Consider the following 57671-nt stretch of genomic DNA (forward strand, 5'->3'; position numbering starts at 1 on the left):
CGGCACGCCCGCCGGGGGCGGGTGGCGGGCCGCCGCCGCGCTGCGCCTCGCCGTGGCGGGCGTCCTCGCCGCGACCGCCGGGACGGTCGAGTCGCTGCACGTCGCGCACGTCGTGGGCGGGGGAGCGGTCTTCGCCGTCGGGCTGGCGTGGGCGCTCGCCGCGGGCGGCGTCGCGCTCGGCGCGGGCCTCGTCGCGGCCCGGGTCGCACCCGCTCGCGCGGCCGGTACCGTCCGCCGCTGGGCCGTGGCGCCCGCTGCCGTGCTCGTGGTGGCCGGGGCCGTCGCGAACGTGCGCCCGGTCTGGGGCGCCATCGCGACCGTGTGGGCCGTCGAGGTCGCGCTGCTCGTGCTCCTCGTGGTCGGGGTGCGGCGCGCCGTCCGCGGCGTGCACGACCTCCCGCCCGCGTGGTGCACGTGGCTCCTCGCGCTCGCCGCGGCGATCGGCGCGTGGTCACCGCGCGAGCTGCGCGTCGAGGTCTTCTCGCTCCCGCTCGGCGCCGGTCTCCTCGTCGCGGGCTACCTCGCGCTCGCGGCGGGCACGACGGCACGTGGCGCGGGAGGGGGCGGCGCGCCGGCGGGCGACGGTGCGTCGGGTGCGGGTGCGGGTGCGGGTGCGGGTGCCGGGCCGGACGGCGCGGTCCGGAGCGCGCCGCCGTCGCTCGCGGCGTGGCCCGTCGGGTTCGCCGGGTCGTGGCGCACGCTCGCGCCCGGGCTGCTCGCGGTCGTCGGGCCGTCGGTCCTCGCGACGTACACCGACGCGCGCACGTGGCGGGCGGTTCTCGTCGTCGTGCTCGCGCTCGCCGCGGTGCTCGTCGGCACGCGTGCCCACCTCGCCGCGCCGTTCCTGCTCGGCGTCGCGGTGCTGCCGGTCGAGATCCTCGTGGTGTTCGTGTCCCAGCTCGGCACACGCATCTCCGCGGGGCCGTGGATGCTCACGCTCGCCGCGGCGGGTGGCCTGCTGCTCATCATCGCGACGTACTCCGAGCGCCGGATCGCGGCCTCCGGGGGCGCGGCGTCGTACCTGCGCGACCTCCGCTGAGCACGCCGCCCCCCGACGAGGCGGATATACATCTGATCTATCATGCGTCATGATGCTCATCAACGACGCGGCATCCGGCAGTGCGCGCGAAACACTAGATCATTGATGCTCTGGAGGTTCCATGCCTGTCGACCGCCTGCTCGACCGCGAGGTCCCGCGCCGCCGCGCGCTCCAGCTCGGCGGCCTCGCCGCCGCCGTCCCGTTCCTCGCCGACCTGCTCGCCCCCGCCCCGGCCGCCGCGGCCACTGCCACCGCACCCGCCGCGCGCCGCGCGCCCGTCCCGCTCCCCGAGCTCTCGCCCCGCGCGCTGTGGTACTCGACCCCGGCGACGGACTGGTCGTCGCAGGCCCTGCCCGTCGGCAACGGCCGCCTCGGCGCGATGCTCTTCGGCCACCCGGACGAGGACCTCGTCCAGCTCAACGAGAACAGCCTGTGGGGCGGGCTCAACGACTACGACAACGCGCTCGCCGGCCAGCCCGACGGCGCGTACGACCTGGGCGTGCGCGGCTTCGGCTCCTACCGCGACTTCGGCCGGCTGCGCGTCACGTTCGGCGGGCGGCCCGTCGTCACCGCGCCCGGCGGCCCGTACCAGGACTCGGCGTCGAACGAGACGGTCGCGCAGACCTACGACGGCAGCAGCGCCACGAAGTGGTGCATCATCGAGCCGCCGCCGCACGTGCTGTGGCAGGCCGAGCTCCCCGCGCCGCGCGTCGTCTCGACGTACAGCCTGACGAGCGCGAACGACGTGCCCGAGCGCGACCCGCAGGACTGGACCGTGCTCGGCTCGCTCGACGGGACGACGTGGACCACGCTCGACACCCGCTCGCGGGGACCGTTCGAGCAGCGGCAGCAGCGCACGACGTTCACGATCGCGAACCCCGGCGCGTACCGGTTCTACCGGGTCGACTTCGCGCCGAAGCCGGGCGTCAGCCACTTCCAGGTCGCGGAGGTCTCCCTCGGCGACGTCGACCTCGCGCAGGGCGACGCCGTCTACGTGTCGTCCCCGAGCGGGCACGCGGGCGAGGCGGACGGCGGGCTGGTCCGCAGCGTCGACGGCGACCCGGCCACGGCGTGGCGCGTCGCCGACGCCGGGGCGGCCGCGAGCTGGCAGGTCGAGCTCCCCGCGGCGCGCGCCCTCACGGGGTACGCCCTCACGACGACGTCCGCCGGGGCCGACCTCGACCCGCGCTCGTGGCGGTTCGAGGCCTCGAACGACGGCGCCACGTGGACGACGCTCGACGCGCGCACCGACGTCGCATCCGGGCCGCGCGGCGGCGAGCGCGCGTTCACCGTCGCGAACACCGTCGCGTACGCGCTGTACCGGCTGACGATCACGTCGCCCGGCGCGTTCGAGGTCGCGGGCGTCGCGCTCACCGGCACCGGATTCGACTCGCGCACGCGCCGCGCCGTCGTGGGGTACCGCCGCGCGCTCGACACGGCCGTCGGCGTGCACAGCACGTCGTTCACGACCACCGCCGGCACGGTGCTGCGCGAGACGTTCGCGAGCCGCGCGGCCGACGTCGTGGTGCTGCGGTACACGACCGACGCCGCGGACGGGCTCACCGCGGACCTCACGCTCACGTCGGCGCAGGAGGGCGCCCCGACGACCGCGGACGCCGCGGCGCGGAGCCTCGCGTTCGCGGGCGAGATGGCGAACGAGCTGCGCCACGCGGCCGAGGTGCGCGTCGCGCACACCGACGGCGAGGTCACCGCGGCGGGCGCCGGCCTGCGCGTCGCGGGCGCGTCGACGCTCGTGCTCGTGCTCGACGCCCGCACGGACTACCGGATGAGCGCCGCGCACGGCTGGCGCGGCGAGGACCCGGTGCCGCGGCTCGCGGCGTCCCTCGACGCGGCGGCGGCGCGGTCGTTCGAGGACCTGCGCACCGAGCACGTCGCGCAGGTCGACGCGCTCATGTCGCGCGCCACCGTGCGGTGGGGGACGTCGCCCGCCGACGTCCTCGCCCTGCCCACCGCGCGCCGCCTCGCGCGCTACGCCGCGGGCGGCTCCGACCCGGCGCTCGAGCAGTCGCTCTTCGACTACGGGCGCTACCTGCTCCTCAGCTCCTCGCGCCCGGGCGGCCTCCCCGCGAACCTCCAGGGGCTGTGGAACGACTCGAACCAGCCGCCGTGGGCGTCGGACTACCACACCAACATCAACGTCCAGATGAACTACTGGGGCGCCGAGACGACGAACCTCCCCGAGTCCCACGAGGCGCTCGCGGCGTTCGTCGAGCAGGTCGCGGTGCCGAGCCGCGTGGCGACGCGCAACGCGTTCGGGCAGGACGTGCGCGGCTGGACGGCGCGCACGTCGCAGAGCATCTTCGGCGGCAACGCGTGGGAGTGGAACACCGTCGCGAGCGCCTGGTACGCGCAGCACCTCTACGAGCACTGGGCGTTCACGCAGGACCGCGAGTTCCTCGAGGCGACGGCCTACCCGATGATCAAGGAGATCTGCGAGTTCTGGGAGGACCGCCTCAAGGAGCTCCCCGACGGCACCCTCGTCTCGCCGGACGGCTGGTCGCCCGAGCACGGGCCCCGCGAGGACGGCGTCATGCACGACCAGCAGATCGTGTGGGACCTGTTCCAGAACTACCTCGACTGCGCGGCCGCGCTCGGTGCGGACCCGGAGTACCGTGCGCGCGTCGCGGACATGCAGGCGCGGCTCGCCCCCAACAAGGTCGGGCGGTGGGGCCAGCTCCAGGAGTGGCAGACCGACCGGGACGACCCGAACGACCTGCACCGGCACACGTCCCACCTGTTCGCCGTCTACCCCGGGCGGCAGATCACCGCGTCGACGCCCGAGCTGCGCGCCGCCGCGCTCGTCTCGCTCAAGGCGCGCTGCGGCGAGCGCGAGGGCGTGCCCTTCAGCGAGGCCACCGTCTCGGGCGACTCGCGGCGGTCGTGGACGTGGCCGTGGCGCGCGGCCCTGTTCGCGCGCCTCGGCGACGCGGAGCGCGCGCGCTTCATGCTGCGCGGCCTGCTGCGGTTCAACACGCTGCCCAACCTCTTCGCCAACCACCCGCCGTTCCAGATGGACGGCAACTTCGGGATCACCGGTGCCGTCGCGGAGATGCTGCTCCAGAGCCACGACGGCGTGCTGCACCTGCTGCCCGCGCTGCCCGCCGAGTGGGCGGCCGAGGGGTCGTTCACCGGGCTGCGGGCGCGCGGCGGGTACGAGGTGAGCGTCGAGTGGCGCGACGGGCAGGTCGTGTCCTACGACGTCGTCGCCGACCGTGCGCCGAGCGTCGCGCCCGTGCGCGTGCGGGTCGACGGCGAGGACCGCCGCGTCGTGCCCGCGCACGGCGGGGAGCCGATGCGCGACCTCGGGCCGTGGGCGACGCCGACGGTCGAGGTGACGGCGACGACGCGCGCGTTCGCGGGCACGGCGGTCGTCGCGGTGCGCGTCCTCAACGCGGGCGACGAGCCGGTCGACCTCACGGTCACGACGCCCTACGGCGAGAGGTCGTTCGCGGGCGTGGCGCCCGGGCAGAACGCCTACCAGTCGTTCTCCGCGCGGAGGGCCGACGTCCCGGCGGGCGAGGTGACCGTCGTCGCGACGGCCGTCGTCGAGGGCACGGAGACGTCGAGCACGACGACCGTCCCGTACGCCGCGTTCTCGGCCTGACGGCTCGTCGCGCGGGCGCCGGGGCTGCCCCTGGTCACAGGGCGCCCCGGCGCCACCTGTCGAGCGCCTCCTCGGTCGGGTACGCGGTGGGCGGCACGAACCACGGGCGGCCGTCCTTGGGGACGACCACCGGCCCCATGAGCACCTGCTCGGAGAAGTCCTTGCTGCGCAGATAGTCGACCGAGTTCCACATGACCACCCAGACGTCGCCGTGGTCGGCGACGGGCTCGACGTCGGGGTCGCCCTCCCAGAGCGCGAGCGGACGCCCCAGGTCGCGCTCGAGCTCGGCGAGCACCCCCGTGGCGACGGCCAGCGCCGCCGCGCGGTCCGCGACTGCCGGGGTGCCCGCGGCCGCTCCCTCGGTCGCGGCCCGCTCGTGGAGCAGGTCGGTCAGCCGGCGCGCGAGGTCGGCGCGCTGCTCCCCGAGGAGCGTCACGGCCTCGAGCGTCGACCGCTCGGGCGGCGGGGGCGCGAGCGGGTCGAGCCCCGGGGCGTCGAGGAGCACGTCGTAGAACGGCGCGAGCTCGGCGTCCGTGAACGTCAGCTGGCGCGCCAGCGTCATGAGCGGCGTGCCGAACCGCTCGTGCGAGCGGTTCGGGTCGCAGCCGCCGTCGAGCAGCCGGCGCAGGAGGGGTGCGTCCGTCGCCGCGTCGAGCCGCGCGCTGCCGAGCAGCACGTGCGCCGTCGTGGCGCCGGCGCGCGTCACCGCCGCGGCGTCCGCCCCGTCGTCGAGCAACCTCCCCGCGATCCGGGCCCGCTCGGGCGGCTTGTTGGCCAGCGCCGCGTGCAGCAGCGTGGAGCCGGTGCTGTCCGCCACGTTCGCGCGGGCCGGCTCGTGCACGGCCACGAACTCCTCGTACGTCCCTCTCCTGGCGGTGCGGAACAGATCCCCCACGGTCCTCTCCCCTGGCGTCGACGGTTGTCCCGGTCGACGTTATCGGGTGCGGCGCTGCTGCTCGATGAGGGGGCGCAGGCGGTAGGGGATGAGCTCGCCCATCGAGAGCGACGTCTCGGTGCGCTCGACGCCGTCGATCGCGAGGATCGCGGCGTCGATGCGGAACAGGTGATCCGTGTCGCGGCACGCGACGGTGACGCGCAGGTCCGCCGTCCCGCTGCGCCCGAACGCCTGCACGACCTCGGGGATGCGCGCGAGGTCCTCGACGATGCGCGCGAGCTCCTTCTGCCGGAGCTGCACCTCGACGAACGCGGTGAGCGGGTGCCCGAGCACGTGCGGGTCGATGCGCCGGTCCAGGTCGAGGAACGCGCCCTCGGCCTCCAGGCGCGCGAGCCGCGCGGCGACCGTGTTGCGCGAGAGGCGCAGGCGGTCGGCGAGCGCGACGATCGTGGCCCGCGGGTCGTCGGCGAGGGCGAGCAGGAGGTCGAGGTCGACAGCGTCGGCGCTGTGCATGCTGCTCACCCTAGCCGAGTGACCGCGATCACAGTGCACGGTGCGTCGGACGTCGGTGGAGCCATGTGCGCGCCGCGGGTTACGTTCGCCCTACCTCGGTCCTCGACGGAGAGGACCGGCTCCCCGAGGTGAGGTGGCGACGATGCCCAGCGAACCTGCGGTGCGGACCGGACCGACGGCGGCAACCCCGCCGAAGGCGTACGACGGTCACCGGGCGGCAACCCCGCGCGACGCACGAGCAGACCGGAAGAACGTGGTGCGCGACGTGCGCAAGGAGGCCCCTCCGCGGCAGGAACCGGAGGCCCCCGCGACGCCGACGCTGCGCCTGCTCGACGAGCAGGGCGCCCGACGCCCCGAGCCCGGGCTCGACCGCTGGCTCGCGGACCTCGACCCCACGGCCGCCGACGAGGCGGCACGCACCGCGGCCCGCGCGACCCTCGTGCGCCTCTACGAGGACATGGTCGTCGCGCGCCGCGTGGACGCGGAGGCGACGGCGCTCCAGCGGCAGGGCGAGCTCGCGCTGTGGCCCCCGCTGCTCGGCCAGGAGGCGGCCCAGGTCGGCTCGGCGCGCGCGCTGCGCGACGACGACTTCGTCTTCTCCTCCTACCGCGAGCACGCCGTCGCGCGCGTCCGCGGCGCGGCGCTCGTCGACCTCGTGCGCGTGTGGCGCGGCGTCGCGGTCTCCGGGTGGGACCCGTACGCGATCAACATGGCGTCGCCGCAGGTCATCATCGGCGCGCAGGCGCTGCACGCGACCGGGTGGGCGATGGGCGTGCAGCTCGACGTCGACGCGGGACGGGTCGACGCGGGCGCGGGCCTGCCCGTCGGCGTCGCGTACTTCGGCGACGGCGCGATGAGCCAGGGCGACGTCAACGAGGCGTTCGTCTTCTCCTCCACGTACCGCTCCCCGGTCGTGTTCTTCTGCCAGAACAACCAGTGGGCGATCTCCGAGCCCGTCGCGCTCCAGTCGCGCGTCCCCCTCGCCGAGCGCGCGCGGGGCTTCGGCATGCCGGGCGTGCGCGTGGACGGCAACGACGTGCTCGCGGTCCTCGCCGTGACGCGCGCCGCCGTCGACCGGGCGCGGCGCGACGGTGGCCCGACGCTGGTCGAGGCCGTCACCTACCGCATGGGCCCGCACACCACCGCCGACGACCCCAAGCGGTACCGCGACGCGGCCGAGGTCGAGGAGTGGACCGGGCGCGACCCGATCGCGCGGTACGAGGCGTACCTGCGGTCCGTCGGGGTGCTCGACGACGCCGAGGCCGCGCGCGTGCGGGGCGTCGCCGACGACGCGGCCGCCGAGCTGCGCGCCGGGTGCGTCGCGCTCGCCGACCCGCCGCCCCTGTCGCTCTTCGACCACGTGTACGCCGAGCCGCACCACGCGCTCGAGCGCGAGCGCGCCGAGTACGCGCACTACCTCGCGTCGTTCGGCGACGACGACGGGCCGGGGGACGACGGCGCGGGCGGGCCGGGTGCGCCGGGCGACCGGGCGGCGTCGGGCACCGGCGCGACGACGGGGGTGGCGCGATGACCGGCCAGACCCTCACGCTCGCCAAGGCCCTCGGCGCCGGGCTGTACCGCGCGATGACGGACGACGACCGCGTCGTCGTCATGGGCGAGGACGTCGGCCGGCTCGGCGGCGTCTACCGCGTGACCGACGGCCTCCAGGCGGAGTTCGGGGAGCGGCGGGTGCTCGACACGCCGCTCGCGGAGTCGGGGATCATCGGGACGGCCGTCGGGCTCGCCTACCGCGGGTACCGCCCGGTGTGCGAGATCCAGTTCGACGGCTTCGTGTTCGTCGCGTTCGACCAGATCCTGTCCCAGCTCGCGAAGATGCACGCACGCACCGGCGGGAAGGTGCGCCTGCCGATCACGATCCGCATCCCCGTGGGCGGCGGCATCGGGGCGGCCGAGCACCACTCGGAGTCTCCCGAGGCGCTGTTCGCGCACACGGCCGGGCTGCGCGTCGTGTCCGTCGCGAACCCGCAGGACGCGTACACCGTGCTGCGCCAGGCCGTCGCGTGCGACGACCCGGTGATCTTCTTCGAGCCCAAGCGGCGCTACCACCTCAAGGGCGAGGTCGACCTCGACCCCGTCGACCCGCTGCCCCTGGACCGGGCGCGCGTCGTGCGCGAGGGGACCGACGTCACGCTCGTCACGTGGGGCGGCCTGGTCGGGACGGCGCTCGACGCCGCGGTCGCCGCGTCCGACGACGGCGTGTCCGTCGAGGTGATCGACCTGCGCTCGCTCTCGCCGATCGACCACGACACCGTGGCGGCGTCGGTCCGGAAGACGGGCCGCGTCGTCGTGACGCACGAGGCGCCGCGGCAGGCCGGGCTCGGCGCGGAGATCGCCGCGACCGTGACCGACCGCTGCTTCGAGTACCTGGAGGCCGCGCCGGTCCGCGTCACCGGGCACGGCATGCCGTACCCGCCCGCGAAGCTCGAGGGCCACTACCTGCCGGACCTCGACCGCATCCTCGACGGCGTCGACCGCGTGCTGGGCCGGGTCGAGCCGTTCGTGCCGACGGCCCCGGCCGCGCCCCGGTCCGGTGCGGCGGACGCGCGTCCCGTCGAGGCGGTGGCCCGATGACGGCGCTGCGCGAGTTCCGCCTCCCCGACCTCGGCGAGGGCCTCACCGAGTCCGACATCGTGAGCTGGCACGTGCACGCGGGAGACCGCGTCGAGCTCAACCAGGTGATCGCCGAGGTCGAGACGGCCAAGGCGCTCGTCGACCTGCCCTCCCCGTACGCGGGCGTCGTCGCGTCGCTGCACGCCGAGGAGGGCCAGACCGTGAGCGTCGGCGAGCCGCTCGTGACGTTCGAGGTCGACGACGGCGCCGCGACCCCGAACGGTGCCGTCCCCACGTCGGGCGCCGCGGCCGTCCCGGACGAGGCGCCGGCACCGCCGGCACCGCCGGCACCGCGGGCCGCGGAGCCCGCGTCCGACGACGGACCGGAGCCGAACCTCGTCGGGTACGGCGCCCGTCCGGACCGGGTGGGCCGACCCGCGCGTCGGCCGCGCCGGGCGGCCGGTGAGACCCAGGTCTCACGACGCGTGACCTCGACCGCCGTGCTCGACCACGACACGCACGGTCCGGGGGGCGCGGGGGCGACGTCCGGCGCGCCCACCCGCACGACGGGCGAGCGTCCGCGGTCGACCCCGCCCGTGCGTGCCCTCGCGAAGAAGCTCGGCGTGCGGATCGACCGCGTCGAGGGCACCGGTCGCGAGGGGCTCATCACGCGCGAGGACGTCCTCGCCGCGGTGAGCTGCCACCGCGACGTCGTGCGACCGGCGCGCGGCGCGGCCCCGGCCGCCACGACGACCGCCCCGCCCGCGGCGGCGGCGCTCGCCGCGCCCGCCCCGGCGGTGCCGTCCGGGGCTCCGGCGGTCCCGCCCGGCGGTGCGCAGACCCCGGCCCCGGGCGACGCGGGGCTGCTCGGTGCGCCCGACGCGGAGGTCGTGCCGGTGCGCGGGGTGCGCAAGCACACCGCGGCGGCGATGGTGGCGAGCGCGTTCACCGCGCCGCACGCGACCGTGTTCCTCACGGTCGACGTGACGCGCAGCGTCGAGCTGCTCGACCGCCTGCGCACGCACCGCCTCGCGCGCGGCGCGCGGATCACCGTCCTCGCGCTCGCGGCCCGCGCCCTGTGCCTCGCGCTGCCGCGGCACCCCGAGCTCAACAGCGCGTGGCGCGACCTCCCCGACGGCTCCGCCGAGATCGTGCGGCACCGCCGGGTGAACCTCGGCATCGCGGTCGCGACGGACCGCGGCCTCGTCGTCCCGAACGTGCCGGACGCCCAGGACCTCGACCTGCCCGGCCTCGCCGCGGCGCTCACCGACCTCACGACGACCGCGCGCGAGGGCCGCACGACGCCCGGGCGACTCACGGGCGGGACGATCTCGATCACCAACGTCGGGGTCTTCGGGGTCGACGCCGGCACGCCCATCCTCGTGCCGGGCGAGGCCGCGATCCTCGGCCTCGGCGCGGTGCGCCGTCGCCCGTGGGAGCACGACGGCGAGGTCGCGCTGCGTGACGTCGTCACGCTGAGCCTGTCGTTCGACCACCGCGTCGTCGACGGCGAGCAGGGGGCGCGCTTCCTCGCCGACCTGGGCGCGCTGCTGGAGGACCCGGCGCTCGCGCTCGTCGGCGCCGCACCCGGCACGGGCCGGGGGAACGAGGTGACCGGATGACCGTGCTGACGACCGCCGTCGACCCGCGCTCGGACGCCGCGCGCGCCAACGACGCCGCGCAGCGGGCGCTCGCGGACGAGCTGCGCGAGCGCACCGCGACCGTCGCGCTCGGGGGCCCGGCGTCGTCGCGCGACCGGCACGTCGCGCGCGGCAAGCTGCTCCCGCGCGACCGTGTCGACCGGCTGCTCGACGAGGGCAGCCCGTTCCTCGAGATCGCGCCGCTCGCCGGGTACGGCGTGGACGACGGCGCGTGGCCGGCGGCGGGCGTCGTCGCCGGGATCGGCCTCGTGAGCGGCCGGCAGGTCATGGTCGTGTGCAACGACGCGACCGTGAAGGGCGGCACCTACCACCCGCTCACGGTGAAGAAGCACCTGCGCGCGCAGGAGATCGCGCTCGAGAACCGGCTGCCGTGCGTGTACCTCGTCGACTCGGGCGGCGCGTTCCTGCCCCGGCAGGCCGAGGTGTTCCCCGACCGCGACCACTTCGGCCGGATCTTCTACCACCAGGCCCGGCTCTCGGCCGCGGGCGTCGCGCAGATCTCCGCGGTGCTCGGGTCGTGCACGGCCGGCGGCGCGTACGTGCCGGCGATGAGCGACGAGACCGTCATCGTGCGCGGCCAGGGCACGATCTTCCTCGGCGGGCCGCCGCTCGTGAAGGCCGCGATCGGGGAGGTCGTCACCGCGGAGGAACTGGGCGGCGGCGAGCTGCACGCGCGCCGCAGCGGCGTCGTCGACCACCTCGCGGACGACGACGAGGACGCGCTCGACACCGTGCGCCGCATCGTCGCGACGCTCCCGCCCGACCCGGAGCCCGCGTGGGACGTCGTGCCGAGCGAGCCTCCCGCCGTCGTACAGGACCCGGGAAACGATCTGTACGGCGCCGTCCCGACGGACGTCCAGGCGCCGTACGACCCGCGCGAGATCATCGCGCGGCTCGTCGACGGGAGCCGGTTCGACGAGTACAAGCGCGAGTACGGCGACACGCTCGTCACCGGGTTCGCGCGCATCCACGGGCACCCGGTCGGCATCCTCGCCAACCAGGGCGTGCTGTTCTCCGCGTCCGCGCTCAAGGGCGCGCACTTCGTCGAGCTCTGCGACCAGCGCGGCATCCCGCTGCTGTTCCTGCAGAACATCTCCGGTTTCATGGTCGGCACCGACGCCGAGGCGGGCGGCATCGCGAAGGACGGCGCGAAGATGGTCACCGCCGTCGCGACGACGCGCGTCCCCAAGCTCACCGTGATCGTCGGCGGGTCGTTCGGCGCGGGCAACTACTCGATGTGCGGGCGCGCGTACTCCCCGCGCTTCCTGTGGTCCTGGCCCGCGAGCCGCATCTCCGTCATGGGCGGGCCGCAGGCCGCGTCCGTGCTCTCGACCGTCAAGCGCGACCAGCTCGCCGCGCGCGGCCAGACGTGGGACCCCGACGAGGAGGCCGCGTTCTCCGCGGGCATCCGCGCCGACTACGACGAGCACGGCAGCCCCTACTACGCGACCGCCCGCCTGTGGGACGACGGCGTCATCGACCCCGCCGACACGCGCCGCGTGCTCGGCCTCGCCCTCGGCGTGTGCGCGCGCACGCCCCTCGCCGACACCTGGACCGGGGACCGGTTCGGGCTCTTCCGGATGTGAGGCGCATGACCCCCCACGACCCGTCCGCCCCGTCCGCCGGGACCTTCCGCACGGTCCTCGTCGCGAACCGCGGCGAGATCGCGTGCCGCGTCGTCGGCACGCTCCGGCGCCTCGGCGTGCGGGCCGTCGCCGTGTTCTCCGACGCCGACGCCGACGCGCGCCACGTGCGCGAGGCCGACGTCGCCGTCCGGCTCGCGAACGGGACCGGCGCGGGCGACCAGCTCCGCGCCTACCTCGACGTCGACGCCGTCGTCGCCGCCGCCGTCGCGACCGGCGCCGAGGCCGTCCACCCCGGCTACGGGTTCCTCTCCGAGAACCCCGCGCTCGCCCGCGCGTGCGAGCGCGCCGGGATCGCGTTCGTCGGCCCCGGGCCGGCGGCGATGGAGGCGATGGCCGACAAGCTCGCCGCCAAGGGCATCGTCGCCGCGCGCGGCGTCCCCGTCGTGCCCGGCGCGGGCGCGCCCGGGATGTCCGACGACGACCTCGTCGCCGCCGCCGACGACGTCGGGTACCCGCTCCTCGTCAAGCCGTCCGCCGGCGGCGGGGGCAAGGGCATGGTCGTCGTCCGCGAGGCCGACGACCTGCCCGGCGCGCTCGCGTCCGCCCGCCGCGTCGCCGCGTCGTCGTTCGGCGACGACACCCTCCTGCTCGAACGGCTCGTCGAGGCGCCCCGGCACGTCGAGGTCCAGGTGCTCGCCGACGCGCACGGGAACGTCGTGCACCTCGGCGAGCGCGAGTGCTCCCTCCAGCGCCGCCACCAGAAGGTCGTCGAGGAGGCGCCGTCGCCCCTGCTGACGCCCACGCGGCGCGCCGAGATGGGTGCGGCCGCGTGCGAGGTCGCGCGCTCCGTCGGGTACGTCGGCGCGGGGACCGTCGAGTTCCTCGTCCCCGACGCGGCCCCCGACGAGTTCTTCTTCATCGAGATGAACACGCGCCTCCAGGTCGAGCACCCCGTCACCGAGATGGTCACCGGCCTCGACCTCGTCGAGCTCCAGCTCCGCGTCGCCGCCGGGGCGCCCCTCGGGATCGCGCAGGACGACGTCGTGCTCCGCGGCCACGCCGTCGAGGCCCGCCTCTACGCCGAGTCGCCCGCGCGCGGGTTCCTCCCCGCCACCGGTCGCGTGCTGCGGTACGACGACGGCGGCGTCCCCGCCGGGCCCGGCGCCTCGCCGCTGCGGCTCGACTCCGGCATCGGGACCGGGACCGTCGTCGGCGGGCAGTTCGACCCCCTGCTCGCGAAGGCCGTCGCCTGGGGCGAGACGCGCGAGGAGGCCGTCGACCGGCTCGACGCGCTGCTCGCGCGGACCGTCGTGCTGGGCGTCGAGACGAACGCGGCGTTCCTGCGCCGCCTGCTCGCGGCCCCCGACGTCCGCGCCGGTCGCCTCGACACGGGACTCATCGACCGGCTCGTCGCCGGTGCCGAGGCGTCGGGGGCCGAGTCCGGCGCGGTGGTTCCGCCCGCCGCGCGGTGGGTCGAGCTCGTGGCCGCAGCACTCTTCGTCGCCGAGCATGGGGTTGTGGCTCGTCCTGACGGCGGGACGGGCGGTAACCGCATGGTCGGCAGAGCGGCGGGTGACGACCCGTGGCGCGCCGGGGACGGGTGGCGGCTCAACGGGCCGGCGGCGGCGCGGCGGGTCGTGCTCGTCGACGCGGACGGGGCGGCGCACGAGGTGCGGGTGACCGGGACGGCGCGCGACGCCGTCGTGCAGGTCCCCGTGCCGCGCGACGACGGGTGGGAGCCCACCGCCGCGGACCAGCCGGTGCGCGAGGTGCGCGCGGCGCTCACGGCGGACCCTGCGGGGGCGGACGCGTGGTGGCTCACCGTCGACGGCGTGCGCGAGCGCGTACGGCTCGCGCTCGACGCGCCGACCGCCGCCGACGAGCCCGCGACCGTGTGGCTGTGGCACGACGGGCGCACGGTCGCCCTGGCCGCGCCCGACCGGAGCGCACAGGCCGCGCGGGCCCGGGCCGAGCGCCGTCGGGCCCGTGGCGACGCGCCCGGCGCGACGGACCCCGAGGTGCGCGCGGCGATGCCCGGCACGGTCGTCACGGCCGTCGCGGACGGCGATCCCGTCACCGCGGGGTCGGTCCTCGTCACGGTCGAGGCCATGAAGATGGAGCACCCGCTGCTCGCCCCGCACGACGGCGTCGCGAGCGTGCGCGTGCGCCCCGGCGACCTCGTGCGCCGGGACCAGGTGGTCGCCGTCGTCCACCCCCACGACTCCGGCGCGGCACAACCCGCCGCCCCGGTCCCGCAACCCGACACCCAGGGAGCATCATGATCGAGGCCGACGTCCTGCTCGACGACGAGCAGAGGAAGCTCAGCCAGGTGGTGCGCGACTTCGCCGACAGCGTCGTCGCGCCGGCCGCCTACCGGTACGACACCGAGCGCCGGCTGCCGATGGAGATCATCGCGCAGATGGGCGAGCTCGGGCTGTTCGGGCTGCCGTTCCCGCGGGACGTCGGGGGGCAGGGCCAGGACTACGTGTCGTTGTGCCTCGCGGTCGAGGCGCTCGCGCGCGTCGACCAGTCGATCGCGGTGACGCTGGAGGCGGGCGTCGGGCTGGGGATCGTCCCGATCTACCGGCACGGCTCGCGCGAGCAGCAGGAGACGTGGCTCCCCGACCTGCTCGCGGGCCGGGCGCTCGCGGCCTTCGGGCTCACCGAGGCCGACGCCGGCTCCGACGCGGGCGGCACGCGCACCACCGCGCGGCTCGACGGCGACGAGTGGGTCATCGACGGGTCCAAGCAGTTCATCACCAACTCCGGCACGCCCATCACGAGCCTGGTGACCATCACGGCGGTCACGGGCGAGACGCGCGGCCCCGACGGCGAGGTGCGCAAGGAGCTGTCGAGCATCATCGTGCCCGCGGGGACGCCCGGGTTCGAGGTCGGGCCGTCGTACGACAAGGTCGGCTGGCACACCTCCGACACGCACCCCCTCACGCTGACCGGCGTGCGCGTGCCCGCCGGGAACCTGCTCGGCGAGCGCGGCCGCGGCTACGCGAACTTCCTCCGCGCGCTCGACGAGGGCCGCATCGCGTTCGCCGCCCTCGCGACGGGCGCCGCCCAGGGCTGTCTCGAGGAGGCGCTGCGGTACGCGCGCGAGCGCGTCGTGTTCGGTCGGTCGATCGGGGAGAACCAGCACGTCGCGTTCACGCTCGCCCGCATGCAGGCGCGCGTCCACACCGCGCGGCTCGCGTGGCTCGACGCCGCGCAGAAGCTCGTGCGCGGCAAGCCGTTCAAGGCCGAGGCGTCGGTCGCGAAGCTCGTGGGCGGCGAGGCCGCGATGGCGAACGCGCGCGACGCGTCGCAGATCTTCGGCGGCTACGGGTTCCTCAACGAGAACCCCGTCGCGCGGCACTACCGCGACGCGAAGGTGCTCGAGGTCGGCGAGGGCACGACCGAGGTGCAGCTCATGGTCATCGCGAGGAGCCTGGGACTGGAGAGCTGAACCGGCCCGGCGCCGAACACGGGGTTGCTGCCGTTATCCGGCGCTTTCCGGCAGCAACCCCGTGCTCGACGGCGAGCAGGGTCGTTCTCGGCGCACGGGTGCCCGGGGCTGGGCGGGGCGGGCGAAGAGAGAGGGAGCAGGATGCGCGAGGTGGTCCAGCGGGGCCTGTACTACGACGAGCTCGAGCCGGGCGTGGTGTACCGGCACCGGCCGGGCCGCACGCTCACGGAGGCGGACGACGTCGTGTTCTCGACGCTCACGATGAACCACCAGGCGCTGCACCTCGACGCCGCGTGGGCGGCGACGCAGCCGTTCGGGCAGCGGCTCGTGAACTCGATGATGACGCTCTCCACGGTCGTCGGGCTGTCCGTCGGGCAGGTCACGCAGGGCACGATCGTCGCGAACCTCGGGTTCCGCGAGGTCGAGTTCCCGAGGCCCCTGTTCCACGGCGACACGCTCTACGCCGAGACGGAGGTCGTCGAGAAGCGGCTCTCGGCGTCGCGGCCGGGGCAGGGGGTCGTGACGCTCGAGCACCGCGGGCTCAACCAGGACGGCGTGCTCGTCGCGCGCGCCGTGCGCACCGCGCTGTTCTGGACGCGCGCGGCGCACGAGGCCGCGGGGCTCGGCACCGATCGCCCCGGGCCCGCGCGCGACGGCGCCCGCTCCGGTCCCGGCGGGCCCGACGCCGCCCGCGCCGCCCCCGGCGGGACCGCGTCCGACGGCGGTGGGGCGGCCGGGGCGGCGACGGGCCCCGGCGCGGGACACGGCGCGGAGCACGAGCCCGTGCTGGAGCGCGGCGACGAGGAGAGCGCGTGGTGACCGACGGCGTCGCGCACCTCGCGGACGCCCCCGCGCCCGGGGGCGGGTTCGACCTCGGGCCGGCGCTGCTGTTCTGCCCCGCCGACCGCCCCGACCGGTTCGCCAAGGCCGCCGACCGCGCCGACGCGGTGGTCCTCGACCTGGAGGACGCCGTCGCCCCGCACGCGAAGGACGCGGCCCGGCGCGCGCTCGTCGAGGCGTCCACGAGGCTCGACCCGCGTCGCACGGTGGTGCGCGTCAACCCCGTCGGGACGCCCGAGCACGCGCTCGACGTCGCGGCGCTCGCGGACACACGACTGCGCACGGTCATGGTCGCCAAGGCCGGGCCGGAGCTGCTGACCTCGCTCGGCGCGCTCGCGGTGACGCTGCCCGGGGTGCGGGTCCTCGCCCTGTGCGAGACGGCGGCGGGCGTCCTCGCGGCCCCCGAGCTCGCGCGCCGTCCCGAGGTGCTGGCGCTGATGTGGGGCGCGGAGGACCTCGTCGCGTCGCTCGGCGGGACGTCGAGCCGCCGCCTGGACGGCACGTACCGGGACGTCGCGCGCCACGCGCGCGCCGCGGTCCTCCTCGCGGCCGGGGCGGCGGGCAAGGCCGCGGTCGACGCGGTGCACCTCGACGTCGGCGACCTCGACGGGCTGCGCGCCGAGGCGGAGGACGCCGTGGCGTCGGGCTTCGCCGCGACTGCGTGCATCCACCCGAGCCACGTGCCCGTCATCCGGGCCGCGTACGCCCCGACGCCCGACGAGGTCGCGGCCGCCCGCGCGCTCCTCGACGCCGCGGCGTCGAACCCGGACGCGGTGTTCACGCACGAGGGCCGCATGGTCGACGGTCCGGTCCTGCGGCACGCCGAGGCGGTGCTGCGCCGGAACCGGGCGTGAGCCGCCCCGCGCAGCGCGCCGAGCGGGCTCTCGGGACGGTCGCACCCGCCCGGTCGGACAAATGCCTCGCCCCGGCCGTTCCGCTTGCGGGCTCCGGCATCGTATGGTCACTCGCGTGAACGTCTACGTCGTCCTGTCCCGCAGCCGAACGGTCCTGTCCCGGACGATCGCACTGGCGACGCGCGACGAGTTCACGCACTCCTCCCTGGCGCTCGACCCGGGCCTCGACCTCATGTTCAGCTTCGGCCGCCGCCGGGCGGGGAACCCGTTCGTCGGGTGCTTCCGGCGCGAGCGGTTCGACGACGGCCTGTACCGCGGCATGGACGTCGTGCCCGGGGTCGTGCTCGCCGTCCCGGTCACGCCCGAGCAGCACGAGGCGATCCGGGTGCGCATCACCGAGTTCCTGCTCGACTCGCACGCCTTCTCCTACAACGTGCGCGGCCTCGTCGGGGCGCGGTTCGGCCGCGGTCACGAGGCCGAGGACCGCTTCTTCTGCTCGGAGTTCGTCTACCACGTGCTGCACGGCGCGGGCGTGTGCGACCTCGGGGTCGAGCGCTGGCAGGTGCGCCCCCAGACGCTCCTCGACCTCCCGGGCCGGGTCGTGTTCCGCGGCGACCTCAAGGACTACGTTGCGGCCCACGGGTCGCTCGAGATCATGCCGTCGCTGACCTTCGGGCGGCCGCGCGAGCGCGAGCGCGTGCTCGGCTGAGCCCGCGCGCTCAGCCGACGCGCAGCGCCGCGACGATGTCGTCGACCCGCTGCTTCGCGTCGCCGAACAGCATCGCGGTGTTCTCGCGGAAGAACAGCGGGTTCTGCACCCCGGCGTAGCCCGCGGCCATCGACCGCTTGAACACCACGACCTGCCCCGCCTCCCAGACGCGCAGCACGGGCATCCCCGCGATGGGCGACCCGGGGTCGTCGAGGGCCGCGGGGTTGACGGTGTCGTTCGCCCCGATGACGAGCACGACGTCGGTGCTCGCCAGGTCGTCGTTGATCTCGTCCATCTCGAGCACGATGTCGTACGGGACGCGCGCCTCGGCCAGCAGCACGTTCATGTGTCCCGGGAGGCGGCCCGCGACCGGGTGCACCCCGAAGCGGACCTGGGTGCCGCCGTCGCGCAGCAGCTCGACGAGCTCGGCGACCGGGTACTGGGCCTTGGCGACGGCCATGCCGTAGCCGGGGGTGATGACGACGCTCCGTGCGTCGCGCAGCAGCACGACCACGTCGTCGGCGGTCGTCTCGCGGTGCTCGCCCGCTGCGACGTCGCCGCCGCCCGCGGGCGCCGCGCCCTCCTCGGCACCGAACCCGCCGAGGACGACGGACACGAACGAGCGGTTCATGGCCCGGCACATGATGTAGCTGAGGATGGCACCGGACGAGCCGACGAGCGCACCCGTGACGATGAGCAGGTCATTGCCGAGCATGAAGCCCGCCGCCGCCGCGGCCCAGCCGGAGTACGAGTTGAGCATCGACACGACGACGGGCATGTCGCCCCCGCCGATCGACGCGACGAGGTGCCAGCCCAGCGCGAGGGACACGACCGTGAGCAGCAGCAGCGGCCAGACCGACGGCGCGACGACGAACCACGCGACGAGCCCGAGGCTCACGACGAGCGCCGCGAGGTTGAGCAGGTTGCGGCCCGGGAGCTGGAGCGGGGCCGAGCGCGCGCGCCCCGAGAGCTTGAGGAACGCGACGACCGAGCCGGTGAACGTCACGGCGCCCACGAGCACGCCGAGCGCGACCTCGACGAGGTGCGCGACGTCGTCGCCCCCGGCCGCGTGCGCGGTGAGGTACGAGTTGAAGCCGACGAGCACGGCCGCGGCGCCGACGAAGCTGTGCAGGATCGCGATGAGCTCGGGCATCTGCGTCATCTCGACGCGCCGCGCGCGCCACGTGCCGACGGCCGCGCCCACGAGCAGCACGACCGCGACGAGCAGCGCGGTGACGAGCACGGGGCGCGCGCTCGTGCCGAGCGCGAGGACGATCGTCGCGGCGAGCGCGAGGACCATGCCGACCATGCCGAGGACGTTGCCGCGGCGCGCGGACTCCTGCTTCGACAGGCCCGCGAGGCTCAGCACGAACAGCACGGCGGCGAGGACGTAGACCGCCTGGGCGACGGACGTCGCGGTCATCGGGCCACCCCCCGCGCCGGAGCGTCCTTGCGGAACATGCGGATCATGCGGTTCGCGACGAGGAACCCGCCGAAGATGTTGATGCTCGCGACGGTCGCGGCGAGGACGGCGAGCGTCGTGACGACCCAGTCGTCGGACCCGATCTGCAGCAGCGCCCCGACGAGGATGATCCCGGAGATCGCGTTGGTCTGCGCCATGAGCGGCGTGTGCAGCGAGTGGGTGACGTTCGAGATCACGTAGTACCCGACGATCACGGCGAGCGTGAAGACCGTGACGTGCCCGACGAGCGACGGCGGCGCGAACGACAGCGCGAGCGTCACGAGGACCGCGGCGAGCGCCGCGCCCACGGTCCGCCGGCGTCGCCGCAGGGTCGCGGCCTCGGCCGCCGCGGCGGCGGCGCGCTCCCGCTCGGCCGCGTCGACCGCCGGGTCGGGTGGTGGCGAGGACACCGGGGACGGTGCGGCGCTCACTGCGACGGGCGGCGGCGGCCACAGGACCTCGCCGCCGCGCGCGACCGTCATGCCGCGCTGCACGGGGTCGTCGAGGTCGGGCACGAGCGCCCCGTCCCGCGCGGGCGTGAGGAGCTCGAGCAGGTGCACGACGTTCGTCCCGAGCAGCTGCGACGTGTGCTGGGGCAGGCGGCCCGCGAGGTCGGTCCAGCCGAGGATCACGACGCCGTTCGCGGTGACGACGCGCTCGCCCGGCACGGTGAGCGCGCAGTTGCCGCCGCCCGAGGCCGCGAGGTCCACGACGACGCTCCCCGGACGCATCCCCGCCACGGCCTCGGCCGTGAGCGTGCGCGGCGCGCGGCCGCGCACGAGCGCCGTCGTGACGACGACGTCGGCCTCGGCGGCCTCCCGCGCGTACACGGCGAGGGCCGCCGCCTCCTGCTCGGGCGTGAGCGGCTTGGCGTAGCCGTCGGCGGACATGCCCTGCTGCGCGGCGGGCTCGCGCACGGCCGTGCCGCCCATGGACTCGATCTGCTCGGCGGCCTCCGTGCGCACGTCGAACGCCCGTACCTGCGCGCCGAGGCTCGCGGCCGCGCCGACCGCGGCGAGGCCCGCGACGCCGCCGCCGATGACGAACACCGTCGCGGGCGGCGTCTTCCCCGCGGCGGTGACCTGCCCGGCGAACATGCCGCCGTACTCGGCCGCGGCCTCGACGACGGCGCGGTACCCGGCGACGTTCGAGAGCGTGCTCAGCACGTCGAGCGCCTGCGCGCGCGAGATGCGGGGCACGGCGTCGAGCGCGAGCGCGGTGACGCCGTGGTCCGCGAGGCGCTGCACGAGGCCGGGGTCGTTCGCGGGGCCGAGCATCGCGACGAGGGTGGCGCCCGGGCGCAGGAGCGCCACCTGCGCGTCGGTGGGCGCGTTCACCGCGGTCACGACGTCGGCGCCCCACGCGGTGGCCGCGTCGCCGACCGTCGCGCCCGCCGCCTCGTAGGCGGCGTCGGAGAACGTGGCCCCCGCACCGGCGTCGTGCTCGACGACGACCTCGTACCCGAGCGCCCGCAGGCGCTCGACCGTGCGCGGGGTCGCGGCGACGAGCCGCTCCCCGTCCCTCATCTCGCGGGGGACACCGATCCTCACGTGCGGGCTCCTCACCTCGTCGAGCATCGTCGGCACCCGTGCCGCCGCTCGTGCGCCGCGGGGTGCGCCGCGAGCCTATCGGGGGCCGCCCCCGCCGTCCCGGGTCCAACGTCCCCGCGCCGCACGCCGTCGGGACGGGGCGCACGGCGGGCGGGATGGGGACGAGTCCCCATCCCGCGGGCTGGCTCCGGGCGGCCGCGATCGGCGAGGATCGGGGCGCACATACCCACACGCACCCCAGGGGGCACCATGCGCCGTACCGCCACTCGTCCGATCGTCCTCGCGGCCGCCGCCGCACTGTGCGCGGTCGCGCTCGCCGGGTGCACCGCCAGCGCGAGCGCGAACCTCACAGTCCCCGCCTCGAAGATCGCGCAGGACGCCGAGGGCGCGCTCGCCGAGATCGGCGAGGCCGACGTGGACTGCGGCGACGGCACCGTGGACCTCGTGGACGGTGAGGTCGTCGAGTGCGAGCTCACCGACCCGGCGACCGGCACCGTGTACGACACGACCGTCACGCTCTCCGACGTCGAGGGCACGAACTACCACGTCGACGTCCAGGTCGCCGAGACCCCGAAGGCCTGACGCCCGGGCGGCGTCCGCGGCTCAGCGCGCCGCCCCGGCCTGCGCGGGGGCGACGACGCGGAGCAGGGGCGCCGCCAGCAGCAGGGCCGTCGCCGTGGCCGCGGCGGCGACCCACACCGGTCCGACCTCGCCGAGCCCCGTGGCGAGGGTCGCCGCCGCGACCGCCGGCCCCGCGGCCGCTCCGACGTTGAGCGCCGCCGTGGCGTAGGACCCGCCCATGCTCGGGGCCCGGGCCGCGGCGTAGAGCACGCGCGTGATCAGGGTGCTCCCGACGGCGAAGCCCAGGGCGCCCTGGACGAGGACGAGGCCGAGCAGCGCGGCCGGGTGCGCCGCGAACGCTGCCGTGGCGACCCATCCCAGGAGCAGCAGCACGCCGCCCACCGTGACGACGACCCGCGGGCTGCGGTCGGACACCCGCCCGGCGACGGTGACCCCGACGAAGGAGCCGACGCCGAAGAGCACGAGCGCGATCGCCACCCACCACGGGCTCAGCCCCGCGACGTCGGTGACGAGCGGCGCCAGGAACGTGAGCGCCGCGAAGGTGCCGGTGTTGACGAGCGCGGCGAGCACCATCGGCAGGACCAGCCGCAGCGATGCGAGCGCGGCGAGCTCCGCGCGCAGCGACGGCCCGCCGACCACGTGCACGGACGCGTGGGCACGGCGCGCCCGGGGGATGCCCCGGGCGATCCCGAGGGTTGCCGGGACGCACACGAGCGCGACCGCCCAGAAGGTCGAGCGCCACCCCGTGGCGGTGCCGAGGAGAGCGCCGGCCGGGACGCCGGCGACCATGGCGACGGTGGTGCCGGACAGGAGGACGGCGACGGCGCGACCCTTCCGGTCCGGGGCGACGAGCGTGGCCGCGGTGCTGAGCGCGACGGCGAGGAACCCCGCGTCGGCGACGGCCGCGACCAGGCGCGTCGTGAAGAGGACCGCGAAGCTCGGCGTGACCGCGCCGACGACGTGCGCGAGGGCGAACAGGACGAGACAGCCGAGGAGCGTGGCGCGCGCCGGCAGGCGACGCGTGAGCGCCGCCATGGTCGGTGCGCCCACCACCATGCCGAGGGCGAACGCCGAGGTGAGGAGGCCGGCCGTCCCGACCGGGACGCCGACGTCGGCGGCGATGTCCGGGACGAGCCCGGCGAGCATGAACTCCGAGGTGCCCATGGCGAAGACCGCCAGGGCGAGGACGTACAGGGCACGAGGCATCGAGGGCTCCGAGGTGAGTTGACGAGCGGGGAGGCGTCTCGTCACCACGGTCAGCGCCCGGGCGCGCGGCACCCGTCGCGGCCGTGCACGGCGGCAGGCGGGATGGTGTCAGGAGCTCAGCGGTCCGGGGCTGACGGTGCGTGACCGGCAGCCCCCGGAGTGGATGCCTCGGGGCTCGACATGCTCCCACCCTACCGAGCGCGGGCAGGGCGTCTCCAGCACCGCAGCCGCCCCCGGGGCGACGACCATCAGAGGTCGCCGGTCTTCTGCAGGTAGCGCATCGCGAACCACCCGAGCGGGATGCGCGCCCAGTACGTCGCGACACGGAAGAGCATCGCGACGGACGTCGCGATCGCGGGCGGGACCTGCGCGGCGGTCAGACCGGCGATGAGCGCGAGCTCGATCGCGCCGAGGCCGCCCGGCGTCGGGACGGCGGCGCCGGCGGCGTTGCCCACCAGGTAGATCACGGCGACGTCCACGAGGTCGAGCTGCTGCCCGAACGCGGCGAGCGCGGCGTCGAACGCGAGCACGTACCCGAGCGTCATGACGATGTTGCCCGCGAAGCCGAGCCCGAGACGCCCCGGCTGCCCCAGCATCTCCGACAGGCGAGGCCACACCTGCTGCACCGTCGGCCGGATCTTCGCGAGCGCCCACGTGCGCACCGCGGGGACGAGGAGCGTGGCGAGGACCGCCAGGGCGACGCCCCCGATCGCGAGCAGGACGGTGGTCGACGGGAGCTGCACGAGCCCGCCCTCGCCCGTGAAGACGGACAGCACGACGAGGATGAGGATCGTCACGACGAACTGCGACACCTGCACGAGGCCCACGGTCGCGACGGCCATGGGTGTCGAGATGCCGCGCCGGGTGAGCAGGCGCAGGTTGAGCGCGGCCGGGCCGATGCCCGCGGGCGCGGCGAGCGCGATGTAGGAGCCCGCGGCCTGGGTGAGGTTGACGCGCCAGAACGGCAGGCGCTTGGGGGAGAACGCGGTGAGCGTGAGCGCCGCCCCGACCCACGTGAGGACGCCGAGCGCGAACGACAGGACGGCGAACCAGGGGTTGGCCTCCGTGACGGCGGTCGCGATCTGGTCGAAGTTGAACGACGTGACGAGCGCCGTGACGGCCGCGATGACGAGGACGAGCGTGAGGATCGTGCGCGCACCGAAGCGGGTGATGCGCTGCGGGTCGACGTCCGCCTCCGGCAGCCGCTCGACGAGCGCGGCGCGCAGCTCCTTGAGCAGCTCCTTGTCCTGCCGGATCTCCTCGCGCGTGCTCGGCGGCAGCGCGACGGACTGGAGCAGGGGGCCGATCGCGGCGATGTCGTCGTCGGGCAGCACGCTCACCGCGGACTCCACGGCGCGGCGCGCGCCGACGCGCAGCGCGAGCAGCGCGACCATCTGCGCGAGGTCCAGGCGGCGCGCGAGCTCGGACGACGCGATGTCGCCCTGCTCCCATCCCGTCAGCCAGACCTGCGGCGCCCCGGTGGCGGGCTCGCGCGAGACGAGCATGACGTCCGACGTCAGCGCGCGGTGCGCGATCCCGGCGGAGTGGGCGAGGCGGAGCTGGCGCCACGCCTCGTTGAGCACGGAGTCGGTGAGGTCGCCGACAGGGAGGTCGCGCAGCGACACGGCTCCGGTCGCGTGCTCCTGCACCAGGACCATCGAGTCCTCCGACTCGGCGACGCCGAGCAGCCGCGGCGTGCGCACGCCCGCGGCGCGTGCCGCGTAGGAGAGCAGCGCGGTGCGCTCCGCGGCGGCGCGCAGCGAGATCGCGGCACGTCCCTCGCTGCCGCGCAGGCGCAGGGACCGCCAGAGGCGGGTGAGGGAACCGACGACCTGCCGGTCGCCGTCGAGCACGACGACGTCCCGCCGCACGCCGTCCTCCGTGAGCATCGCGTAGACGCGGTTGTCGCCCGCGCGCGTGAGCGCGATGGCGGCCGGGTCCGACGGGGCGTCCGGGGCGTCGTCCTCGGCCGGCGCCCCGGCCGGGCCGGCCGCCGTCTCCCGGCCGGGCGCCGCGGGCGTGCCCAGGTGCTGCGCGGCGAGCGCGGCGTCGGCGGTGAGGACCGTTCCCGCGTCGTCCGTGGCGCCGGGGGCGCGCAGGACGCCGACGTGGACCTCCGCGGTGATGCGACCCTCCGCGTCGACCTCGGTGATGGGGTCGTCCGCGGCCTCGGCGAGCTCCTCGTCGTCGGTGACGTCGCGGACGCGCACGAGCGCCGTGGGGGAGAAGCCGGCGCGCCGGACGCCCGCCACGAGGTCGGGGCCGTAGGCGCGCTCGCTGCGCACGCCCGAGACGTAGCGCACCGCCAGCCCGGCGATGCGGCCGAGCAGCAGCGTGATGATGATGCCCGGCAGCGAGACCTGGCCCGTGACGAGCACGACGCCGATCGCGACGAACAGCAGGTTCCACGACCACTTGACCGTGCGGCGCCGGGTCCGGGTCCCGGCGGCCGTGAGCAGGCCGCCGATCGCGGCGACGTACCCGGGGACGGTGAGCCGCCACTCGCCCTGCGTGAAGACCGACAGGCCGCGCACGAGCTCGTCGGAGCCCCACGTGCGCAGCGCGAGCACGACGAGGACGCCGAGGAGCAGCCCGAGGGCGGCGGCGACGATGGACTCGACGACCTGCCGGCCGAGCCGGCGGACCCCGAGCTCGGTGAGGACCGCGATGGGCACGAAGAGCGTGACGAGGCCCTCGAGCACCGCGACGGGGACGAACAGGATCCGCGCGAGCAGGTCGGAGAAGTTGCGCACGTCCTCCGCGACGCCCGCCGTCGTGCCGTGCGCGTAGACGGTCATGAGCAGCACGACCACGACGCCCGCCGCGCACAGCACGAGGTTGACGAGGTCGACCGGGTGGCGCACGCGAGGCTCGGCCGTGTCGACGACGCGGACGGTGCCCTCCTCGTCGCGGTCCCGCGGTGCGAGGAGCGCCTCGAGCGCGCCCGTCTGCGGCCGCGGTTCCGGGCGTCCCTGGCTCACGAGAGAGCCGACCTCGACGACCGCGCCGACGTGGGACGCGTCGCGCGCGGAGGGCTCGGGCGCGGGGGACGACATGCGAGCGAGTCTAGGTGCGGGGGTGTTGGCGGGCGCGGGATTTGGCCGGTTCCTCCGGGTGATTCGCCCCGTTCGCCCGCATGCCGGACGCCCGTGGCGGCCCGTTCGGCGGGCGGGTGTGAGCAAGCCCTCCCTAGCATGGGGCGGAGCACCCAGGAGGCCGGCATGGCACGAGGCACGACGACCGAGCGTCCCGCCGCGGGCGACCCCGCGACGCCGGACGAGGACGGCCAGGAGCGCAACCCGTTCCGGAAGGTGTGGTGGCTCCCGGTGGTCCGGGGGACCCTTCTCGTCGTCCTGGGCCTCCTCCTCATGATCGAGCCGCTCGAGCGGCTGGGGACGCTCCGGGTCGTGCTGGGAGCGTTCCTCGTGGCCGACGGCGTGCTGGTCGCCGTGCAGGGGTTCGTGCACCGGCGGCAGGTGGGGTCCGCGTGGTGGCTCGCGCAGGCGGGCGTCAACGTCGTGTTCGGCGTGGTCGTGGCGTTGTGGCCGGACCTCACCGCGACCGCGGTCTACTACGTGCTGGCCGTGTGGGTCCTCGTGCTCGGTATCACGACGATCGCGGGTGCTGCCGCGCTCGCGCGCAACCGCGACCTGGGCTGGGCGTGGATGCTCGCGGTCGGGATCGTCTCGGTGCTGTTCGGGGTCCTGCTCGTCACGCGCCCGCTCGACTCCTTCGACGTGCTGCGCCTCGTGACCGTCGTGTTCGCGCTCTACGCCTTCGTGACGGGCGCGATCCACGTGGTGTCCGGGTTCGCGGTCCGGGCGGTCGCGCGCGAGCTCGCCGACCTGCGCGCGCAGGCCGTCGCGGCGGGCGTCGTCGTGACGGGGGGCTCGGTGCTCGGTGCCGCCGCCGACGGCGCGGACCCGGCGGGCCCGTCGGTGCCGGCCGCGGACTCCTGAGGCCGCCCGGAGAGGGGCGGACTCTACACCTGCGCCGTACGTCGCGACGATGTGTCTCACGTCACGACCGTTGCCCGGGGCGCAGGGTTACGACCGGGTAACAACACTGGCGTTCTGTCCAGGTTTTTACCGATCCTGAGCCCGGCGCGACATCTCGTCGTGCTAGAAATCACGACACTCCGCCGACAGGTCGGGGTCCTGGTGCGTGCAGCGTCGCACCACCGGTGTCTCGCACCCCGAGAAACCCACGAAAGAGGTAGACACAAGACAGCGGTGTCCAGGAAGCGGCTCCTCGCCGCGGCCGCCGGCATCACGGCGGTGACGCTGACCCTGACCGCATGCGGCGGGGGCTCGGACGACGGCGAGGGCGACGGCGGCGACGGCGGCAGCTCGGCGAGCGGCTCGCTCGTCATCGGCACGACCGACAAGGTCACGGTGCTCGACCCGGCCGGCTCGTACGACAACGGCTCGTTCGCCGTGATGAACCAGGTCTTCCCGTTCCTGCTGAACACGCCCTACGGCAGCCCCGACGTCGAGCCCGACATCGCGGAGTCGGCCGAGTTCACGTCGCCGACGGAGTACACCGTCAAGCTCAAGCCGGGCCTCAAGTGGGCCAACGGGAACGACCTCACGTCGTCCGACGTGAAGTTCACGTTCGACCGCCAGATCGCGATCAACGACCCGAACGGCCCGGCGTCGCTGCTCTACAACCTCGACAGCGTCGAGACGCCGGACGACACGACGGTCGTCTTCCACCTCAAGAGCGAGAACGACCAGCTCTTCCCGCAGATCCTGTCGAGCCCCGCGGGCCCGATCGTCGACGAGGAGGTGTTCGCGGCCGACGCGCTCACGCCCGACCAGGAGATCGTCGACGGCAACGCGTTCGCCGGCCAGTACACGATCACGGGCTACAAGTTCAACGAGCTCGTCTCCTACGAGGCGTACGACGGCTACGAGGGCCTGCTCGGCCCGGCGAAGACCGACAAGGTCGCGGTGAAGTACTTCGCCGAGGCGTCGAACATGAAGCTCGAGATCCAGCAGGGCAAGATCGACGTCGCGTGGCGCAGCCTCTCCGCGACGGACATCGAGGACCTGCGCGGCAACGACGACGTCAAGGTCGTCGACGGCCCCGGTGGCGAGATCCGCTACATCACGTTCAACTTCGACACCCAGCCGTACGGCGCGAAGACGCCCGAGGCGGACCCGGCGAAGGCGCTCGCGGTGCGTCAGGCGGCCGCGTCGCTCATCGACCGCGACGAGCTCTCCGAGCAGGTCTACAAGGGCACGTACACCCCGCTGTTCTCCTACGTCCCGGCGGGCCTGACCGGCGCGATCGAGCCGCTCAAGGAGATGTACGGCGACGGTGCGGGCAAGCCCGACGCCGCCAAGGCGGAGCAGCTCCTGGCCGACGCGGGCGTCGAGACGCCCGTGACGCTCAACCTCCAGTACTCGAACGACCACTACGGCCCGTCGTCGGCCGACGAGTACGCGCTCATCAAGGACCAGCTGGAGAAGGACGGCCTGTTCACGGTCAACCTCCAGACGACCGAGTGGGTCACCTACGCGGAGGAGCGCACCGCCGACGTCTACCCGGCCTACCAGCTCGGCTGGTTCCCGGACTACTCGGACGCCGACAACTACCTCACGCCGTTCTTCCTCACGGAGAACTTCCTGGTGAACCACTACGCCAACCAGGAGGTCAACGACATGATCCTCCAGCAGGCGGCGACGCCGGACGCCGACGAGCGCACCGCGCTCATCGAGGAGATCCAGACGAAGGTCGCGGCCGACCTGTCGACCCTGCCGTACCTCCAGGGTGCGCAGGTCGCGGTCGTCGGCGCGGACGTGGAGGGGGCCGAGGACACGCTCGACCCGTCCTTCAAGTTCCGCTACGCGGCGCTGTCCAAGGGCTGACGTCCCCGCCCGGCCATCCCCGCGCGATCCGCGGGGAGGGCCGGGCGCCGCTCGTCCGGCGCCGGCACACCGGCGCCCGGGCACCTGACGAAGAGACGACATGACGACCACCACCACCGGCACGCCGGTCGGCGAGAGCACCGGGGCCGACCCGGCCTCGGCGACCCCCCGCCCACGACGGCGCCGCGGGGGCGGCGGCGGGCTCGGGAGCTACGTCCTGGTCCGCGCGCTCCTCATCCTCCCCACCGTCTTCATCCTCGTGACCACGGTCTTCGTGGTCATGCGCGCCACGGGCGACCCGATCACCGCCGCGCTCGGCGGCCGCCTCACGCCCGACCAGCTCGCCGAGCGCATCCACGAGGCCGGCTACGACCGCCCGGTCCTCGTGCAGTACCTCGAGTACCTCGGCGGCATCGTGCGCGGCGACTTCGGCACGACGATCAGCGACAACCGGCCCGTGACCGAGGTGCTCGCCACGTACGGGGCCGCGACGCTCGAGCTCGCGACGTACGCGCTGCTCGTCGCGTTCGTCGTCGGCATCCCCCTGGGCATGCTCGCCGGCTACCTGCGCGACCGCGTGCCCGACGCGATGCTGCGCATCTCCGCGATCCTCGCGTACGCGACGCCCGTCTTCTTCGCCGGTCTCATGCTCAAGCTCGTCTTCTCGGTCTGGCTCGGCTGGCTGCCCGTGTCCGGGCGTGCGTCGACCGACGCGGAGATCGAGCTGCAGTTCCTCGACGACTCCACGGGCTTCTACCTGGTCGACGCGATCCGCACGGGCGACCCCGCGATCGTCGGGGACGTCCTGGAGCACGCCGTGCTCCCCGCGCTCGCGCTCGGCCTGCTCACCGCGGGCGTGTTCCTGCGCCTCGTGCGCACCAACGTCATCGGCACGCTCTCCACCGACTACGTCGTCGCGGCGCGCTCGCGCGGCGTGCGCGAGTCGCGCCTCGTGCGCGCCCACGCGTGGCGCCCCGCGCTCATCCCGATCATCACCGTCATCGGGCTCCAGGTCGCGATGCTCCTCGCGGGCGCCGTTCTCACCGAGACGACCTTCGAGTGGAAGGGCCTCGGGTTCCAGCTCGCCGAGTACCTCCAGGCGCGCGACTTCGTCGCCGTGCAGGGGATCGTCGTGCTCATGGCCGTGATCGTCGCGGTGACCAACTTCCTCGTCGACATCATCGCGGCGCTCATCGACCCGAGGGTGAGGTACTGACATGGTCGCGGAGACCGTCGTCCCGGCCGGTCCGGGCACCGGGAGCCCCGGCCCCGTCGTCGTCCCCGAGCGCGGTCGCGTCGCGTGGTGGAAGCGCCTGCCCGTCGTGCACCAGCTCCGCCAGAGCGTGGGCCTGCAGCGCGGCATGCTCGTCGCGGGCCTCGTCATCACGGGGATCTTCCTGCTCACCGCGGCGCTCGCGCCCGTGCTCGCGCCCTACGGCTACAGCCAGCTCCGCTCGGCGGACGGGCCGTTCGGCGCCCAGCAGCCGCCGTCGGCCGAGCACCTGCTCGGCACGACCTTCGGCGGCTATGACGTGCTGTCGCGCGTCATCTGGGGCGCGCAGACGGCGCTGCTCGTCATCGTCGTCGCGATCCTCGCGTCGATCGTCCTCGGCGTGCTGCTCGGGCTCGTGTCCGGGTACGTCGGCGGGTGGGCCGACCGCCTCCTCGTCGTGCTGTGCGACGCGATCTACGCGTTCCCGTCCCTGCTCCTCGCGATCCTCATGGCGATCGTCATCTCCGGCGGCCAGTCGAGCATGTGGGGCGGCATCCTCGCCGCCGCGCTGTCCATCACCGTGGTGTTCGTGCCGCAGTACTTCCGCGTCACGCGCGCGGAGGTCGTGCGGATCAAGGGCGAGGCGTTCGTCGACTCGGCGCGCGTGCTCGGCACGCCGCACCGGCGCATCATGTTCCGCCACGTCCTGCGGAACTCGACCCGCACCCTCCCGCTCATCGTCACGCTCAACGCGTCCGAGGCGATCCTCACGCTCGCCGGTCTCGGCTTCCTCGGGTTCGGCATCGAGCCGACGGCGGCCGCGGAGTGGGGCTACGACCTCAACAAGGCCGTGTCCGACGTGACGAGCGGCATCTGGTGGACGGCGCTCTTCCCGGGCCTCGCGATCGTGCTCGTCGTCCTCGGCATCACGCTCGTCGGGGAGAGCCTCAACGACCTCGCCGACCCGCGCCTGCGCTCGCGGCGCGCCGCGGCCGAGGTGTCGGGCGAGGTCGCGGAGACGTCGGTCGTCCCCGGCGGCACGCTGACCGCCGGCCCGGGCGGGCTCGACGCGATCGAGGGCGCGGGCTCGCGCTCCGACGAGCTCGCCGCCGCTCCCGCCCTGCCCGACCCCGACGCCGTCGGGCTCGACGGCCGGCCGTCCGGGTCCGCGGACGACCCGCGCGACGGCGCACCGCACGACGAGACGGAGGACCGGCGATGAGCGCCGTGACGGACGAGACGACCCGCGCGGCCGCTGCCGCGCGCCCCGTCGTGACGATCCGCGACCTCGCGGTGTCGTTCGCGACCGACGCCGGCTCGGTCCGGGCGGTCGACGGCGTCGACCTGGAGGTCGCGCCGGGCGAGGTGCTCGCCGTCGTCGGCGAGTCCGGCTCCGGCAAGTCCGTGACCGCCAAGACGATCCTCGGCCTGCTGCCGTCGACCGCGACGGCGCGCGGCGCCGTCGTGCTGACGAACAAGGCCGGGACCGCGGAGCACGACGTCGTCTCGCTCGCGGGCGAGCGGCTGCGCCAGGTGCGGGGCACCGACGTGGCGATGGTGTTCCAGGAGCCGTCCGCCGCGCTCAACCCCGTGTACACGGTGGGCTGGCAGATCATGGAGGGCATCCGGGCGCACGGGAAGGTGTCGCGGCGCGAGGCGCGCCGGCGCGCGGTCGACGTGCTGCGGCGCGTCGGCATCCCCGACCCGGAGACGCGCGTCGACCACTACCCGCACCAGTTCTCCGGCGGGCAGAAGCAGCGCATCGTCATCGCGATGGCGCTCGTGCTCGACCCGGGCCTCATCGTCGCGGACGAGCCGACGACGGCCCTCGACGTCACCGTGCAGGCGGAGATCCTCGACCTCCTGCGCCGGTGCCGCGACGAGTTCGGCACCGCGATCGTGCTCATCACGCACAACATGGGCGTCGTCGCGGACCTCGCCGACCGCGTCGCGGTCATGTACCAGGGCAAGGTCGTGGAGCAGGCGACCGCGCGCGAGCTGTTCGCCGCGCCGCAGGCCGCGTACACGAAGGCGCTGCTGGAGTCCGTGCCGCGCATCGGCGAGGGGACCGCGCGCGCCGTGGCCCGCGCGTCGGTCCGCGCGGACGGCTGGGCGGACGCCGAGCCCGTCGTCGCGGCGCAGGGGCTGACCGTCACGTACCCGGGCCGCCTGCGCCGCCCGGGGTTCACCGCCGTCGACGACGTGTCGCTGACGATCCGCCCCGGCGAGGTGCTCGGCCTCGTGGGCGAGTCCGGCTCGGGCAAGACGACGTTCGCGCGCGCGGTCGCCGGCCTCACCAAGGTCACGGGCGGGTCGCTGCGCGTGCTCGGCGTCGAGATGAACGGCGTCAAGGAGCGCGACCTGCGCCCCGTGCGCCCGCGCATCGGCTTCGTGTTCCAGGACCCCGCGACGAGCTTCAACCCGCTGCTCACGATCGCCGACTGCGTCGCCGAGCCGCTCGTCGTGCACGGGCGCGCGGAGTCGCCCCAGGCGGCGCGCGGCCGGGTCGACGAGCTCCTGGAGGCCGTCCAGCTCCCGCGTTCGTACGGCGACCGGTTCCCGCACGAGCTCTCCGGCGGGCAGCGCCAGCGCGCGTCGCTCGCCCGGGCGCTCGCGCTCGACCCGGAGCTGCTCGTGGCCGACGAGCCGACGTCCGCGCTCGACGTCTCCGTGCAGGCGCGCGTGCTCGAGCTGTTCGCCGAGCTCCAGCGCGAGCTCGGGTTCGCGAGCCTGTTCGTCTCGCACGACCTCGCCGTCGTGGACCTGCTGGCCGACCGCATCGCGGTGCTCTACCGGGGCCGGCTCGTCGAGGAGGGGACGGGTGCGGAGGTGCTGGGCGACCCGCGCGGGGAGTACACGCGCCGGCTGCTCGCGTCGCTGCCCGTCCCGGACCCGGTGCTCCAGGCCGAGCGCCGCGAGGAGCTGCGCGCCCTGCGCGGCGCCTGACCGGTCCCGCCCGGGCCGGTGACGGCCCGGGCGGGGTCACGCGAGGCCGAGGGACTGCTTCCACTCCAGGGGGAGCAGGGCGTACCCGACGAACGCGACGACGTCGAGCAGCGTGTGCGCGACGACGAGCGGCATGACGCGGTGCCGTTCCCAGCGGGACGTGTAGAACCACGAGAACACGACGCCCATGACGACGTTCCCGAGGAACGGCCCGAACCCCTGGTACAGGTGGTACGACCCGCGCAGGAGCGAGCTCCACACGACGAACTTCACGCGGCCCCAGCCGAGGTCGCGCGTGCGCTCGAACAGGTAGCCGACCGCGACGACCTCCTCGAGCAGGCCGTTCTGCAGCGCTGCGAGGATCAGCACGGGCACCGTCCACCACGCGGCGTTGAGCGCGGAGGCCTGGACGTCGACCGTGATGCCGAGGGTGCGGCCCAGGAGGTAGAACCCGAGGCCCGGGATGCCGATGGCCGCGGCGAGCGCGAAGCCCCACCCCACGTCCCTGAGGGGGCGTGACCCGTCGAGCCCGATCGCGCGGACGGCCGAGCGCCCGCGCGCGCTGAGCAGGTACAGCGCGAGCGCGACGGGCAGCACCGCGAAGAAGATCCCGACGAGCTGGTACGTGAGGTCGAGGTAGGGGCGCGCGGACTGGCTGACGTTGAGGCTCGCCGACTGGTCGCGCAGCGGCGTCCCGGCGGTGAGCCGCGCGACGATGTTGATGATCGCGTAGACGGCCGACTTGCCCAGGCTCAGCCCGAGCACGATCCAGATCTCCGCGCCGATGCGTCGCCGGGTCGCGCGGTCGGGGCGCGCGGGCGTGACATCGGTGGCGTCGGCGGCGCGCGCGGGGGCGGCGGTCGAGCCGGGCGCGGCGGTCGTCGGGCCGGGTGCGGCCGGGGAGCCGGGAGCGGTCAGGTCGGGCACCGTCCGGTTATAGCACCGCACCCCGGGAGCGGCCTCGACGCCGCCTGGACGTCGGCTGTTCGCCGAGCACGAGCCTCCTCGCCGGCGAGCACGGGATTGCTGTCGTTCTCGGCCCGATGGCGACAGCAACCCCGTGTTCGGCGGGAGAGGTCAGGTGCGGGGCGGGCGGCCCGGGCGGCGGGGCGGGCGGACGTCGCGGGGGAGGCGGCCGGCGTCGTCGAGCGCGCGGCGCAGCAGCATCTCGATCTGCGCGTTGACGCTGCGCAGGTCGTCGCCGGCCCAGCGGGCGAGGGCGTCGTGCACCGCGGGGTCGAGGCGCAGGAGCACCGACTTGCGCTGCGGTCGCTGCGCGCGGCCCGTGCCCGCGGCCGGCCGCTCGCCCGACGCCGGCCGCTCGCCCTGCGCGGTCGCCTCGCCCCCGGGCGCGTTCCCAGCGGTGGGCACGCCGCGGCCCGGCGACGGCTGCTCGCCGTCGCCGGGTGCGTCACGCTCGTCGGGCGGCGTGGGCCCGGCGGCGGTCACTGGTACAGGGACCCCGTGTTGACGACGGGCGTCACGCGGCTGTCCCCGCAGAGCACGACGAGGAGGTTCGAGACCATCGTGGCGCGGCGCTCGTCGTCGAGCGTGACGACGTCCTCGGCCTCGAGGCGCGCGAGCGCGTCCTCGACCATCGACACCGCACCCTCGACGATGCGCGAGCGCGCGGCGATGATCGCGCCCGCCTGCTGGCGCTGGAGCATCGCCTGGGCGATCTCGGGGGCGTACGCGAGGTTGGAGATGCGCGCCTCGATGACCTCGACGCCCGCGACGACGACGCGCGCCGCGACCTCGGCGGCGATCTCCGCCGACACGACCTCCGTCGCGCCGCGCAGCGACTGCTCGCCCGCCTCCGCGTCGTCGTACGGGTGGGACATCGCGACGTGGCGCAGCGCCGACTCCGCCTGGACGCGGACGAAGTCCGTGTAGTCCTCGACCGCGAAGCTCGCCTTCGCCGTGTCCGCGACCTGCCAGACGACGATCGCGGCGATGTTGATCGGGTTGCCGTCGGCGTCGTTGACCTTGAGCTCGCTCGTCTCGAAGTTGCGCACGCGCACGGACACGCGGCGGCGCGTGCTGAGCGGCACGGTCGCGACGAGCCCCGTGGTGCGCACGGTGCCGAGGTAGCGGCCGAAGAACTGGACGACGACGGTCTCGCCCGGGTTGATCACGGCGACCCCGGTGGGCACGAGCACGCCCAGGAGGAAGAGCAGCACGCCGAGCGTGACGAGCGGACCGGCCGGCCCGACCTCCGCCGCGGCGGCCACGACGGACGCGGCACCACCGGCGAGCAGCAGGACGCTCAGGGCGATGACGGCCGCAGCGCCGCCGGCACCGAGCGACCAGGCAGGGCGCTCCACGATGTCGACGCGCGTGCCGTCGTGACCGACCGGACGGCCGGTCGGCTCGCCTCCGACGGACTCCTGCGGGGGTGCTGCGCTCTCGGTCACGGTCTCGTCCTCTCCTGCGGCGCGGGGCGCGTCGGGTGTATAGCAATGTGATATCACATTATCGCGTCGCGGCGCGAGCGTGCGTCACCGCGACGCTGTCGCCGCGCAGGGATGTGCGCGGTGTGCTGCACGCGCGGGTGAGGCCGACGTCGGGAAAGGGGGTTGTGCGATGGCGCGCTCGCGTGTCACCCTACAAACAGGTTTGCAACGCAGAGTAGTTTTCGACACCACCGAGAGGTTCCCATGACGACCGACGACGCCGACGCCCCCCGCACCGGGACGGACGAGCCGGACGAGCGCGCGCTCGACGTCGCCGAGACGCTCCGCCTGATCCGCGAGCAGCAGGACCAGGCGCGCGACGCGACCGAGCCGGACACGCGGCTGCTGTGCCTCGCGTGGGGCGTCGCCTGGCTCGTCGGCTACCTGTGCCTGTGGGTGAGCGCGGTGCGCATCGCCGACGGCGCCGACGTCGTGCGGCTCCGCTCCGGGGCCGGCCAGGTCGTCGGGGCCCAGCCGGAGCCGTGGGCGTTCTGGGTCTTCTTCAGCCTCATCGTGGCCGCGACCGTGCTCACCATCGTCCACACCGTCGCGCGGACCGCCGGCACCCGGGGCGTCAGCGCCCGGACCGGCGCGATGTACGGGTGGTCGTGGATGCTCGGCTTCGCGTGCTACGGGTTCGTCCTCGGCGGGCTCGCCCGCGCGGGCGCGTCCCCGGAGGTCATGGCGCTCGCGAGCAACGCGCTGGCGAGCATCGTCGTGGGCCTCCTGTACCTCGGCTGCGCCGTCGCGTTCGACTCCCGCGGGCTGTTCGTCCTCGGGGTGTGGATGCTCGTCACCGCCGGCGCCGCGACCTTCGCGGGCCTGCCGTACACGTACCTCGTCATGGCGCTCGCGGGCGGCGGCGGGTTCCTCGTCATGGCGGGGATCGAGCACCTCCTGCGCCTGCGCCGTCGTCGGCTCGCCGACGGGCCCGCGCTCGCCGGGCGGACGGGAGCCGTCGATGCCTGAGACCGAGCTCGACCCCGTCATCCACGCCCCCGCGCGCCTGCGCGTCGTCGCGACGCTCGCGGCTCTCGGGAGCGGGGACGAGCTGTCCTTCCCCAAGCTCCAGAAGCTGCTGGGGATGACGGCGGGGAACCTCTCCACCCACCTGCGCAAGCTCGAGGACGCGGGCTACGTCACCGTCACCAAGACGCACGAGGGTCGCACGCCGGCGACCTACCTCGCCCTCACGACCCGCGGCCGCGCGGCGTTCGAGGACTACACGGCCGCACTGAACACCCTCCTGAGAGGAGCTGGAGCATGAGCGCCCAGCGCACGAGCCCCACCCGGGCCGCCCGGCCCGAGACCGCGCCTCCGGACGCGGACGCCGCCCGCCCGGTCGTCGCCGTCGACCACGTGACCCGCCGCTTCGGGCAGGTCGTCGCGCTCGACGACGTGTCCCTGCGCGTCGGGGCGGGCGAGCTCGTCGGCCTCCTCGGCCCGAACGGTGCCGGGAAGTCCACCCTGCTGTCCCTCGTGAGCGGGCAGCGCCGTCCCGACGCCGGGACGGTCCGGCTGCTCGGCGGCGACCCGCGCGACGCGCGCAGCCGCGTCGGCCTCGGCCTCACGCCGCAGGAGACCGGCCTGCCCGCGACGCTCAAGGTGCGCGAGGTCGTCGACTTCGTCGGCGGGCACTACCCGAACCCGGTCCCGACCGGCGAGCTGCTCGACCAGTTCGGCCTCGCCGACCTCGCCCGGCGCCAGACCGGGGCGATGTCCGGCGGGCAGAAGCGCCGCCTCGCGGTCGCGCTCTCGCTCGTCGGGCGCCCGCGCGTCGTGCTGCTCGACGAGCCGACCACCGGGCTCGACGTGAGCGCGCGCCAGGCGCTGTGGGACGCGATCCGCGCGTACCACGCGGGCGGCGGGACGGTGCTGCTGACGAGCCACTACCTCGAGGAGGTGCAGGCGCTCGCGCAGCGGGTCGTCGTCATCGACCAGGGCGTGGTCAAGGCCGACGACTCGCTCGACGCGATCCTGCGGCGCGTGTCGCTGCGGCGCGTCGTCGTCGGGTCGCCCGCCGACCTGAGCGACCGCCCCGGCGTCGTGCGGGCCGACCGCCTCGGCGACGGCCGCCAGGAGCTCTACACGCCCGACGCCGACGCGCTCGTGCGCGAGCTCGTCACGTCGGGCGTCGACTTCCACGACCTCGAGATCCGGGGCGCGAGCCTCGAGGAGGCGTTCGAGCAGATGGTCGCGCGCGGCGCGGCCCCGACGACGGAGGCATCGGCACGATGACCACGACGACCCCCCGCGCGCCCGCCGCGGCGCTGCCCGGCCCGCTGCGGATGACGTGGCTGCACCTGAAGTACCAGTTCCTGGAGACGGTCCGCGTACCCGTCGCCGTGCTGGGCAACCTCCTGTTCCCGGCGCTCGCGATGTTCTTCTTCGTCGTGCCGCAGAAGGAGGTCGCGCAGGACCCGCTCGCGGCGACCATGGCCGTGGCGTCGCTCGGCCTGTTCGCGATCTGCTCGGCGAGCCTGTTCACGTACGGGCTCGGCGTCGCGGAGGACCGCCAGCTGCCGTTCGACCCGTTCGTGCGCACGCTCCCCGCGGGGCCCGCGCCGCGCATGGCCGCGCGCGTGCTCAACGGCGGCGTGTTCTCGCTGTTCGGGCTCGTGCCGCTCGTCCTCATCGCGTGGCTGTTCACCGACGCGAGCGTCACGTGGGGCCAGCTCCTCGCGGGCGTCGGGACGGTCCTGCTGGTGTCCGTGCCCTTCGTCCTGCTCGGCATGGCGATCGGGTACTCGCTGTCGGCGAAGGCCGCGCTGCCGGTGGTGCAGGTGATCCTGTTCCCGCTCGCGTTCGCCGGCGGCCTGTTCCTCCCGCCGTTCCTCTTCCCGGACTGGCTGAACACGATCTCGATGGCCACCCCGACGCGAGCCGGCCGCGACCTGCTCGTCCAGGCGCTCACCGGCGAGCCGGCGTACGGGGGCGCGTGGTTCGTCCTGCTCGGCTGGACGGTGTTGTTCGCCGCCCTCGCGGTGGGCGCCTACCGCCGCGACGAGGGCCGCCGCTTCCGCTGACCGCCACTCCCTCCCGCCGAACACGGGGTTGCTGTCGTTATCCCGCGGATAACGACAGCAACCCCGTGCTCGACGCCGAGGAAGGGCGGGTCGGCTCAGGCGGCGCGGCGCAGGCGCAGCGAGTTCCCGACGACGATCACCGAGCTCGCGGCCATCGCCGCGCCCGCGATCATCGGGTTGAGCAGGCCCGCGGCCGCGAGCGGGATCGCCGCGACGTTGTACGCGAACGCCCAGAACAGGTTCTGCTGGATGATCCGCAGGGTCCGGCGCGAGAGCCGGATCGCCGTCGCCGCGGTACGCAGGTCGCCGCGCACGAGCGTGAGGTCGCTCGCCTCGATCGCGACGTCCGTCCCCGTGCCCATCGCGAGCCCGAGGTCCGCCGTCGCGAGCGCCGCGGCGTCGTTCACGCCGTCCCCGACCATCGCGACGACGCGCCCCTCGCGCTGGAGGCGCGCGACGACGTCGACCTTCTGGTCCGGGAGCACGCGCGCGACCACGTCCTGCTCCGCGATCCCGACGGCGCGCGCCGCCTCGCGGGCCGCGCCCTCGCCGTCACCCGTGAGCAGGTAGGGCCGCAGCCCGAGCCCGCGGAGCTCGCGCACCGCCTCGGCCGACGTCGGCTTCACCGGGTCGCGCAGCACGAGCACCGCCCGCGCACGGCCGCCCCACGCGACGACGACCGCGCTCGCGCCCGACGACTCCGCCGCGGCGAACGCGTCGTCGAGCGCCGGGTCCGGTGCGACGCCCTCGCGCGCGAGCCACGACGGCTGACCCACGAGCACGCGCCGCGCGTGGAGCCCTGCACCGCCGTCCGTCCCGAGCGACAGCCCCGAGTGCGCCGTGCGGACGACGGCCTCGACCCCGCCGCCCGGCGCGCTGCGGAAGTCGAGCGCCTGCAGCGACCCGACGACGACGCCGTCCGCCCCGACCCGGGGCTCCGTGCCCTGCGCGTCGACCGGCGCGGAGACCTCGCGCGCCGCTGCCGCCACCGCGCGCGCGATCGGGTGCTCGCTCAGCGCCTCGACCGCCCCCGCGTGGCGCAGGGCGTCGAGCGCGGCGGTGTCGCCCGCGAGGTCCGCGAGCGCGGTGCGGCCCGACGGCGTCACGACCGCCTCGAGCGCCATCGCACCCCGCGTGACCGTGCCCGTCTTGTCGAGCACGACCGTGTCCACGCGGCGCGTCGACTCGAGCACCTCCGGCCCCTTGATGAGCACGCCGAGCTGCGCCCCGCGCCCCGTCCCGACGAGCAGCGCCGTCGGCGTCGCGAGCCCCAGCGCGCACGGGCACGCGATGATGAGCACCGCCACGGCCGCCGTGAACGCGAACTGCGTCCCCGCCCCCGCGAGCAGCCAGCCCACGAGCGTCGCGACCGCCAGCACCAGCACGACCGGCACGAACACCGCCGAGATGCGGTCCGCGAGCCGCTGCACCGGCGCCTTGCCCGTCTGCGCCTGCGTCACGAGGCGCCCGATCTGCGCGAGAGTCGTCTCCTCGCCCACGCGCGTCGCGCGGACCAGCAGCGCGCCCGACGCGTTGACCGTCGCGCCCGTCACGTCGTCGCCCGGGCCGACGTCCACCGGCACCGGCTCGCCCGTGAGCAGCGACGTGTCGACAGCGCTCGCTCCCTCCAGCACCACGCCGTCCGTCGCGACCTTCTCGCCCGGCCGCACCACGAACACGTCACCCACCGCGAGGCCCGCGACCGGGACGCGCTCCGTGAGCCGCGTGCCGTCCGGACCGGTGCGCGGCGCCCCGTCCGGCCCCAGGACCACGCGCTCCGCGTCCTTCGCGCCCAGCTCCAGGAGCGAGCGCAGCGCGTCGCCCGCCCGGCGCTTCGACCGGTGCTCCGCGTACCGGCCCGCGAGCAGGAACGTCGTGACGACCGCCGCGACCTCGAAGTAGAGCTCCGGCGGACCCATCTCGTCGCGCGACGGGACGAGCGTCGGCTGCATCCGCATCCCCAGCTCGCCCGCACCGCCGAGCAGCAGCGCCCACAGCGACCACAGCGTCGCCGCGACGACGCCGAGCGACACGAGCGTGTCCATCGTCGACGCACCGTGGCGCGCCGCGCGGAACGCCGCCGTGTGGAACGGCCACGCGGCCCACGTCACGACCGGCAGCGCGAGCGCCGCGACGACCCACTGCCAGCCGGTGAGCTGCAGCGCCGGGACCATCGAGAGCGCGAGGACCGGGACGGTGAGGACGGCCGCGACGCGGAGCCGTCGCCGCAGGTCCGTGCCGCGGTCGGGGCCCGGGAGGGGGTCCGCTCCGTTCGCGAGCGCGGCTTCTCCGCCCTTCGCGTCCGACGCCGCCCCCACCGCCTCGTCGTTCGGCTCGCCCCGGTCCGCCGAGGTAGGGGCCCGGTCCGCGGAGGCAGAGGCCTGGTTCGGCGGGGTGCCGGCCTGGTTCGCCGAGGGAGAGGCGTGGTCGACCGGGGTGCGGCGAGTGGTGACGCGGGCGGTGTAGCCCGCCTTCTCGACGGCGGCGACGAGGTCGGCGTCGCTGACGTCGGCGGCGAGGACGACGTGCGCGCTCTCGAGCGGGAGGTTGACGGTGGCGGTGGCGCCGTCGACGCGGTTGAGCCGCTTCTCGACGCGCGCCACGCACGACGCGCACGTCATGCCCTCGATCGCGAGGTCGACCTCGGCGAACGGTCGGCCGTCGGCGGGGCCGGAGGCGGTCGGGGTGGGCGTGGGCTGGGCGGTCATCGGCGTGACTCCTCGACGGGTGCTCGGGTGGAGGTCACCGGCAGCGGCCCGGGGTGGCGGGCGTCGCGGCGGGGGCGTCCGTCGGTGCGGGCGGACGCGGCGCGGAGGGCCCGGGTCGCGGTGGCGACGGTCGGCGGGCGGTCCGCGGGGTGGTGCTCCGGGGTGCCCGACGGCGGAGGTGACTCGCGTGCGCGAGGCGGGCTCCGGCGTCGGGCACCCGGGCGGTGGTCGTGGCGCTCGTCCTGCCGGGACGGGCGTCGCGGGGTCGTGCCGGGTGCGCGGCGTGACCGGGGATCGTGTCAGGCGCGGGGCGGGACCTGGAGGTCGTACGTCTTCGTGGCGGGCGCGGACCCCTCGGACGGGGCCGTGCCGCAGCCGCACGCGCACGAGTGCGCCTCCTGCTTCTCCGCGGCCTGCTCGGCGTACTGGGCGGCGAGGGCGTCCTCCTGGACCTCGAGCGACGCGACCTCGTAGCCGGCCTCGTCGACCGCCTCGCGCAGCGCCGCCTCGTCGAGCGGGTCGTCGGAGAAGACCGTGACCTCGGACGCGCCGCCGACGCGCAGCTCGACGCTCACGTTCTCGACTCCGGGCACGGCCTCGAGGTCCTTCGTGACGTGCGCGACGCAGTTGCCGCAGGTCATGCCGGTGACGCCCAGGGTGGTGACGGTGCTCATGGTGCTCCTCGGGTGGGGATGGGGGGTTCAGCTACGGACGAGGCGGGCGATGGCGTCGGCGGCTTCCTTGACCTTCGCCGCGCCCTCCTCCTCGGACTGGCGGGCCGCGTCGACGACGCAGTGGCCCAGGTGGTCCTCGACGAGGCCGATGCTCACGGCCTGCAGCGCCTTCGTGACGGCGGAGACCTGCGTGAGGATGTCGATGCAGTAGACGTCCTCGTCGATCATGCGGGCGATGCCGCGCACCTGCCCCTCGATGCGGCGCATCCGCTTGAGGTACGCCTCCTTGTCGGACGCGTAGCCGTGCGGGCCCGCGTGGTCCGCGTGCTCGACCGCGACGGCGGGAGCGTCGGTCATGTCGGTCATGCTCTCCTCCTCGTCAGGCGCGGCGTCCGCACCGCGGTGGGACCGCCTCATCCATACCCCACCAGGGTACCTGAAGCATACCCCCTTCGGGTATACCTCTTGCCGGCTGGCACGGCGCGGTCATCGCCATGACACGTGTCACCGCCGGGGCGTGAGGTGCCCACGCGACCCGGTGACACCGCGCACTGCCGAACCCGCGACATCGGCGGGAGTGTGGACGCATCCCACCGACGAGAGGCACACCATGACCGACATCGTCTCCTGGCTCCAGGAGCTCACCCAGGCACTTCCGCCCTTCCTGCGCTGGGTCGGCGTGCTCGTCGCCGGCGCCGTCCCGTACGTCGAGGCCGAGGGAGGGGCGGCCCTCGGCGTCGTCGCAGGGCTCGACGTGCGGATCTCCATCCCCGTCGCGATCGTCGGCAACGCGCTCGCGCTCGCGGCCGTCGTCTGGCTCGCCGGCGCGGCACGCGCGGGCGTCACGCGCGGCCGCACCAAGAGCGCCACTCCCAAGATGCAGCGCGTGCGCCGCGTGTTCGACCGCTACGGCGTCCCGGGCGTCAGCCTGCTCGGGCCGCTGCTCCTGCCGAGCCACGTCACCGCCGCCGCGATGGTCGGGTTCGGCGCGCCCCGCACCCGCGTCTTCGTCTGGGGTGTCGCCGCGGTCGCGGCGTGGGCCGTCGTCTTCGGCGTCCTCGTCCACCTCGGCGTCTCCGCCGCCGTCGCCTGACCCTCCCCGCGACGGCCCGTGCCGGGTGACCGGTCACGGTGCTGTCACGGGCCCATCACGATTCGACGCTCGGCGCGCGCCACCCCCGGGGCGCTCCTACCCTCCCAAGCATGGGCAGGGCAGCACGAGCACCACGGGCGGTGCGCGCGGCGGCGGTCGCTCTCGCCCTCGCGGCAGGGACCGTCGTCACGGCGCCGCCCGCGGGGGCGTGCGCGTGCGGCGGCCTCGTGGACGGCCCCGCGTACGACACGTCGGTCTCGAGCGAGACCGCCGTCCTCCAGTGGGACGGCACGACGCAGACCGTGCTGCTCGAGCTCGACGCGCTGTCCAACGCGCCGGAGGTCGGGCTGATCCTGCCGACGCCCGCGCCCGCGGAGGTCGCGCTCGCCGACCCCGAGGTGTTCCGCGAGCTCGACGCCCTCACCGCGCCGCGCGCCGTCGTCTCCGACCACCGGTGGTGGCCCGAGCTCGGGTTCGGCTCCGGGAGCGACGGCGCCGGGGGTGCCGCCGGCGTCGCGGTGCTCGACGCGGTCCGCCTCGGGCCGCTCGACGTGACGACGCTCGGCGCGAGCGACGCCGGCTCGCTCGGGGCGTGGCTCACCGAGCGCGGCTTCCAGCTCCCCGAGACGATCCAGACCGCGCTCGCGCCCTACGTGCAGGACGGGTGGTCGTTCGTCGCCGCGCGCCTCGCACCCGAGGAGGCCGCCACGTTCGACGGGACGCTCCAGCCGCTGCGCGTCACGTTCCCCAGCGGCTCGCTCGTCTACCCGATGCGCATGTCCGCCGTCGCGGACGGCACGCAGAGCACCCGCACGTACGTGCTCGCCGACCACCGCGTGGACCGCGTCGACCCGACCGCCGAGGCGCACGAGCCGACGGTGCGGTTCGCGGGTCGCGTGGACCCGGCGACCGTCGAGTCCGCAGAGCTCGCCGCGCTGCTCCGGGCGGGCGGCTTCGTCACGTCCCACGAGCAGGTGTTCACCGAGCCGGGCACCGAGATCGTCTCCGACTTCGTCTTCGCGCCCGCCGCCGCCGACGTCGCGTACACGCCGACGTACTCCGTCGTCGCCGACCGGCGCATCGGCCCGTTCTTCGCGGGCCCCGTGCTCGCGTTCGGCGGCGTGCTCGCGCTCGCCGTGCTCGTGATCTGGTCCGGACGACGCCGGCGCGCCCCCGCGCCGACGCTCGCCCCACGGCCCGCCGGGGCCTGAGACCACCGGCGCGCAGGCCCCGCGCGCGGCTCGCCGCGACACGCGTGACCTGCGGGTGTTCCATGGAGGCGAAGCGGGAGGCGCCACGGGCCGCCGGGCGGCCGGTGCGCCCGGCCCGTCACCTCGGCACGGGGAGTGACCATGACGACGCAGGACCCGATCCTCACCGCGTTCTCGGCCACCGCGAGGCAGGTCTGGTACTGGCCGGTGCTCCGCGGCGTGCTCGCCATCATCTTCGGCATCGTCGCGTTGTCGTGGCCGGACAAGACCGCGGCCGTCATCATCTGGGTCGTCGGGATCTTCGCGGTCGTCGACGGCGTCGTCGAGATCGTCGAGGGCATCCGGCGCCGGGGCACCGGCAACGGCACCGCCGTCCTCGTGACGATGGGCGTGCTCAGCCTCGCCGTCGGCGTCGTGCTGCTCGTGTGGCCGGGCAAGACGGCGATCGTCCTCACGTGGATCGTCGGCTTCTGGGCCGTCGTCTACGGGCTCTTCCAGACCGTCGCGAGCCTCGACCTGCGCAAGGTGCCGGGCAGCGGCTGGGGGTGGGGCGTCGTCGCCGGCCTGCTCGGCATCGTCTTCGGTCTGCTCGTGCTGTTCAACGTGAACGCGGGCCTCGTGTCGATCGTCTGGCTGCTCGCGCTCTTCGCGATCGTCTGGGGCGTCATGCTCGTCGCGTTCGGCTTCCAGATCCGCTCGCTCGGCCGACGGGCCGGCCGCGCCGCGACCTCCTGACCGCCACCCACGCCGCCCAGCACGGGGTTCCGCGCGGCCGAGCACGGGGTTGGTGTCGCTATCCGCCGGATAACGACACCAACCCCGTGCTCGGCGCAGGCGCGGGTCGCGGCGCGGGCGCGGGTCAGGCGGGCGTCGCCTCCGCGGCGGCGCGGGCGGCCGCGGGGAACGCGTCGAGGACGCGCGCGACGGCGTCGTCGTCGTGCGCGGCCGAGACGAACCACGCCTCGAACACCGACGGCGGCAGGCTGACCCCGGCGTCGAGCATGGCGTGGAAGAACGCCCGGTAGCGGAACGTCTCCTGCGCCTGGGCCTGCGCGTAGTCGCGCACGCCCGCGCTCGCGGCGAGCTCGCCGAACATCACGGAGAACAGCGAGCCCGCGCGCTGCACGCGGTGCGCGACCCCCGCGGCGTCGAGCGCGGAGCCCACGGCCGAGGACAGCACGCCCGACACCTCGTCGACGCGCGCGTACACCGCCTCGTCGGCGAGGCGCAGCGTCGCGAGGCCCGCCGCGACGGCCACCGGGTTCCCGGACAGCGTGCCCGCCTGGTAGACGGGTCCGAGCGGCGCGAGCTGGTCCATGACCGTCGCCGGTCCGCCGACCGCCGCGACCGGCATGCCGCCGCCCACGACCTTGCCGAACGTGAACAGGTCGGGCGTGTACCCGTCGGCGCCCTGCGCGCGCAGGGTCGCGTTCTCCAGGCCCCACCAGCCGCTCGGCCCGACGCGGAAGCCCGTGAGCACCTCGTCGAGGATCAGCAGTGCGCCGTGCGCGGCCGTGATGCGGCGCAGGCCCTCGTTGAAGCCCTCCGCGGGCGGCACGACGCCCATGTTCGCGGGCGACGCCTCGGTGATGACGGCCGCGATCTCGGAGCCGCGTTCCGCGAACGCCGCCTCGACCGCGGCGAGGTCGTTGTACGGGAGCACGAGCGTCTCCGCCGCCGTCGCCTCCGTGACGCCGGCCGAGCCGGGCAGGGCGAGCGTCGCGACGCCGGAGCCCGCCTCGGCGAGCAGCGCGTCCACGTGCCCGTGGTAGCAGCCGGCGAACTTCACGACGACGTCCCGCCCGGTCACGCCGCGCGCGAGCCGGATCGCCGTCATGGTCGCCTCGGTGCCCGTCGACACGAGGCGCACGCGCTCCGCGGCGGGCACGCGGCGGCGGATCTCCTCGCCGAGCTCGACCTCGCCGAGCGTCGGCGCGCCGAACGACAGCCCGCGCGCCGCCGCCTCCTGGACCGCGGCGACGACGTCGGGGTGCGCGTGCCCGAGCAGGGCCGGGCCCCACGAGCACACGAGGTCGACGTACTCGCGCCCCGCGACGTCGGTCACGTACGGGCCGCGCGCCGAGGCGAGGAACCGCGGGTCGCCGCCCACGGACCCGTAGGCGCGCACGGGCGAGCTCACGCCGCCCGGGAGCACGCCCTGCGCGCGCACGAACGCGGCGTGGTTGTCCGCGCCGCCCGGCTCCCCGAAGAGCGCCGCGTTCTCCGCCTGGACGGCCTCCGCCGTCCCGAAGCCTCCGGTGTCCGTCATGCCCGCGTCCTTCCGTCGTTCTCGTCCAGCCAGCCCGCGAGCTCCGTCGCCCAGTAGGTGAGGATCACGTCCGCGCCGGCACGCTTGATGCCGAGGACGGACTCCGTGACGGCGGCGCGCCGGTCGATCCAGCCGTTCGCCGCGGTGGCCTCGATCATCGCGTACTCGCCCGACACCTGGTACGCCGCGACCGGCACGGGCGACATCTCCGCGACCGCCGCGAGCACGTCCAGGTACGACCCGGCGGGCTTCACCATGACCATGTCCGCGCCCTCGGCGAGGTCGAGGTCCGCCTCGCGCAGCCCCTCGCGCGCGTTGCCCGCGTCCATCTGGTACGTGCGGCGGTCGCCCTGGAGCGCGGAGTCCACGGCCTCGCGGAACGGCCCGTAGAACGCGCTCGCGTACTTCGCGGAGTACGCGAGGATGCCGACGTCGTCGAACCCGGCGGCGTCGAGCGCCTCGCGGATCACGCCGACCTGGCCGTCCATCATCCCGGACGGCGCGACGACGTCCGCGCCCGCGCGTGCCTGCGCGACGGCCATCGACGCGTACCGGTCGAGCGTCGCGTCGTTGTCGACGACGACGGAGCCGTCGCGCCCGGTGGTGAGCACCCCGCAGTGCCCGTGGTCGGTGAACTCGTCGAGGCACGTGTCGGCCATGACGACGGGCCCGCCGCCGGCGTGCTCGCGCGCCGCCTCGACCGCGACCCGGATCCCGCGCTGCAGGATGCCGTCCTCGGCGTCCGCCTGCGTGCCGGTCGCGTCGCGCTCGGCGGGGATGCCGAACAGCATGACGCCGCCCACCCCGGCGCGCGCGGCGTCGCGAACGGCGTCCGCGAGCGTCGCCTCGGTGTGCTGCACGACGCCCGGCATCGACGAGATGGGGCGCGGCGCGTCGAGGCCCTCCTTGACGAACAGCGGGAGCACGAGGTCCGACGCGTGCACGCGCGTCTCGCTGACGAGACGCCGCACGCGCGGGCTCGTCCGCAGCCGGCGGGGCCGGTGGTGCCCGGCGGGGAGCTGGTGGGTCACGAGGGGTCTCCTTGGTCGCTCGGGTCGGCGCCCCCGGTCGAGGGCGCGTGACCGTCCGACGGGACGGTGGTGAGGGCGGTGCGCACCGCGGTCGCGAGCGCGGCGTCGGTCGGGCGGTCCGCGACCACGTCGAGCCGCAGCCCGACCTCGCGCGCCGCCCGGGCGGTCGGGTCGCCGATCGCGACGCCCGCGACGTCGTCGCGCGGGCCGAGCTGCCGCGCGACCTCGCGCGCGACGCTGCCCGACGTCAGCACGACGGCGTCCACCTCGCCCTCGCGCCAGGCTGCGACGACCTCCGGCGCGAGCGCGTGCGTGACGGTGCGGTAGGCGGTGACGACGTGCGGCACGTACCCGAGGTCGTGCAGGCCGTCGTGCATCGTCGGTGCGGCGAGGTCCCCTTGCGGGATGAGCACCAGGCCGGTCGGGTCGGCCCCGGCGGCGGGGCGGCCGGAGGTGCTCGGGCTTCCGTCGGAGGCGAGGGCTGCGAAGGCGGCGACGAGGCCGCGGGCGGAGCTCTCGTCGGGCTCGAGGTCCACGGCGATGCCGACCGCCTCCAGGGCGCGGCGGGTCGCGGGCCCGACGGCGGCCCAGCGGGCCCGGCGGGCGGCGTCGCCGAGGGCGACGCCCTGGCGGGCGGCGCTCGCGACGAGCTCGTCGATCGCGTTGACGCTCGTCACGACGACCCACGCGAAGTCGCCGTGCACGAGGCGCGCGACGGCGTGGTCGACGGGCGCGCGGTCCTCGACGGGGGCGCGCTCGATCGCGGGGCTGACGAGGACGCGGGCGCCCGCGTCGCGGAGCGCGGCGGCCAGCCCGGCCGCGCGCTCGGGCGAGCGCGGGACGAGGACGGCGCGACCCGCGAGCGGGCCACGGGCGTCCGACGCGGGTCGGTCGGACGCGGCGTCGCGGTCGCGGCGCCCCGTTCTCGCCGGCGGGGGCGGCACGACGGGGGCGGGGCCGCGCGACGGGTCGCGCATCGGTCCGGGCGTCATCTGGCCTCGCCGCGGTAGCCGCCGTCGCGCAGCTGCTCGCGGGCGGCCTCGACCGCCCGGGACGACGAGGTGGGTGCGCCGGAGGGGGCCTCACGGGCCTCGCGGCTGCCCTCGGGCCCGGTCTCGCGCAGCGGGGCGAGGCGTGCGGCGCCGTCGGCGAGCAGGGCGTCGGCGACCCGCGTGCCGAGCCCGCGTGCGGCGTCGTCCCGGGCGGCGCGCGCGGCCGCGGGCGAGCCCGTCCCCGCGGGCAGCGCGACGCGGGCGGAGTGCGTGAGCTGCTCGGCGCCGTCGACGCGCGCGACGACGGCGGTCAGCACCACCTCGTCCTCCTCGACCAGCGCGTGCGCGCCGACGGGCGCGGCACAGCCGGCCTCGAGCCGGGCGAGCAGCGACCGCTCGGCAAGGACGGCGAGGCGCGTCGGCTCGTGGTCGAGGTCGCGCAGCGCGCGGGCGAGCACGGGGTCGTCGAGCGACGACGTGCGGACCTCGACGGCGAGAGCGCCCTGGCCGGCGGCGGGCGCCATGATCGCGGTGTCGATCACCTCGGAGACGACGTCGAGCCGGTCGAGGCGCGCCAGGCCCGCGTACGCGAGCACGACGGCGTCGAGGTCGGCGTCGGGTCCGAGCGCGCGGGCGAGGCGCGTGTCGACGTTGCCGCGGATGTCGACGACGTCGAGGTCCGGCCGCACGGAGCGGAGCTGGGCGGCGCGCCGCGGCGAGCCGGTGCCGACGCGCGCGCCGCGGCGCAGCGTCGTGACGGTGAGCCCGTGGCGCGCGCACAGCACGTCGCGCGGGTTCTCCCGCTCGGGCGTGACGACGGTCAGGCCCGGCGCCTGCCCGGTGGGCAGGTCCTTGAGCGAGTGGACGGCGACGTCGCAGCGGCCGTCCAGGAGCGCCTCGCGCAGCGCGGTCACGAACACGCCCGTGCCGCCCATCTGGGCGAGGGACCCGGTGAGGACGTCGCCGTCGGTGCGGATGCGCACGATCTCGACGTCCCGGCCGGTCAGCTCCTCGAGGCGTCGGGCGACGTGCCCGGTCTGGGTGGTCGCAAGGGCGCTGCCGCGCGTGCCCACGCGGAGGGGAGGGGTACCTGCAGGGGTCACGGTCCCAGTCTCTCCCCACTTCGGCATTCCACGAAAATGCGCACGTCGGAGAACACGTCCGCCGCGTGGGGTGACGTGGTCCTGACGACCGGTCAGGAAAGATCAGGACGAGTTGTCAGGTCGATTTCACCGCGTTTTTCCGCACGGCATTCCCGGGATTGTCCGGAGGGATTCCCTCACCGCTCGGCGGCGAGGCGCTCCGCGCATTCCTGGGCGTGGCCCACGATCGACGCGAGCCCGGTGCCCGCGATCCAGCCGCCCGTGACGGCGAGCCCAGGCATCTGGTCCACGCGGGCGACGAACGCCGCGACCTCGCGCCGGAAGGCCGGCGTGGGCGGGGGGAGCGCGCCGTTCCAGCGGGTCACGCGGTGCCCGAGGACGCGGCCCCGGAGGTCGACGCCGAACAGGCGCGACGCGTCGGCGACGACGCGGTCGAGCTCCGGCTCCGACGTCGCCCCGATGCGTCCGTAGCTGAGGCGCACCACGTGGTGGCCCGGGCCGGCGGCGGCGCGCACGCGCTCGCGCAGCCACGGCCACTTGGCCGTCGAGTGGGTCAGGGCCTTCGCCTCGACGTCGGGCGGCGGGGCCGCCCGGCCCGCGTCCCGGTGCGGCGGCGCGACGAGCATGCCCGTGCCGCGCGGCGCGTCGTCGAGCTCGGGCGCGCGCAGGAGGAGGGTCACGATGCGCACGTCCGCGCCGGGCTCCGGGTCCGGCAGCGGGTCGGCGGCCGTGCCGACGAGCGGCCCGACCGCGTCGACGAGCGCCGGGGTCGTCACGACGAGCCGCGGTGCGACGACCTCGACCGGCCCTGCCGCGGACTCGGCCCGGACCACCCACCACGGGGTCGCCGCGCCCGGCGGCGTACGGCGCGAGAGGGCCGTGACCTCGTGCCGCAGGCGCACGTCCGCCTCGGCGGCGAGCTCCTCGACGAGGCGGTGCAGGCCGCCGTCGATGCCGCGCACGGCGGACCCTGCGGGGGCGAGCGCCCGCAGCGACGCCACGGCACGCGCGAGCGACCCCTCGCGCTCGAACGCCTCGCGCAGCCCGGGCGCGACGGCGGCGACGTCGAGCCGGTCGAGGGGCGCCGAGTGCACGCCGCCCGCGACGGGCGCGACGAGGCGCTCGGTCACGCGCGCGCCCATGCGCGAGCGGGTGAACGTCTCGAGCGTGCGCAGGTCCGTGAAGCGGCGCGGCAGCACGCGGTCGAGGCTCGCGCGCACGGCACCGCCGAGGCCGACGGCGCGGCGCACGTCGCGCGACCACGGGTGCGCGGGGATGCCGAGCACGCCCGCGCGCGGCAGGGGGTAGGCGCGGCCCGCGGCGTAGCCCCAGGCGCCCGCGCCCGAGGGCTCGACGACGTCGAGACCGAGCTCGCGCACCAGCGCGCCGACGGCCGTCCCGCGCACGGCGAACGACTCCGCGCCGAGGTCCACGCGGACGCCGTCGAGACCGGGCAGGTCACCACCGCGGACGGGACCGCCGGGGACGTCCGCGGCCTCGAGCACGACGACGCGCAGGCCGCGCGCACGCAGCGACCGGGCCGCGGTGAGGCCGGCCACTCCCGCGCCGACGACGACCGCGTCGGCGCTCTCGACCCCCTCGCGGGTCGCGGGGGCGGGCTCCGGGGTGCGGGACGTCGTCGGCTCGGTGCTCACCGTCCGGTCGCCTCCTCCGTGGCGTCGTCGCGCTCGGAGGCCTCGCCCGAGAGCGCGTGGACGAGCCCGACGACGCGCGTCAGGACGTCCGGGTCGGTGTCCGGCGGGACGCCGTGGCCGAGGTTGACGACGTGCCCCGGCGCGGTGCGGCCGCGGCGCACGACGTCGCGCACGTGCGCCTCCAGCACGTCCCACGGCGCGGCGAGCAGCGCGGGGTCGACGTTGCCCTGCACCGGGACCGGGGCGTGGCCGTCGGCGAGGAGACGCGCCGCCTCGTCGATCGGGGTGCGGTAGTCGACGCCGACGGCGACGTCCCGGACCCCGGCCGCGGTGACGGCGTCGCGCATGGCGGGCAGGAGGTGGCCCGTGCCGGTGCCGAAGTGGACGACGGGCACGCCGAGGTCGGCGACGTGACCGAGCGCGCGCGTGCTCGCGGGTGCTGCGCCGGCCGCGTAGTCGGCGAGCGAGAGCGAGCCCGCCCACGAGTCGAAGAGCTGCGCCGCGCTCGCGCCGGCCCGCACCTGCGCGCGCAGGAACGTGCCCGTGAGGTCGGCCGCCCAGTCGACGAGGCGCTGCCACGTCTCGGGGTCGCCGCGCAGCAGGGCCCGCGCCGCGAGGTGGTCGCGCGACGGCCGGCCCTCGACGAGGTAGGCGGCGAGCGTGAACGGTGCCCCGGCGAACCCGATGAGCGGCGTCGTGCCGAGCGCGTCGACGGTCAGCGCGACGGCCTCGACGATCGGGGCGAGCGACTCCTCGGTGAGCTCGGTCTCCACGAGGCGCGCGACGTCGTCGGGCGTCCGGTACGCCTGGCCCATCACGGGACCGACGCCCGGCGCGATGTCGACCTCGACGCCCGCGAGGCGCAGCGGCACCACGATGTCCGAGAAGAAGATGCCCGCGTCCACGCCGTGCCGGCGCACCGGCTGGAGCGTGATCTCCGACGCGAGGTCCGGGCGCAGGCACGAGTCCAGCATGCTCACGCCCTCGCGCGCGGCGCGGTACTCCGGGAGCGAGCGGCCCGCCTGGCGCATGAACCACACCGGTGTCATTTCCGGGCGATTTCCCGTCGTGCCCGCGCGCAGGGCCTCCACGAGCGGTGAACGGTCCGTGCGGCCGTCGGTCAGGGGATGGCCCGCGGAAAGGGCGACAGGAATCACAGCTACCGATTCTGCCTCTCTCCCCGGTGAATGATTAAATCGGAGGCACTGTGGCTCTTCTCTCCCTCACGGCCAGCCACCACGAGCTCGACCTCGACGCCCTGGAGCGACTCTCCGCCGGGGCCCACTCGATCGGCGGCTCCGCGGTCGCGGCGTGCGACGTGATCACCGGTGCCGTCGTCCTGGCGACGTGCAACCGGTTCGAGCTGTACCTCGACGTGGACGCCCCCCTCGACGGGACGGGCGTGCAGCACGCGACCGAGCACGTCGCGCGCATGGTCGCCGACGCGTCGGGCGTCGCGGTCGACGAGGCGCTCGCGTCGTTCCGCACGCGCGCCGGCACCGAGGTCGCCGAGCACCTGTTCGCGGTGGCGTCGGGGCTCGACTCGATGGTCGTGGGGGAGCGCGAGATCGCCGGCCAGGTCAAGCGGGCGCTCGAGACGGCGCACGCCGACGGCGTGACGTCCTCGACGCTCGAGCTCCTCTTCCAGACGGCGTCGCGCACCTCCAAGAAGGTCAGCACGCAGACGACGCTCGGCGGCGCGGGCCGCTCCGTCGTCGCGCTCGGCCTCGACCTCGCCGCCGCCGAGCTGCCGCCGTGGCACCAGGTGCGCGCGGTGCTCATCGGCACCGGCTCCTACGCGGGCGCGAGCCTCGCCGCGCTGCGGGCGCTCGGGTGCGACGACGTGCGCGTGTACTCGCAGTCCGGGCGCGCCGAGGAGTTCGCCGCCGCCCGCGGCGTCGAGGCCGTGACGGACCTCGTCGCCGCGCTCGAGGACGCCGACCTCGTGGTGTCGTGCAGCGGCGCGCGCGGGCGGGCGCTCGCGGCGGACGCCGCACGTCCGGGCGCCGAGCGGCGCGAGCAGGCGATCGAGCACGTGCTCGACGCCGCCGCCGTGGTCCGGGCGCGCGAACGCGCCGCGGTCCGGGCCGGGGACGAGCCCGAGGCCCGCCCGACGGTCGTGCTCGACCTCGCGCTGCACCGCGACGTCGACCCGCGCGTCGCCGACGTCGAGGGCGTCCTGCTCTACGACCTCGCGACGCTCGCCGCGCACTCGCCGTCGATCGCGTCCGACCTCGTCGCCCAGGCGCGGGCCATCGTCGACGACGCGACGCGCGCGTTCGAGGAGACCCGGCTCGGCCGCGCCGCGGACACCGCGGTCGTCGCGCTGCTCGCGGACGCGGAGCGGCGCATCGCGCTCGAGGTCGCGGACGTCGTCGCGCTGCGCGAGGCCGACGGCGAGACCGTCGAGCCGGACGAGGCCGAGGAGATCGCGCGCGACGTGCGCCGCCGCGTCCACGCCGACCTGCACCGCGCGATCGTCGCCGCGCGCGCCGAGGCCGTCGAGGCCGCGCGCGCCGAGGAGCGCGCCGTCGTCGCGGACGCCCAGGCGCTCGCCGACGCCGCAGCCGGCACCACGCCCCCGGCGCACCCCGGACCGGTCCCGGAGCCCGCCGCGCGCTGAGCGGCGGGTGGTGGCGCCACTAGGCTCGGCGCGTGAGCCCCACCACGCGACTCGGCGTCCTCGACATCGGCTCGAACACCGTGCACCTCGCCGTCGTCGACGCCGCGTACGCGGCGCGACCCGTGCAGGCGGCCGGCGCGCGGACGGTCGTCCGCATCATGCGGTACCTCCAGCCCGACGGCTCGCTGTCCGCCGAGGGCGTGGCCGCGATGCTCGCCGCCGTCGACGACGCGATGGCGCTCGCGCGCGAGTCCGCGGTCGACGAGATGCTCCCCATGGCGACGTCGGCGCTGCGCGACGCGACCAACGGGCCCGAGGTGCTCGCCGCGATCGGCGAGCGTGTGGGGCAGCCGGTGCGCGTGCTGTCGGGCGAGGACGAGTCGCGCCTGACGTTCCTCGCGGCACGCCGGTGGCACGGCTGGGCCGCCGGACGCCTCCTCGTCCTCGACATCGGCGGCGGGTCGCTCGAGATCGCGTCGGGCGTCGACGAGGAGCCCGACCTCGCGGTCTCGCTCCCGCTCGGCGCGGGGCGCACGACCATGGCCTACCTGCGCGACGACCCGCCCGCCCCCGAGCACGTCGACGCGCTGCGCGAGCACGTGCGCGCGACCCTCGCGCCCACGGTCGAGGCCTTCGCCGCGCTCCCGGCGCCTGACCACGTCGTCGCGACGTCGAAGACGTTCCGCTCGCTCGCGCGCCTCGCGGGCATGCAGGTGGAGTCCGTCGGCCCGGACGACCGGTGGCGCATGCGGCGGTCGCAGCTCGCGGACTGGGTGCCGCGGCTCGCGCGCATCAGCGCCGAGGGGCGCACCGCGCTGCCCGGCATCACGCCCGAGCGCACGTTCCAGATCGTCGCAGGCGGCGTCGTCGCCGTCGAGACCATGCGCGCGCTCGGCGTCGACGAGGTCGAGATCTGCCCGTGGGCGCTGCGGGAGGGCGCGATCCTGCGTCGCCTCGACCACTTCTGACCCGCCGCGCCGCCGCGCCCGGCCCGCGAGCCGGTGCGCCCGGCCCGGCGGGAGGCGCGTCAGGCGGGCCAGGCCGGGTCGTCCTGGCCCCACCGGCGCGCGGGCGCGGGGTAGTCGTCGACCACCTCGCCGGCGAGGCGGTCGGGCGCCGGCCGGGTCGTCGTCAGGGTGACCCCCCGGCCGTCGAGCAGCGCCCGGTGCGCGACGACGCAGCGCGGCCCGGGCGTGCGCGGCTCCCCGTGCGCCGGGTCGCGTCGGGGCGCGACGAGCAGCGCGTGCGCGGTGCGGGCGAGGGCGCCGTCCACGTCGCGCCCGCGGCCGTCGGCCGCGCGCCCGGCGAGCGCGTCGACGACCGCCGCGGCGACGAGGTACCCCGTCGCGTGGTCGAGCGCCTGGGCGGGCAGCGCGCCGGGTGTCGCGTTCGCGGGCGGGCTCGTCGCCCCGTCCCGCGAGCCCTCGACGAGCGCGATCCCGCTCGCCGCCTGGACGATCGAGTCGAAGCCGCGACGCCCGGCCCACGGGCCGTCGTCGCCCCAGGCCGTGACGCGCGCGCGGACCGCGCCGGGCGGGAGGCCCAGCCCGAACGCCTCGACCGCCCCGGGCCGGTAGCCCGTGACCAGGACGTCCGCCGCGTCGAGCAGCTCCTGCGCGCGGGTGCGGCCGTCGCGGGTCGCGAGGTCGAGCAGCGCGGACCGCTTGCCCTGGCCCGTGTCGAGGTGCTGCACCTCGATCTCGGGGAGCCTCGGCGGGTCGAGGCGCAGCACGTCGGCGCCGAGCAGCGCGAGCGTGCGGGTCGCGACCGGACCCGCGATGACGCGCGTGAGGTCGAGCACCCGGACCCCCGCGAGCGGGCGCGGTCCGCGGTCGAGCGGTCGAGCGGCGCCGTCGTCGTCGCGCACCGCCGTGCGCACCGGAGTGCCCGACGCCGCCGCCCGGCCGGGTGCCGACGCGCGCCACTCGTCCTCGGTGCGCACGCGCACGGCGATCGCGCCCGTCGCCGCGGCGGCGTCCTCGACGTCCTGCGCCGACCGCTCCGCGAGCGCCGCGGTCACGTCGTCGCGCGTCGGGTTCGCGGCGGTGCCGTGGGGGAGGACGAGGAGCGCGAGCAGCCGCGCGCGGTGGTGCGGGTAGTTGGCGTGCGTGCGGACCCAGCCGTCCGCGGCGCGGAAGAACCCCGAGAGCGGCGCGAAGCCGTCCACAGGCTCCCCGTCGACGCGCAGGAGGCGGTCGCTCGCGAACGCCGCCGCGACGCGCTCCGGGTCGGGCGGCGGGGCGGGGGCGGTCCGGCCCGCGCGCGCCGCCGCGTCCTGCACCGCGGCCACCGACGCGACCGCGAGGTCCAGGACGGGCAGGGTCGCGGCGAGCAGCCCGGGCGTGCCGGGACCCGACGTCGTCGTCATGGCCCGACGGTACCCCTGGCCGCGGCCACGATTCACCCGCGCTCGCTGCGCGCCGGTGTGAACGCTCACGTACCGTGCTGACGGCGTGTCAACCCGACACGCCGGACGAACGGGTGCTTTTCAGGGGGACGAGATGGTGCGGAGAACGAGGCGCTGGACGGGCGTCGGCCTGGTCATGGCGACGGCGCTGGCCACGGGGGTCGGGACGGCCCTCGTGGCCCCGAGCGCGAGCGCGGCCGCGACCACCGTGGTCTCGCCCCTCGCGGCGCGCGCGTACTCGGTCTCGTCGTCCTACGGCCCGCGCTGCATGCCGATCCCCAACGCCTCGACCTGGCACCTCGGCCAGGACCTCGGCGCGACCTCCGGCACGCGGATCAACGCGATCGCCGACGGGACGGTGCTCAAGGCCGGCAGCGTCACCGGGTTCGGCCAGTGGGTCGTGCTGCGCCACACCGTCGGCGGCGAGACCGTGTCGAGCGTCTACGGGCACGTGCTCGACGGCGACAAGTACGTCAAGGTCGGCCAGAAGGTGAAGGCGGGCCAGCGCATCGCCGACGTGGGCTCGACCGGCACGTCGACGTCCCCCCACCTGCACCTCGAGGTCTGGCGCGGCACCTACGGGTCCGGGGCCGCGCACGTCGACCCGCTCGCCTACCTCAAGAACAAGGGCGTCGACCTCGGCCGGAACGCGACCCGCGTCGCGGCCCGCTCGACCCCCGCGTCGTGCACCTACTACGCGACGACGGCCGTGAACCTGCGCAAGAGCGCGTCCACGAGCGCCGCGGTGCTCGCCCTCGTCCCGCGCGGCGCCGCCGTCGTCGGCAAGCCCGGCGACGGCTCGGGGAGCTGGCGCAAGGTCACCTACGGCAAGACCACGGGGTGGGTGTCGGCCGCGTACGTCGGGCCGACGAAGCCCGCGCCGGTCGCCACCCCGGCCGCCGCCAAGCCCGCCGCGACGACGACCCGGTACGTCACCGCGAACCCGCTCAACCTCCGGGCGTCGGCGACGACGTCCTCCGCGGTCCTCGCCCGGCTCGCCAAGGGCACGAAGCTCTCCGTGCTGTCCACCTCGGGCGGCTGGCTCAAGGTCACCGCGAACGGGAGGACGGGGTGGGTGTCGGCGCAGTACACGTCGACCAGCGCTCCGGCCGCCGCGGCGGCCAAGCCGGCGCCCAAGCCGACGCCGGCGCCGCCCAAGGCCGCCGTCTCGTACGTGACGGCCTCCGTGCTCAACCTGCGCAAGAGCGCGTCCACGTCGTCCGCCGTGGTGGCCAAGCTGCCCCGCGGGACGGCGGTCACGCACGCGGGCACGGCCTCGAAGGGGTGGCTCAAGGTGACCGTGGGCGGCCGGACGGGCTACGTCTCGACCACCTACCTGTCGGCCACGAAGCCGCGCTGAGCCCGCGTGGCCCGGGCGGCCCGGCCGGCGGGCCGGGGCGTGCGGGCGTCCCGCGGGTGCGCGGTCAGTCGCCGACGCTCACGGTCCCCGGGAAGCGCGCCGACGACCCGTCGGTGATCGACCCGTCGCCCGCGGCGTTGATCTCCGCGATCATCATGACGAGGTCGAGGTCGGAGCTCGCCGCGCGGGCGAGGCCCGTCGCGAGCTGGTACGGGTCCGTGACGGGGTTCATGTCGTAGTCCGTGACGATCGCCCGCGTCCTGAGGTTCAGGGCGTCGTTCTCGACCGCGGTGCGCACGCTCTCCGAGAGCCGGCTCATCTGCGACTCCGTGAGCGTGAGCGTCACCTGCTGGCCCGGCGCCACCTCGCCCGACGGCGAGAACCCGGAGAACTCCGGGGTGTTGAAGTACTGCGACGACGTGTCGTCCGCCGTGACGTCGAACGCGTACGTGCGCGCCGAGAGGTCCTCCGTCCCGGACGCGTCGAA

Annotated in this window: 46 protein-coding genes; 27 read left to right on the top strand and 19 right to left on the bottom strand. The window is 75.6% G+C overall.

Annotated elements, in window-relative coordinates:
- The coding region (locus tag GJV82_RS19445) for an SCO7613 C-terminal domain-containing membrane protein (protein WP_404812955.1) at positions 1 to 1039 on the top strand (1039 nt) is incomplete at its 5' end.
- Positions 1040 to 1160: 121 nt separating this feature from the next.
- Complete coding sequence (locus GJV82_RS09830) at positions 1161 to 4664, top strand: glycosyl hydrolase family 95 catalytic domain-containing protein (RefSeq protein ID WP_196217218.1); 3504 nt, start codon at positions 1161 to 1163, stop codon at positions 4662 to 4664.
- Positions 4665 to 4698: 34 nt separating this feature from the next.
- On the opposite strand, the gene GJV82_RS09835 is transcribed toward GJV82_RS09830, so the two are convergent.
- Both GJV82_RS09835 and GJV82_RS09840 read right to left on the bottom strand, forming a co-directional pair.
- On the bottom strand, positions 4699 to 5559 hold the full coding sequence (locus tag GJV82_RS09835) for a YrhB domain-containing protein (RefSeq protein ID WP_155099098.1): 861 nt from the start codon (positions 5557 to 5559) through the stop codon (positions 4699 to 4701).
- Between the two features lie 39 nt (positions 5560 to 5598).
- The gene (locus tag GJV82_RS09840; protein ID WP_024839925.1) at positions 5599 to 6072 is read right to left on the bottom strand and encodes an Lrp/AsnC family transcriptional regulator; all 474 of its coding nucleotides are present in this window, start codon (positions 6070 to 6072) and stop codon (positions 5599 to 5601) included.
- A 142-nt stretch (positions 6073 to 6214) separates the two neighbouring features.
- Here GJV82_RS09840 and pdhA point away from each other — a divergent pair, with 142 nt between their 5' ends.
- The 9 genes from pdhA to GJV82_RS09885 all read left to right on the top strand — a co-directional run bounded on the left by pdhA (position 6215) and on the right by GJV82_RS09885 (position 17747).
- A complete protein-coding gene (pdhA, locus tag GJV82_RS09845) occupies positions 6215 to 7603 on the top strand; it encodes a pyruvate dehydrogenase (acetyl-transferring) E1 component subunit alpha (RefSeq protein WP_155099099.1) in 1389 nt (462 codons plus the stop codon).
- Entirely contained in the window at positions 7600 to 8664 is a 1065-nt protein-coding gene (locus tag GJV82_RS09850) for an alpha-ketoacid dehydrogenase subunit beta (protein WP_155099100.1), read from the top strand. The genes pdhA and GJV82_RS09850 overlap by 4 nt, the downstream gene beginning before the upstream one ends.
- Positions 8661 to 10265 carry a dihydrolipoamide acetyltransferase family protein gene (locus tag GJV82_RS09855; protein ID WP_155099101.1) on the top strand — a complete coding sequence of 535 codons (1605 nt, stop codon included), beginning with the start codon at positions 8661 to 8663 and terminating at the stop codon, positions 10263 to 10265. Before GJV82_RS09850 ends, GJV82_RS09855 begins: the two co-directional genes overlap by 4 nt.
- Positions 10262 to 11890, top strand: a complete 1629-nt coding sequence (locus tag GJV82_RS09860) for a carboxyl transferase domain-containing protein (protein ID WP_155099102.1) — start codon at positions 10262 to 10264, stop codon at positions 11888 to 11890. Before GJV82_RS09855 ends, GJV82_RS09860 begins: the two co-directional genes overlap by 4 nt.
- 5 nt (positions 11891 to 11895) lie before the next feature.
- Positions 11896 to 14172, top strand: a complete 2277-nt coding sequence (locus GJV82_RS09865; RefSeq protein WP_155099103.1) for an ATP-binding protein — start codon at positions 11896 to 11898, stop codon at positions 14170 to 14172.
- On the top strand, positions 14169 to 15344 hold the full coding sequence (locus tag GJV82_RS09870) for an acyl-CoA dehydrogenase family protein (protein WP_024839919.1): 1176 nt from the start codon (positions 14169 to 14171) through the stop codon (positions 15342 to 15344). The genes GJV82_RS09865 and GJV82_RS09870 overlap by 4 nt, the downstream gene beginning before the upstream one ends.
- Positions 15345 to 15485: 141 nt before the next feature.
- Positions 15486 to 16163, top strand: a complete 678-nt coding sequence (locus tag GJV82_RS09875; RefSeq protein ID WP_115941686.1) for a MaoC family dehydratase — start codon at positions 15486 to 15488, stop codon at positions 16161 to 16163.
- Positions 16157 to 17038: an HpcH/HpaI aldolase/citrate lyase family protein gene (locus GJV82_RS09880; protein ID WP_404812956.1), complete on the top strand. Its 882-nt coding sequence runs from the start codon at positions 16157 to 16159 to the stop codon at positions 17036 to 17038. Before GJV82_RS09875 ends, GJV82_RS09880 begins: the two co-directional genes overlap by 7 nt.
- 115 nt (positions 17039 to 17153) lie before the next feature.
- Positions 17154 to 17747, top strand: coding sequence for a hypothetical protein (locus tag GJV82_RS09885; protein ID WP_115941687.1), 594 nt, complete (start codon positions 17154 to 17156; stop codon positions 17745 to 17747).
- 10 nt (positions 17748 to 17757) lie between these two features.
- On the opposite strand, the gene pntB is transcribed toward GJV82_RS09885, so the two are convergent.
- Together pntB and GJV82_RS09895 are read right to left on the bottom strand one after the other, a co-directional pair.
- Entirely contained in the window at positions 17758 to 19170 is a 1413-nt protein-coding gene (gene pntB, locus GJV82_RS09890; RefSeq protein ID WP_155099104.1) for a Re/Si-specific NAD(P)(+) transhydrogenase subunit beta, read from the bottom strand.
- On the bottom strand, positions 19167 to 20759 hold the full coding sequence (locus tag GJV82_RS09895; protein ID WP_318657487.1) for a Re/Si-specific NAD(P)(+) transhydrogenase subunit alpha: 1593 nt from the start codon (positions 20757 to 20759) through the stop codon (positions 19167 to 19169). The genes pntB and GJV82_RS09895 overlap by 4 nt, the downstream gene beginning before the upstream one ends.
- Before the next feature lie 249 nt (positions 20760 to 21008).
- Here GJV82_RS09895 and GJV82_RS09900 point away from each other — a divergent pair, with 249 nt between their 5' ends.
- Positions 21009 to 21341 (top strand): hypothetical protein, encoded by a 333-nt coding sequence (locus GJV82_RS09900; protein ID WP_024839913.1) that lies wholly within the window; start codon positions 21009 to 21011, stop codon positions 21339 to 21341.
- Positions 21342 to 21362: 21 nt separating this feature from the next.
- Here the strand turns inward: GJV82_RS09900 and GJV82_RS09905 are convergent, their stop codons facing one another.
- Together GJV82_RS09905 and GJV82_RS09910 are read right to left on the bottom strand one after the other, a co-directional pair.
- Positions 21363 to 22547: a Cmx/CmrA family chloramphenicol efflux MFS transporter gene (locus tag GJV82_RS09905; protein ID WP_155099105.1), complete on the bottom strand. Its 1185-nt coding sequence runs from the start codon at positions 22545 to 22547 to the stop codon at positions 21363 to 21365.
- Between the two features lie 248 nt (positions 22548 to 22795).
- Entirely contained in the window at positions 22796 to 25603 is a 2808-nt protein-coding gene (locus GJV82_RS09910; protein WP_155099106.1) for a flippase-like domain-containing protein, read from the bottom strand.
- A 165-nt stretch (positions 25604 to 25768) separates the two neighbouring features.
- Between GJV82_RS09910 and GJV82_RS09915 the strand changes: the two genes are divergently transcribed.
- The 5 genes from GJV82_RS09915 to GJV82_RS09935 all read left to right on the top strand — a co-directional run bounded on the left by GJV82_RS09915 (position 25769) and on the right by GJV82_RS09935 (position 32579).
- Entirely contained in the window at positions 25769 to 26506 is a 738-nt protein-coding gene (locus GJV82_RS09915; protein WP_024839910.1) for an HdeD family acid-resistance protein, read from the top strand.
- Positions 26507 to 26779: 273 nt separating this feature from the next.
- Positions 26780 to 28420, top strand: a complete 1641-nt coding sequence (locus GJV82_RS09920) for an ABC transporter substrate-binding protein (protein WP_318657488.1) — start codon at positions 26780 to 26782, stop codon at positions 28418 to 28420.
- A gap of 100 nt (positions 28421 to 28520) precedes the next feature.
- Complete coding sequence (locus tag GJV82_RS09925) at positions 28521 to 29636, top strand: ABC transporter permease (RefSeq protein WP_115941691.1); 1116 nt, start codon at positions 28521 to 28523, stop codon at positions 29634 to 29636.
- A 145-nt stretch (positions 29637 to 29781) separates the two neighbouring features.
- Positions 29782 to 30855, top strand: a complete 1074-nt coding sequence (locus tag GJV82_RS09930) for an ABC transporter permease (protein ID WP_225873252.1) — start codon at positions 29782 to 29784, stop codon at positions 30853 to 30855.
- The gene (locus GJV82_RS09935; RefSeq protein WP_155099109.1) at positions 30852 to 32579 is read left to right on the top strand and encodes a dipeptide ABC transporter ATP-binding protein; all 1728 of its coding nucleotides are present in this window, start codon (positions 30852 to 30854) and stop codon (positions 32577 to 32579) included. The genes GJV82_RS09930 and GJV82_RS09935 overlap by 4 nt, the downstream gene beginning before the upstream one ends.
- A gap of 36 nt (positions 32580 to 32615) precedes the next feature.
- On the opposite strand, the gene GJV82_RS09940 is transcribed toward GJV82_RS09935, so the two are convergent.
- The 3 genes from GJV82_RS09940 to GJV82_RS09950 form a co-directional block, all read right to left on the bottom strand.
- A complete protein-coding gene (locus GJV82_RS09940; RefSeq protein ID WP_318657493.1) occupies positions 32616 to 33365 on the bottom strand; it encodes a CPBP family intramembrane glutamic endopeptidase in 750 nt (249 codons plus the stop codon).
- A gap of 291 nt (positions 33366 to 33656) precedes the next feature.
- Positions 33657 to 34028 (bottom strand): AT hook motif protein, encoded by a 372-nt coding sequence (locus tag GJV82_RS09945; RefSeq protein WP_155099110.1) that lies wholly within the window; start codon positions 34026 to 34028, stop codon positions 33657 to 33659.
- Positions 34025 to 34993 carry an SPFH domain-containing protein gene (locus tag GJV82_RS09950; protein ID WP_318657489.1) on the bottom strand — a complete coding sequence of 323 codons (969 nt, stop codon included), beginning with the start codon at positions 34991 to 34993 and terminating at the stop codon, positions 34025 to 34027. Before GJV82_RS09950 ends, GJV82_RS09945 begins: the two co-directional genes overlap by 4 nt.
- A gap of 243 nt (positions 34994 to 35236) precedes the next feature.
- Here GJV82_RS09950 and GJV82_RS09955 point away from each other — a divergent pair, with 243 nt between their 5' ends.
- From GJV82_RS09955 to GJV82_RS09970, 4 genes are read left to right on the top strand one after another with little or no spacing between them, the layout of a single operon-like run.
- Positions 35237 to 36001, top strand: coding sequence for a hypothetical protein (locus tag GJV82_RS09955; RefSeq protein WP_051471499.1), 765 nt, complete (start codon positions 35237 to 35239; stop codon positions 35999 to 36001).
- Positions 35994 to 36299, top strand: a complete 306-nt coding sequence (locus GJV82_RS09960) for a transcriptional regulator (protein WP_024839901.1) — start codon at positions 35994 to 35996, stop codon at positions 36297 to 36299. The genes GJV82_RS09955 and GJV82_RS09960 overlap by 8 nt, the downstream gene beginning before the upstream one ends.
- The gene (locus GJV82_RS09965) at positions 36296 to 37270 is read left to right on the top strand and encodes an ABC transporter ATP-binding protein (RefSeq protein WP_155099111.1); all 975 of its coding nucleotides are present in this window, start codon (positions 36296 to 36298) and stop codon (positions 37268 to 37270) included. The genes GJV82_RS09960 and GJV82_RS09965 overlap by 4 nt, the downstream gene beginning before the upstream one ends.
- The gene (locus GJV82_RS09970) at positions 37267 to 38058 is read left to right on the top strand and encodes an ABC transporter permease (RefSeq protein WP_155099112.1); all 792 of its coding nucleotides are present in this window, start codon (positions 37267 to 37269) and stop codon (positions 38056 to 38058) included. Before GJV82_RS09965 ends, GJV82_RS09970 begins: the two co-directional genes overlap by 4 nt.
- Positions 38059 to 38153: 95 nt before the next feature.
- Here GJV82_RS09970 and GJV82_RS09975 read toward each other — a convergent pair whose 3' ends face one another.
- The 3 genes from GJV82_RS09975 to GJV82_RS09985 form a co-directional block, all read right to left on the bottom strand.
- On the bottom strand, positions 38154 to 40766 hold the full coding sequence (locus GJV82_RS09975) for a heavy metal translocating P-type ATPase (protein ID WP_196217219.1): 2613 nt from the start codon (positions 40764 to 40766) through the stop codon (positions 38154 to 38156).
- 299 nt (positions 40767 to 41065) lie between these two features.
- Complete coding sequence (locus GJV82_RS09980) at positions 41066 to 41440, bottom strand: heavy-metal-associated domain-containing protein (RefSeq protein ID WP_155099113.1); 375 nt, start codon at positions 41438 to 41440, stop codon at positions 41066 to 41068.
- Between the two features lie 27 nt (positions 41441 to 41467).
- Positions 41468 to 41806, bottom strand: coding sequence for a metal-sensitive transcriptional regulator (locus tag GJV82_RS09985; protein ID WP_155099114.1), 339 nt, complete (start codon positions 41804 to 41806; stop codon positions 41468 to 41470).
- A 244-nt stretch (positions 41807 to 42050) separates the two neighbouring features.
- Between GJV82_RS09985 and GJV82_RS09990 the strand changes: the two genes are divergently transcribed.
- The 3 genes from GJV82_RS09990 to GJV82_RS10000 all read left to right on the top strand — a co-directional run bounded on the left by GJV82_RS09990 (position 42051) and on the right by GJV82_RS10000 (position 44479).
- Positions 42051 to 42533 (top strand): hypothetical protein, encoded by a 483-nt coding sequence (locus tag GJV82_RS09990; protein WP_155099115.1) that lies wholly within the window; start codon positions 42051 to 42053, stop codon positions 42531 to 42533.
- A 110-nt stretch (positions 42534 to 42643) separates the two neighbouring features.
- Positions 42644 to 43744: a DUF2330 domain-containing protein gene (locus GJV82_RS09995; RefSeq protein WP_155099116.1), complete on the top strand. Its 1101-nt coding sequence runs from the start codon at positions 42644 to 42646 to the stop codon at positions 43742 to 43744.
- Between the two features lie 141 nt (positions 43745 to 43885).
- A complete protein-coding gene (locus tag GJV82_RS10000; protein ID WP_155099117.1) occupies positions 43886 to 44479 on the top strand; it encodes an HdeD family acid-resistance protein in 594 nt (197 codons plus the stop codon).
- A 124-nt stretch (positions 44480 to 44603) separates the two neighbouring features.
- Here the strand turns inward: GJV82_RS10000 and hemL are convergent, their stop codons facing one another.
- The 6 genes from hemL to hemE form a co-directional block, all read right to left on the bottom strand.
- Positions 44604 to 46013: a glutamate-1-semialdehyde 2,1-aminomutase gene (gene hemL, locus GJV82_RS10005; protein ID WP_155099118.1), complete on the bottom strand. Its 1410-nt coding sequence runs from the start codon at positions 46011 to 46013 to the stop codon at positions 44604 to 44606.
- Positions 46010 to 47044 carry a porphobilinogen synthase gene (gene hemB, locus GJV82_RS10010; RefSeq protein ID WP_115941701.1) on the bottom strand — a complete coding sequence of 345 codons (1035 nt, stop codon included), beginning with the start codon at positions 47042 to 47044 and terminating at the stop codon, positions 46010 to 46012. Before hemB ends, hemL begins: the two co-directional genes overlap by 4 nt.
- On the bottom strand, positions 47041 to 48036 hold the full coding sequence (locus GJV82_RS10015; protein WP_155099119.1) for a uroporphyrinogen-III synthase: 996 nt from the start codon (positions 48034 to 48036) through the stop codon (positions 47041 to 47043). Before GJV82_RS10015 ends, hemB begins: the two co-directional genes overlap by 4 nt.
- On the bottom strand, positions 48033 to 49166 hold the full coding sequence (gene hemC, locus GJV82_RS10020; RefSeq protein ID WP_155099120.1) for a hydroxymethylbilane synthase: 1134 nt from the start codon (positions 49164 to 49166) through the stop codon (positions 48033 to 48035). Before hemC ends, GJV82_RS10015 begins: the two co-directional genes overlap by 4 nt.
- 149 nt (positions 49167 to 49315) lie before the next feature.
- Complete coding sequence (locus GJV82_RS10025) at positions 49316 to 50794, bottom strand: protoporphyrinogen/coproporphyrinogen oxidase (RefSeq protein WP_024839888.1); 1479 nt, start codon at positions 50792 to 50794, stop codon at positions 49316 to 49318.
- The gene (hemE, locus tag GJV82_RS10030; RefSeq protein WP_081772238.1) at positions 50791 to 51951 is read right to left on the bottom strand and encodes a uroporphyrinogen decarboxylase; all 1161 of its coding nucleotides are present in this window, start codon (positions 51949 to 51951) and stop codon (positions 50791 to 50793) included. The genes GJV82_RS10025 and hemE overlap by 4 nt, the downstream gene beginning before the upstream one ends.
- Before the next feature lie 50 nt (positions 51952 to 52001).
- On the opposite strand from hemE, the gene GJV82_RS10035 reads away from it, so the two are divergent.
- Both GJV82_RS10035 and GJV82_RS10040 read left to right on the top strand, forming a co-directional pair.
- Positions 52002 to 53417, top strand: coding sequence for a glutamyl-tRNA reductase (locus GJV82_RS10035; protein WP_162290141.1), 1416 nt, complete (start codon positions 52002 to 52004; stop codon positions 53415 to 53417).
- A 32-nt stretch (positions 53418 to 53449) separates the two neighbouring features.
- Entirely contained in the window at positions 53450 to 54385 is a 936-nt protein-coding gene (locus GJV82_RS10040; RefSeq protein ID WP_024839885.1) for a Ppx/GppA phosphatase family protein, read from the top strand.
- A gap of 59 nt (positions 54386 to 54444) precedes the next feature.
- On the opposite strand, the gene GJV82_RS10045 is transcribed toward GJV82_RS10040, so the two are convergent.
- A complete protein-coding gene (locus tag GJV82_RS10045; protein ID WP_155099121.1) occupies positions 54445 to 55785 on the bottom strand; it encodes a CoA transferase in 1341 nt (446 codons plus the stop codon).
- Between the two features lie 133 nt (positions 55786 to 55918).
- Between GJV82_RS10045 and GJV82_RS10050 the strand changes: the two genes are divergently transcribed.
- Positions 55919 to 57184 carry an SH3 domain-containing protein gene (locus tag GJV82_RS10050; RefSeq protein WP_155099122.1) on the top strand — a complete coding sequence of 422 codons (1266 nt, stop codon included), beginning with the start codon at positions 55919 to 55921 and terminating at the stop codon, positions 57182 to 57184.
- Positions 57185 to 57671 lie beyond the last annotated feature (487 nt).

Origin of the sequence: Cellulosimicrobium composti, assembly GCF_009711085.1 — a bacterium.
GTDB lineage: Bacteria > Actinomycetota > Actinomycetes > Actinomycetales > Cellulomonadaceae > Cellulosimicrobium > Cellulosimicrobium composti.

Excerpts from the sequence above, each read along its gene's own strand:
- GJV82_RS09830 (WP_196217218.1), top strand. The coding sequence starts at position 1,161 with ATGCCTGTCGACCGCCTGCTCGACCGCGAGGTCCCGCGCCGCCGCGCG.
- pntB (WP_155099104.1), bottom strand. The coding sequence starts at position 19,170 with ATGACCGCGACGTCCGTCGCCCAGGCGGTCTACGTCCTCGCCGCCGTG.
- GJV82_RS09925 (WP_115941691.1), top strand. The coding sequence starts at position 28,521 with ATGACGACCACCACCACCGGCACGCCGGTCGGCGAGAGCACCGGGGCC.
- GJV82_RS10015 (WP_155099119.1), bottom strand. The coding sequence starts at position 48,036 with ATGACGCCCGGACCGATGCGCGACCCGTCGCGCGGCCCCGCCCCCGTC.
- hemL (WP_155099118.1), bottom strand. The coding sequence starts at position 46,013 with ATGACGGACACCGGAGGCTTCGGGACGGCGGAGGCCGTCCAGGCGGAG.
- GJV82_RS09960 (WP_024839901.1), top strand. The coding sequence starts at position 35,994 with ATGCCTGAGACCGAGCTCGACCCCGTCATCCACGCCCCCGCGCGCCTG.
- GJV82_RS09870 (WP_024839919.1), top strand. The coding sequence starts at position 14,169 with ATGATCGAGGCCGACGTCCTGCTCGACGACGAGCAGAGGAAGCTCAGC.
- GJV82_RS09875 (WP_115941686.1), top strand. The coding sequence starts at position 15,486 with ATGCGCGAGGTGGTCCAGCGGGGCCTGTACTACGACGAGCTCGAGCCG.
- GJV82_RS09935 (WP_155099109.1), top strand. The coding sequence starts at position 30,852 with ATGAGCGCCGTGACGGACGAGACGACCCGCGCGGCCGCTGCCGCGCGC.
- GJV82_RS10050 (WP_155099122.1), top strand. The coding sequence starts at position 55,919 with ATGGTGCGGAGAACGAGGCGCTGGACGGGCGTCGGCCTGGTCATGGCG.
- GJV82_RS09955 (WP_051471499.1), top strand. The coding sequence starts at position 35,237 with ATGACGACCGACGACGCCGACGCCCCCCGCACCGGGACGGACGAGCCG.
- GJV82_RS09860 (WP_155099102.1), top strand. The coding sequence starts at position 10,262 with ATGACCGTGCTGACGACCGCCGTCGACCCGCGCTCGGACGCCGCGCGC.
- GJV82_RS09990 (WP_155099115.1), top strand. The coding sequence starts at position 42,051 with ATGACCGACATCGTCTCCTGGCTCCAGGAGCTCACCCAGGCACTTCCG.
- GJV82_RS09855 (WP_155099101.1), top strand. The coding sequence starts at position 8,661 with ATGACGGCGCTGCGCGAGTTCCGCCTCCCCGACCTCGGCGAGGGCCTC.
- GJV82_RS09965 (WP_155099111.1), top strand. The coding sequence starts at position 36,296 with ATGAGCGCCCAGCGCACGAGCCCCACCCGGGCCGCCCGGCCCGAGACC.
- GJV82_RS09915 (WP_024839910.1), top strand. The coding sequence starts at position 25,769 with ATGGCACGAGGCACGACGACCGAGCGTCCCGCCGCGGGCGACCCCGCG.
- pdhA (WP_155099099.1), top strand. The coding sequence starts at position 6,215 with ATGCCCAGCGAACCTGCGGTGCGGACCGGACCGACGGCGGCAACCCCG.
- GJV82_RS09910 (WP_155099106.1), bottom strand. The coding sequence starts at position 25,603 with ATGTCGTCCCCCGCGCCCGAGCCCTCCGCGCGCGACGCGTCCCACGTC.
- GJV82_RS10045 (WP_155099121.1), bottom strand. The coding sequence starts at position 55,785 with ATGACGACGACGTCGGGTCCCGGCACGCCCGGGCTGCTCGCCGCGACC.
- GJV82_RS09985 (WP_155099114.1), bottom strand. The coding sequence starts at position 41,806 with ATGACCGACATGACCGACGCTCCCGCCGTCGCGGTCGAGCACGCGGAC.
- GJV82_RS09930 (WP_225873252.1), top strand. The coding sequence starts at position 29,782 with ATGCTCGTCGCGGGCCTCGTCATCACGGGGATCTTCCTGCTCACCGCG.
- GJV82_RS09865 (WP_155099103.1), top strand. The coding sequence starts at position 11,896 with ATGACCCCCCACGACCCGTCCGCCCCGTCCGCCGGGACCTTCCGCACG.
- hemC (WP_155099120.1), bottom strand. The coding sequence starts at position 49,166 with ATGCCGAAGTGGGGAGAGACTGGGACCGTGACCCCTGCAGGTACCCCT.
- GJV82_RS09975 (WP_196217219.1), bottom strand. The coding sequence starts at position 40,766 with ATGACCGCCCAGCCCACGCCCACCCCGACCGCCTCCGGCCCCGCCGAC.
- GJV82_RS09995 (WP_155099116.1), top strand. The coding sequence starts at position 42,644 with ATGGGCAGGGCAGCACGAGCACCACGGGCGGTGCGCGCGGCGGCGGTC.
- GJV82_RS09840 (WP_024839925.1), bottom strand. The coding sequence starts at position 6,072 with ATGCACAGCGCCGACGCTGTCGACCTCGACCTCCTGCTCGCCCTCGCC.
- GJV82_RS09900 (WP_024839913.1), top strand. The coding sequence starts at position 21,009 with ATGCGCCGTACCGCCACTCGTCCGATCGTCCTCGCGGCCGCCGCCGCA.
- GJV82_RS09980 (WP_155099113.1), bottom strand. The coding sequence starts at position 41,440 with ATGAGCACCGTCACCACCCTGGGCGTCACCGGCATGACCTGCGGCAAC.
- GJV82_RS09850 (WP_155099100.1), top strand. The coding sequence starts at position 7,600 with ATGACCGGCCAGACCCTCACGCTCGCCAAGGCCCTCGGCGCCGGGCTG.
- GJV82_RS10000 (WP_155099117.1), top strand. The coding sequence starts at position 43,886 with ATGACGACGCAGGACCCGATCCTCACCGCGTTCTCGGCCACCGCGAGG.
- GJV82_RS09970 (WP_155099112.1), top strand. The coding sequence starts at position 37,267 with ATGACCACGACGACCCCCCGCGCGCCCGCCGCGGCGCTGCCCGGCCCG.
- GJV82_RS09905 (WP_155099105.1), bottom strand. The coding sequence starts at position 22,547 with ATGCCTCGTGCCCTGTACGTCCTCGCCCTGGCGGTCTTCGCCATGGGC.